Source organism: Corallococcus sp. AB038B, assembly GCF_003668955.1.
Taxonomy (GTDB): Bacteria; Myxococcota; Myxococcia; order Myxococcales; family Myxococcaceae; genus Corallococcus; species Corallococcus exiguus.
Genome location: NZ_RAWO01000005.1, coordinates 399,499 through 455,842, shown reverse-complemented (window position 1 = coordinate 455,842; position 56,344 = coordinate 399,499). Strand labels below are relative to the sequence as shown.

The following is a 56,344-nucleotide window of genomic DNA, read 5'->3' as shown; positions in this document are numbered from 1 at the left end:
TCGGGCAGGCTGTACGCGGGACGGCGATCCGTCCGCGCGGCGCTCGGAAGCACCTTCCAGGGGGCAGCACCACCCAAGTCCTGGGAACGGACCGGAGGGCGCGTGGACCTGTGGTTGGGAAGAGACGGCGCCGGGGGAACCCCTGCGCCAGGAACCGCGCTGGAAACTATTGACCGACTCCAGAGCTGTCAAGGCATCCGTGCCTGGCTCTGTCCCGTTTTTCAGGGGGTTGCACTGGAGGGTGGGGGTATTGCGAACAGGGAATCCGCTATGTAGCTGAAATTCGGGCCTAATGGGGCGGCGGATGCGCTCTCTTGCCGTGAACACGCGTCCCCGGGTTCCCCTTCCCGAGTGCGTGAAGCGGCCCTGTCAGGTGGTGCCGGTAGAGTGCTCCTCCTCCAACGCGGGGCGTGCGCAACTGGCCGCGCCCCTGAATTGGGGTAAGGACACACCCCGTGGACACCTTCCCGAAAGCCGAAGCCCGCGCCCGAGCGCTCCGTCAGGAGCTGGCCCACCACAACCACCGCTACTACGTGCTGGACGCGCCGGAAATCAGCGACGCCCAATACGACACGCTGATGCGTGAGCTCCAGGGGCTGGAGGAGAAATACCCCCAGCTGATGACGCCGGACTCGCCCACCCAGCGCGTGGGCGGCGCGGCGGTGGATGACTTCGGGCAGGTGGTGCACACCACGCAGATGCTATCGCTGGCGAACATCTTCGATGACGCCGGGCTCACGGAGTTCGACGACCGCATCCGCAAGCTGACGGGCCTGTCGCAGGTGGGCTACGTGTGCGAGCCCAAGCTGGACGGCCTGGCCATCTCCCTGCGCTTCGAGGACGGCCGCTTCGTGCAGGGCGCCACGCGAGGCGACGGCACCACCGGCGAGGACGTCACGGGCAACCTGCGCACCATCAAGAGCCTGCCCCTGGAGCTGTTCCCCCAGGACGGCGTGAAGGTGCCCAAGCGGTTGGAGGTCCGCGGCGAGGTCTTCATCCGCAAGGAGGACTTCCGCAAGCTCAACGAGAAGCGCGAAGAGGCGGGCGAGTCGCTCTTCGCCAACCCGCGCAACGCCGCCGCGGGCAGCCTGCGCCAGTTGGACCCCAAGGAGACCGCCGCCCGGCCCCTGTCCGTCTACCTGTACGAATGCGTGCCCGGCGACGGCGTGCCCGCCTTCAAGACGCACACGGAGAAGCTGGAGCACCTGAAGACGCTGGGCCTGCCCATCAACCGCTATCAGCACGCGGACGGGGCGGACGGCGTGCGCCAGCGCTACGACGAGTCCCTGAAGGGCCGCCACGCCCTGCCCTTCGAAGTCGACGGCATGGTGGTGAAGGTGGACGACGAGGACCTGCGCCGCCGCCTGGGCCAGGTGTCCAAGAGCCCGCGCTGGGCGGTGGCCTACAAGTTCCCGCCGGAGGAGGAGTCCACCACGGTGGAGGACATCGGCATCCAGGTGGGCCGCACGGGCGCGCTCACGCCGGTGGCGCACCTGAAGCCGGTGAAGGTGGGCGGCGTGATGGTGTCGCGCGCCACGCTGCACAATGAAGACGAGATGCGCCGCAAGAACGTGCGCAAGGGCGACACCGTCTTCGTGCGCCGCGCGGGTGACGTGATTCCGGAGATCGTCTCCGTGGTGCTGTCCAAGCGTCCGGAGGACTCCCAGCCCTTCACCTTCCCCACCCACTGCCCGGTGTGCCACGCGGTGGCGGCCAAGGACGAGGACGGCGCCATCATCCGCTGCACGGGCGCGTCCTGCCCCGCGCAGCTGGTGGAGAAGGTGCGCCACTTCGCCAGCCGCCTCGCCCTGGACATCGAGGGCCTGGGGGACAAGCTGGCCATGCAGCTGGTGACGTCCGGCCAGGTGAAGGCGTTCGCGGACCTGTTCGCGCTCACCCGGGACTCGCTGCTCAAGCTGGAGCGCATGGGGGAGAAGAGCGCGGACAACCTGCTGGCCTCCATCGCGGGCAGCAAGGACACCACCCAGCGCCGCTTCCTGTATTCGCTGGGCATCCGCCACGTGGGCGACTCCACGGCGCGCGCCCTGGCGGAGTCCTTTCCGGAGGTGCGCTCGCTCTTCACGGCCAGCCTGGAGGACATCAGCCGGGTGAAGGACGTGGGCCCGGTGATGGCGCAGGTCATCCACACCTTCTTCCAGGAGCCCCAGAACCAGGCCGCCATCCAGGCCCTGCTGGACGCGGGAGTCCACCCTGCCCCCCCGGCGGTCGCCACGGGCGGCCCCTTCGTGGGCAAGACGGTGGTGCTCACCGGCACCATGGAGCGGCTTGCGCGCGAGCAGGCCAAGGAGGAAATCGAACGGCGCGGCGGTAAGGTGTCTGGAAGTGTCTCGCGCAAGACCGATTTCGTCGTCGCCGGTGAGGACGCGGGTACCAAGCTGAAGAAGGCTCAGGAATTGGGCGTAAGAATCCTGGATGAGCAGGCGTTCCTGAAGCTGCTAGAAGGGGATGCCAGAGCATGAGGCCAGAGGCATGAGCACGCAGCGCCGGGTGACCCTGCGCATCGAGGGCACGGTCCAGGGCGTCTCCTATCGGGAGAGCGCCCGCCAGGAGGCGCTGCGCCTTGGCCTGTCTGGCTGGGTGCGCAACCGGAGCGACGGCTCCGTGGAGGCCACGGTGGAAGGCGAACCCGGCGCTCTGGAAGACTTCATCCGATGGTGTCACTCGGGTCCCCGCCTGGCGCGCGTCACGGACGTGGCGCGCACGGACGGGCAGCCCTCTGGCGAATTCCGCACCTTCACCGTGGAGCGCACATCATGACGCCCTACGCGCTGGCTTCCCTGCCGGCCATGCTGGGCATCCGGTCCGGCACCAAGGTTTCCGTCATCAACCCCCCGCGGGGCTTCGTGCAGAAGCTCAACCCGCTGCCGGACGGGGTGGAGTTCCTCGTCACGGCCCAGACGGGGCTGGACGTCATCCTCTTCTTCACCTCCGACGCCACGGAGCTGGTGCAGCGGCTGCCCGCGCTGTCGCGCGCCACCACCCTCAACGGCGGCATCTGGGTCTGCTGGCCCGCCGGCGAGGGCGTGAAGACGCGCCTGTCCGAGGACTTCGTGCGCCAGGCGGCGCTCGACATCGGCTTGGTCGACAACAAGATCTGCATCATCGACGAGACCTGGACCGGCCTGCGGCTGGTGCGGCGTCCGCGAGGGAAGCTGGACAAGCCGGAAGGGCGCAAGCAGGCCCCCGCCCAGGCCTGAACGTCCGTTTCCGAGCGCCCGTGCACCCAGCGGGCGGGCCCGCCCTCCATCTGCCCGACAGTGGATGAACGGGTGCATCGGGCCTTTACACACCTGGAGGGGCGTGGAAAACTCTCCGTGTTTCTGGGTGGTTGTGTGACGCCCCGCGTTGGCGGGACATCAGGCCCAGGCAGGAATTTCGACGGGTTGCGCTTCCGGTTTCCTCCGGATGCCCCTGCTGCTCCGGGGCCCCCAGACACCCCCCCAAGGTGGCCCACATGACGGGCACCGACCGGGTGCGGAAGAGGGGGCGGACGGCACGGGCGTGGTGGAAGCCTCGAGCGCGTGAAGAGAAGCAGCCCCGCCCGGCACGGTGCCGGTCGCAATGCGGGGCGACATGAACTCGGAGGAGCAGGCGGCGATGTCCTCGGCCCCCACCCAGGTGTTGCGTTCTCCCTCCGGGTCTACCGGAAGGCGTCCACGCGCCAGGGGGCTGCTGGCCGCCTCTCCCCTCGCGGCGTGCTCGGAGGTGTGGCGTCTCGCCGCCTCCCGTCCGGTGAGGTCCCCCCTACCGCGCGCGCTACCAGGATTCATCCATGAGCAGTGTGCTCGTCATCAATGCCGCGGGTCGGGAGACCCGGGTCGCCCTCGTCGAGGGCGGCCATATCGCGGAGTTCTACCTCGAGCGTAAGAAGGACAAGGGCGTCGTCGGAAACATCTACAAGGGTCGCGTCGTCCGGGTGCTCCCGGGCATGCAGGCGGCCTTCGTGGACATCGGGTTGGAGAAGGCCGCCTTCCTGTACGTCAGCGACGTCGTCTACGACCCGGACTTCGCTCGCGCGCAGTTCGAGTTGACCGAGGGCGAGCACGAGGACGCCCCGGAGGTCCCCACCGAATCCGAGGCCGACGCCGTGGAGTTCGCGGCCGCCAACGTCCCGGACGCCACGCACGCCCTGCCCGCCGGCACGGAAGCCCCCGCGGCCGCTCCGGAGCCGGTGTTGGCGCACGACGGCGCGCTGGCGCTGGACGTCCAGACCCAGGCCGCCCCCCAGGTGGAGTCCCCGGAAGCGTCGCATGACGCGACGCCCGAGGCCGTGAAGCCGGCTCCGGAGGCCGCGCCGGCCCCGGTGGAGGCCCAGGCTTCGTCCGAGCCGGCCGAGCCCGCGTCATCCGTGGCCGTCATCGTGGAGACCCCGGCCGAAGGTGCCACGCAGGAGTCCCCGGTCGAGGTGTCCACCGCCGCCGTGGCGGTGCCGCTGACGGAGAACAGCACGCCTCCGGTGGAAGCCCCCGCGGTGGTGCAGGAGACGCCCGCGGAGAGCGCCGTCGTCGCCGAGTCCGGCGTGGCGCCCGCGACGGAAGGCAGCGCCGCCGAGCCGCCGCCACACGCGGCCGCCCTGGGCGAGCTCATCCCCTCCCCCGCCGCCGACGCCCGTCCCGCCGAGGTCTCCGGCGAGCGCCGCACGCCGCGTGAGGCGCGCGAGGCCCGCGAGCCGCGCAACCGGGAGGGCCGCGAGAAGGACAAGGACAAGGACAAGGACAAGGACAAGGACAAGGACAAGCGCCGCCAGGAGCCGCCCCGCCGCGAGAAGCGCGACGAGGAGAAGGAGAAGCCCAAGCAGCGCAAGACGGACAAGATTGAAGACCTGCTGAAGGTGGGCCAGGAGGTGGTGGTCCAGATTTCCAAGGACCCCATCGGCACGAAGGGCGCGCGGCTCACCTCGCACATCTCCATCCCCGGCCGTCACCTGGTGTTCATGCCCACGGTGGACCACGTGGGCATCAGCCGCCGCATCTCCAACGAGAAGGAGCGCCGCCGGCTGCGTGACATCGTGGACCGGCTGCGGCCGCCCGGCACGGGCTTCATCGTGCGCACCGTGGCGGAGAACGTTCCCCAGGAGAAGCTGGAGAGCGACATCCGGTTCCTCATCGAGGTGTGGAACCAGGTGGTGCGCCGCAACGAGAAGCGCGGCGGACCGGGCCTGCTGCACCCGGACCTGGACCTCATCCTGCGCGCCACGCGCGACCTGTTCGCCCACGACGTGGAGAAGCTCGTCGTGGACGACGCGGAGGAGTACGAGCGCATCCAGGGCTTCGTCACCGCGCAGGACCCTGCCCTGCGCGACCGCGTGGTGCTGCACGAGACGGACGAGCCCGTCTTCGACGCCTACGGCATCGAGCAGGAGCTGCAGCGCGCCACCCAGCGCAAGGTGTGGCTGAAGAGCGGCGGCTACCTGATCATCGACCAGGCGGAGGCGCTCACCGCCATCGACGTCAACTCGGGACGCTACGTCGGCAAGAAGAGCCTCGAGGAGACCATCACCAAGATCAACGTCGAGGCGGCCAAGGAGATCGTCTACCAGCTCCGGCTGCGCAACATCGGCGGCATCATCATCTGCGACTTCATCGACATGGAGAAGGCGCAGAACCGCGACAAGGTCTTCAAGTCGCTGCAGGAGGCGCTGGGCCGGGACAAGGCCAAGACGAACGTGCTGCGCATCTCCGAGCTGGGCCTGGTGGAGATGACGCGCAAGCGCGTGCGCGAGTCCATTGGCCGCGTGCTGCACGAGGACTGCCCGTACTGCGACGGCAAGGGCTTCGTGAAGACGGCCACCACGGTCGCGTACGAAATCTTCCGGGAGATCCGCCGCGAGGCGCCGGGCTACAAGGACTCCACGCTCGTCATCAACTGCAACGCGGAGGTCGCGCGGCTGCTGCAGGGCGAGGAGCGCAACGAGCTGCGGCACCTGATGGACCGCTACAACAAGTCCATCCAGGTGAAGGCGCAGCAGAACTACCACCGCGAGCAGTACGACATCTACGGCCGGTCGGCCACGGGCCCCGAGCACAAGGTAGCCTCGTCGCCGGGCTCCGGTGACGGCGAGCTGGCGATGCAGCAGCGCCGTCCGGAGAGCAACTACAGCGGCGGCGGCCGTCAGGACCAGGGCCGCCGTGGCGGGGGCCGGGACCGCGACCGTGGTGAGCGTGGCGGCGCAGAGAGCCGTGGCGGCGCGGAGAGCCGTGGCGGCGCAGAGAGCCGTGGCGGAGAGAGCCGTGGCGGGGAACGCGGAGGCGAGCGCGGCGGCGGTGACCGTCGCGAGGGCCGCCGTCCCGAGCGCGGCGGTGACCGCAACCGGGGTGGCGACCGTGAGCGTCGCGGCGGTGGCGAGGGCCGTGGCGGCGAGCGGTCCGAGCGCGGAGGCGGCTCCGGCGGAGGCCACAATGGTGGCAATGGCGGCGGCGCGCCTCCCGCGGCTTCCGGCGGGGGCTCGTCCGAGCCGTCCGGCGGGAGCAGCGAAGGCTGAGCGCTCGAGTGACACCGGGCCCTTGAGTCCGGACCGTGAGTGACCGCGAAGGCCCGGTGGGTACATCCCGCCGGGCCTTCTGCATTGGAGCTGGAACACGGCCTCCCGCATGGTGACCGACCAGGCGGCCGAGGTCCGTGCATGTGCTGACAACGTCCGCTCTGGCGGGGTGGGAGGGCTGGTTCAGCGGGGCGGGGTTTGGCTACGGTGGCACTTCCACGCCGGGGATGTCGTCGAGTGCCCTGCCCATCTGAATCGCCTGGGATGAACCGCTCGCCTTCGCGCCTTCGCACGCTCCTGGACTCCCGCGACCCGGCCGCACCGGGATGGAAACACACCGGGAGGGAGTCGTGAGGCTCCGGACGCTGTCCTGGCGCGCGCGGCGCTCGCTGGTGCGTGCACGGGCCTGGGCGGTCCAGACAGCAACCCGCGTATGGGCGCCCATCGGGGCCACGTCAGCGGGCCGCTTCGCGGCGGACATCTTCTTCGCGGGCCGCACCGTCGCGCGCGGCTTCATGGGCGAGAACCTGCGCCTGCGCGCCGCCGCGCTCACGTACATCAGCATGTTCTCGCTGGTGCCGCTGCTGACCGTGGGCATCGTGCTCTTGCGCACGCTCCACCAGGACCAGTTCCAGCGGAAGCTGCGCTTCGTCATCTCCGAGGTGCTGGCACCGGGGGTCAGCGAGGAGTCCGCCGCCCTGCTCGACCGGTTCCTGCACCCGGGCGACTCCATCGCGGTGGGCAGCGTGGGCTTCCTCGCGGTGCTGTTGTCGGCGGGCTCGCTGCTGCGCCACATCGACGGCGCGGTGAACGAGCTGTGGGGCATCCGGCGCCAGCGCCCGTGGCTGACGCGCCTGTCCATCTACGCGGGCCTGCTGCTCCTGGGCCCCATCTTCATGGCCATCTCGTTCTCCGGCACCGGCCGGGTCCGCGTACTGCTGCAGACCTACGCGCCCTCCGCGCCGTTCTTCATCGGGGTGGGCACCATGCTCATCGCCATGGGCAGCCTGACGCTGCTGTACCTGTGGACGCCCTACGCCCACGTGCGCGTGCGCTCGGCGCTTGCGGGCGGGCTGGTGTCGGGCCTGGGCTGGATGCTGGCGAAGCAGGTGTACGCCGAGTTCGCCGCGCGCAGCTTCCTCTACAACCCCCTCTACGCCTCGCTGGGCGCCCTGCCCCTGTTCCTCGCATGGGTGTACGTCAGCTGGCTGGTGATGCTGTTTGGCGCCCGGCTGTCCTACGCCGTGGAGCACGTCTCCTTCCGCGACTCGCTCTTCGCCTTTGGCACCCACCCGCGCGCGCACGAGCTGGTGGCAGCGCGCGTCGCCCAGGACGTCACCCTGTGCTGGGTGGATGGCGCCACCCCGCCCCTGCCCCGGGAGCTGGCCACGCGGCTGCGCGTGCCGGAGTCGCTGGTGCACGAGGTCGTGGACCGCATGGTGGATGCCCGCCTGCTGGAGCGGGGACGGCGGGGCGGCCTGCGCCCCACACGGGACCCCGCGGAAATCACGCTCGCGGACACCACACTCGCAGTGCACGGGGTGATGCTCACCGGCGGCCCCGATACCTGGACGGGCCCCAAGGCCCCCGGCTTCGAACAGTTCGAACCCCTGTTCCAGGCGGCCGACTGTGCCGGGGTCGACCTGCTGCGCCGCACCCGGTGGCTGGACCTGGTGACGCCGCTGCGCCCGGGGCTGGTTGCCCCGCCCGCTCCCGAGGCCCCCAAGGCAGCGGCCAGCGGCGGAAATCCGTAACGTTTTTAGAGGGTTGGAAGCCCACCCGGCTTGCAAGGAGGAGGTGTTCTGTTATGTATTCGGGTCTCGACAACGGGCCAGAGAGCCCTGTCACCAAGGGGTCACGGGGTTTGCGGGAGCGTCCGATGCTCAAGTCTGATCTGATCAACATCCTCGTTGCCAAACGAGGCGTGACCCAGAAGCAGGCGGAGGCGACCATCGAGACGATCTTCGAGTCGATGAAGGACGCCCTCTGCCGCGGGGAGAACATCGAGATCCGCGGGCTTGGCGCCTTCCACGTGAAGAACTACCAGGGCTACCAGGGCCGCAACCCGAAGACGGGCCAGGTCATCCCGGTGAAGCCCAAGCGTGGCCTGCTCTTCCGCACGGGCAAGGAGCTGCGCGACCGGGTCAACCGTCCCGCGCCGCTGCAGGCCCAGTCGGACCTGCCGCCCTCTTCCGAGTTCAAGGGCAGCAGCGGTACCGGCACCCTCTAGGCCTCACCGCCCCACGGCGACCGGCGCCAGCCGGCCGATGGGGCGAATCTGCAGGTCCCCGTCCAGTTCACCGTAGGTGAGCACCGCCACGTCCGGGAACGGGCCCTCGCACAGTTTGCGCAGCGGACGACGGATGTCCGGAGCCGTGAGCAGCACCGCCCGGCCCCCGTTGGCGATGACTCGCACCCCTTCCAGGATCTCCATGATGCGCTCCGGCTCCGGCGCGTGCCCTCGGGGACCGCTGGCGCGCAGCACCTCCTCCACCTCCGGGTCCACGAGATACGCGTACAGCGGGCCCGTGGGCGCGAACTGGTGGCTCAGGTAGCGGTGCAGGGCCTGACGGCAGCGCTCGGCCAGGGCCGTGGCGTCGCCTTCGGTGGTGGGCGCCACGAGCGCCTCCAGGATGGCGCGCAGGTCGCGGATGCTCACTTGCTCCTGCACGAGCCGCCGCAGCACGTCCACCAGCAGCGGCAACGGCACCTTCTGGAGCGCTTCCTTCACCAGCACGGGCGACTGGGCCTCCAGCCCCTCCAGCAGTCCCTGCACCTCCTGGAGTCCCAGCAGCGCGGCGGCGCGCAGGCGCAGCACGGCCCGCAGGTGGTCCGCGATGAGCTCCGAGGGCTTGCGCACCGGCACCTGGGCCAGCTCCAACCGGGAGCGGGCCCCCTCCCCCACGCGGCTGATGGGGCGCCCGCTGGAGGGCTCCACCGCCGCTTCCGCCTGGACCTCCAGGAAGGCCAGCTCGCCGGGAGGAACGAGCGCGTACAAGGCGCCGGGCTGCACCACGCCGCCACCAGCAGGCACTTCGTCCAGGAGGATGCGGTACTCGCCCGCGCCCAGGTAGGCGGCATGGGTCCGCACCCGGATGCCAGGGATGCGCACGCCCAGTTCGAAGAACAGCTCGTCACGCACGGCGTTCAGCACGGTGTGTACGAAGGCGCCTCCGTCGGCCTCCGCGAGCGGGGTCAGCTGCGCGGACAGGTCCAGCGTGAGCGGCGTCACGCCGACGGGTGCCTTCGCGCTCTCCGGCGGCTTGCCTGCGGCTCCGGCGGGCACCGCGGCTTCCGAGGAGGCGCCATCCTTCGACAGTGACTTCTCCGGCGCCTGCCCCTTGCGCCGCCGCGCATACCCGAGCCCGCCGAGGCCCGCCGCCAGCGCGAGGAAGGTCAGGTGCGGCATGCCCGGCATCAAGGACAGCGCGACGCACAGGCCCGCGACGGTGAGCAAGGTGCGGAAGTCGCCGAAGAACTGGGAGCCGATCTCCGCCCCCAGCGAGTCCTCTTCCTTCTCCGACGCCACCCGCGTGACGACGAGGCCCGCGGCCACCGCGATGCACAGCGAGGGCACCTGGGACACGAGCCCGTCGCCGATGGCGATGAGGGCGAAGGTGGCGGCGGCCTCGGAGAAGGATTGGCCGTTCTGCAACACGCCGATGAGGGTGCCGCCCAGCAGGTTCACCGCGACGATGACCAGGCCCGCGATGACGTCCCCCTTCACGAACTTCATCGCGCCGTCCATGGCGCCAAACATCTGGGACTCGCGCTCCAGGTCGCGCCGCCTGCGCCGGGCCTGGGTCTGGTCGATGGCGCCCGCGCGCAGGTCCGCGTCAATGGACATCTGCTTGCCGGGCATGGCGTCCAGTGTGAAGCGGGCGGACACCTCCGCGACCCGCTCCGCTCCCTTGGTCACCACCAGCAACTGAACCAGCGTGAGGATGGCGAACACCACCGCACCCACCACGTAGTCGCCTCGCACCACGAACTCGCCAAAGGCCTGGATGACATCGCCCGAGTGGCCCTCGGAGAGCGCCAGCCGGGTGGACGACACGTTGAGCGACAACCGGAACAGCGTGGTGAAGAGCAGCAGCGTGGGGAACGACGTCACCCGCAGCGCGTCCTTCGCGTTCAACGCGGCGACCAGCAGCGCTACCGCCGCGGCCAGGTTCACCGCGAGCCCCATGTCGAGGAGCCACGCGGGCAGCGGGATGATGAGCGCCCCCAGCACCGCCGCCATCGCCACCGCGAGCACGACTTCCGAGGACTGACGGGCCTTCAACAAGACCTTCAGGAATGGGGGCATCACGTCTGTCTCCGTGGACGGTCGTCCGGCTCGCGAAGCTCCATCGCGGTCCGCAACACGACGGCCGCCGCCTGGTACAGCTCTTCGGGGATGGACTCCCCGACGTCGAAGTGGATGAGGCTGCGGGCCAGCGGCACGTCCCGGAGCACGGGGATGCCCTGCCGGCGCGCTTCCTCTTTGAGCGCAAGCGCGTCCTGTTCGCGGCCCTTGGCCACGAGATAGGGCGCGTCGCATTCGCCCGCGTCGTAACGGAGCGCGACCGCGATGTGCGTGGGGTTGACGATCACGGCGGTGGCCTTTTGCACTCCACGTGCCGGACCACCCTGCGCCAGTTGGCGGTGCAGGGCGCGCCGCTGTCCCTTGTGACGCGGGTCGCCCTCGCTCTCCTTGTGCTCCCGCTTGACCTCTTCGCGGGTCATCATCAGCTCGCGCCGGTGACTGCGACGGGCGAGCGCGTAGTCCACGACACCGCACCCCAGCACCACCCACGCCAGTCGCGTCACCAGCGCCGCCAGCCGGCCGAGCAGGAACTCCATTCCCCGGGTTCCATCGAGCCACGCGGTCCGCAAGGCATCGGGGCCGACCGCCTCCACTTCGTTCCAGACGATGAGGCCCAGCAGTGCGGCCACGAGGAGTGCCTTGCCCAGCTCAATCAGCGGCTTGACGCTGAAGAGGCGCTTGAGGCCCGCGGCCGGGTTGATGCGCTCGAGCTTCGGCGCGGCATGGCGAGCGTCCATTTCGAAGCCCACGGTGGCCACGGAGACCGCCAGCGAGGCCATGAGCGCTCCGCCCAAGGCAGGGCCACACAGCCGGGCGGCGACCCAGGCCCCCTCCTCCCATGCGCCAGCAGCGGTCTGTTCCAGCATCAACCGCGCGGTCCAGTCCCTCAGCCGAGCAAAGCCTTCTGGCGCGAACGCGATGAAGCCCAGCAGCCCGCCCAGCGTCGTCGCGCTGGAGGTCAACATCCGGCTGCGCGGAAGCTGGCCCTTGCGCCGGGCCTCCCGCATCCGTTTCGCGGTGGGCTGCTCCGTCTTCTCGCCGCTCATCGGGAGACCTCGCCCAGCAGTGCCAACGCGCCCTCCGTCGACGCCACGCCCGCGAGCAGCCGCTCACACAGCAGGCCCACTCCCAGCCACAGCAGTGCGCCGCCTCCGAGGATGCGTAGCGGAGCCCCCAGCTCCTGGAGGTTCACCTGGGCCGCGGCCCTTGATGCCATGCCCAGGAAGCAATCCACCGCGAGCGACGCAGCCGCCACCGGGGCGCCCACCGCGAGTCCCGTGGCCATGGCGCCGCCCACCATCACCACCACGTGCAGGGCCGAGGCCTCCGTGGGCACGAAGGCCCCCAGTTGAACCACGCCGAAGCCGCGCAGCAGGGCGGAGAGCACCACGGGGAACAGCGCGCCCGACACCACTCTCGCCACCAGCAGGTGGTACAGCGCGTCGCCCGTGGCCGACTCACGGCTCCCGGCCTGCGGCAGGCTCGCCTCCGCGGAGCTTCCCCGGAACAGGTCGATGAAACGGCCGCCCATCCTCGCCGCGTCGAAGGGCAGCGCAGCCACGAGCCCCACTGAGACACCGTAGGCCAGCTCACGCACCACGAGCGCCGCCATCACCACCGGCGTCTCCACCGTGCCGCCGAACTCCACGCCCGCCTCGACGTGCAGGAAGAGCGAGAGCGCGAGCACCAATCCCAGCCGGACCGTCGTCGGCGCGGCCTGGCCTCCCAGCAATGGACAGAGGAACGCGATGGGCACGAGCCTCGCCGCGCACAGCGCCACCGCGACCACATGCGGTCTCAGGGCGAGGAGCTGTTCGCCCAGCGCGTCCGGATTCACAGCGCCACCTCCGCGATGAGCATGAGGAGGTGCTGGGTGAAGCGCGTGAGCTGTCCGGCGATCCACGGCCCCGCGAGCACCAGGGACAACACTGCCGCGCACAGCTTGGGCACCACCGACAGCGTGCTCTCCTGCAACTGGGTCGTTGCCTGGAAGAGGCTCATCAGGAAGCCCACCAGCAGGCTCGCGCCAATGGGCGGCAACGAGGCGAGCACCATCAACAGCAGGGCTTCGCGCCCCAGGGTGAGCAGGACGTCCTGGCTCATGGCGTCACCGGTAGCCGAGGATGAGTCCCCGCGCGAGCAGGGCCCAGCCATCCACGGCGACGAAGAGGAGGATCTTGAAGGGTAGGCTCACCTGGCCCGGCGACAACGTCTGCATGCCCAACGCGAGCAACACGTTGGCGATGACCATGTCGAGCACCAGGAAGGGCAGGAAGACGATGAAGCCAATCTGGAAGGCTTCCTTCAGCTCGGTGATGACGAAGGCCGGGATGACGACGAAGAGGTCCGTCTCCTGCACCTGCTCGGATTCCTCTGGAGGACGAAGCTCGCGAGCCAGGTCCACGAAGCGGGCCCGCTCTTCTGGACCGCCATGCTTCATGAGAAAGGCGCGCAGGGGCTCCGTCACCTGCTTCGCGGCGGTGAGGATCTGCGCTCCGGAATGCACCTCGTCGTACGCCGCCTGCCCCGCGTCGTACATGCGCTCCATCACCGGCGCCATGATGTGCCCCGTCAGCACCACCGCGAGACCCGTGAGCACCAGCGTCGGCGGTGCCTGCTGCGTGCCCATCGCCGAGCGGGCCAGGGAAAGCACCACGGCGATCTTCGAGAAGCTCGTCAGCATCAGCACCGCGAACGGCAGCAGCGACAAGAGCGCGAGCATCCCCATCATCGCCAGCGGACTGCCGGCATAGGAGGCCTGCGACAGCGACTGCTCCGCGGCGAACGCGCTCGCCGGCAGGAGCACTCCGCATCCCAATCCGAGGGCCTTCATCCCCCACCCCGCTTCCGGAGTGCGCCACACGTCGTCTGGGTCTGTCGCGCGCGAGGGAAGAGCACTGTCGGCTCCAGTTCGAACCGGGGCTTCACCGTCGGAATGGGCGTGCCACCGGGCAAGACCGCAATGGTCCGGGTCTCATGGATCTCCGCGAAGGTGTCTCCGTAGGCCACGAGGTAGCGCCGTCCATCCGCCTCCACGAGCGCGAGGCCACAGTGCTGGGAAAGCCCCGTCCGCGAGACGATGCTCAGGGGCTCCGGAGTGGCCGCATCGGCACTCGCAGCCATGCCTCCCTTGCGGAGCAACACCCAGCCCAGTCCGGCCAACGCCATCGCGCCAATCAACAGACGTGAGGTGCCCACCAGCGACAGGCCCCCCAGGGGCGCGAGCGTCGCCAGCCCTACGAGCAGGGCTGACGCGAACAGCAACCTGCCACGTGGGGAGAACGAGGACAGCAGCGTGTTCACGGGTGCGCTCACGGCAGCAACGCCAGGATGCGGGCGCCCACTTCGCCTTCGATCTCCACCAACTCCGCACGCGCGACCACGCGATCGCCCACTCGCAGCAGCACGGGACTGCTCGCGTTCACGTGCAGGGGCAGCAACGTGCCCGGCTTCAGCGCGGCCAACTCCGCCAGAGGCAACATCAACCGCGTCAGCTCGATCTCCACATCCACCGGGAGCGGCGGCATCGCCTCGCTCCGCTTGTTCGTCGCCACCATGTCCGACTCCTGTCGGGCCGCGCGCGAGTGCACGCTCCCTGTCGAAAAGCCTTCCGCGAGAAACTCGCCCCGGAGCGCGAAGCCCCGGGTGATCAGCTGTCCCTGTCCCTCCACCCGGCCGTCCCGGAGACGCACGCCATCGAAGAGCACGACGTCTCCCGCCGACAGCGCATCCACCGCCGAGGCCTGCAATGGACTGCGCCCCATGAGGCAGCGCGCGGGAACCGATGCCGCCAGCACCTGGGGCGCCGCCGCGCCTGCTGACTCCACGGGCAGTTCCTGGAACGCGGTCTGCACAGCACGGGAGGGCAGGAGCACCCGGCCTCCCACCGTCGCTCCCTCCACCGTCGCCGTCAGCAGCACCGCGACATAGGGCTGCCGCGCATCGACTCGCGTCAGCACGTCCCCGCGCCGCATCGACACCGCGGACAAACGAGGTCCCAGCCTTCGCACCCATTCGCCTTGCCCGCGCATCGCGGCCAGGGCGGACAGCAGCAGGTACACCAGCGTGGACTCTTCCAATCGGGTCAGCTCCGCCACGGGGGTCGGCCGCAGTCCCGTCCCCGCCAGCCTCGCCAGCGCCGCGAAGACCAGCGGCACCTCCAGCTCCACGATGGCGGTGCCCCCCACCGCAGACAGATCCACCAGCGCGAACACCATTCCCATCGCCAGCTCGCGCTCCGGATGGACCGCCGCCGGCACCAGGTGCCCCTCCACATTGACCGCCGCGCCCAGGTCCCTCGACAGCGCCACGCCCACGTCACGCAGGAGCTCCGCGCCCCACCGTCCCACCTGGGGCCGCTGTCCCAGCACCAGGTGGGCGCGCGTCAGCCGGCGCGCTCCCGGGCGGAACGGACGCGTGGGCTTCTTCGTGGCGCTGGTGGACCTGACTGGATTCGTTTGCATCCGGAACTCCGGGACGGCGATGGGACACACGTCCCCTGTGCACGGCCATGGCCAGGGGGCCGGCTCGTGGAATCAGGGTGTTGGCAGAGGGTGGAGGTCCTTCTTCGGGATGGCCCTCCACGCCCGAGGACGCTCAGCGCAGGGCTTCGCGGATGCGCCGCTCCGCCAGGGCGCTCAGGGCAGGAGCGGCATCCGCTCGCGGTGCGGTCCCCTCCCACTGGGGAAACCGGCTGCGGTGGTACGGCGGGAGGCCACGAAGGGCTTCCTGGCGCAGGGCTTCGGGAGCTGTCTCCAGGAAGAGCGCCAACCGGTTCGCGCCGTCCGCCCGTTCGCCGAACTCCACCGCCACCTTCGCCTGGCGCTGGGCGGAGGGCATGGCGGCGAAGCGCTCCAGGTGGCGCAGCGCCCTGCCCGCTTCGGCGTCCACCAGTCCCCCCAGCAGCTCCGCGGCACGCTCCCGCGCCAGGACGCAGACGACCAGCGCGATGCGTTCCAGGGGCAGGGACAACGCGGGCAGCGTGACCTCCGCCACCGGGGCCCGCGGGGCTTCCTTCCTAGCGGGCAGGAGCTTCCGGGCCTTTCGTAGCACCCGCCCCACGCGTGTGACGTCCATGGCGTGCTCAGGCCAGCTTGCGCGTGGAGCCCGGGGTCACCACCGGCCGCGCGGGCGTGGGCGGGGCAGGCGGTGCCGCGGGGGGCTGCTCCGCCAGGGCCCGGTAGTGCCTCCAGCGCAGCGTCGTCCAGACGAGCGCTCCGGACAGGCCCGTCACCAGCACGCCCAGCAGGGCGAGCACCACGCGCAGCCGCAGCGGGACGGGTCCTCCCTTCGGGGCTGGCGCCTCCACGTGCGTCGTCACCTCGTCCACCAGCAGCGATACCGCCTCCGGTGACAGCCCCTCCACGCCTCCCGCGATGAGCTCACGCAGCATGTCCGCCGACTTGCGCACGCGCGTCGCCCCACCGGGCGCCGTGCGCAGCATGGCCGACGCCTTCGAGGGCGCAGGAGCCTGTCCTGGCCTCGGCGGCGGCGGGACCACCAGGTGCACTCGCGCCAGCAGCACTCCGTCCACCGTCTGGAGCGTCCTCTCCAACTCCCGCTCCATCCCCCGGACGCGGCAGACCTGTTCCTCCAGTGGAGAGCGCACGAGCCCGCTTCCGCCAAACACGTCACAGCCCGTCTCCGCCGCGAGCCGGGGCAACCCCAGCTCCGCCAGGATGCGCACCGCGTCCGAGGACTGCGCGTCCGTCACCTCGATGGCCCAGGTGGGTTTCTTGCCCGGCTCGGGCACCTTGCGCGCGTCGAGCCCCCGCTCGACGAGCACCGTTTGCAGCTCATTGGCCTGACGCTCGTCGAGGCCGTGCTGGATGCGCTCCCGGCACGCCGAAGCGCCCAGGAGCAGGAGGAAACAGAGACAACGAAGGGGAGCGGAACGCATGGAAGGAAGGACTCCTCACACCTGGGTCTGGAGGACCTGTTTGACGCCGCCGGTGGCCTTCTCGACGACCTTGCCGGCGAGATCGAGCTCCTGACTGGCGCGGTAGACGTGGGCCTGGAGCGCGAGCAACTCAGCGGGACTGAACGTGCGACCGGACTCGGCGAGCTTCAGGATGTGGTCCAGCCGCTGCTGCGCCTGCCCCACCCGGTCCAACATCTCCACCGCCTGCTGACTGCGCGCGGCCTGGGCCGAATCCACGCGGATCCCCGGCTTCACCTCCGCGCAGCCCGCCTTCGCCCGCTCCACGCCGTCCGCTCGTGACGTGCCGGCGGTGGCCTCGGTGGGCGTGCGCACCGGCTTCGGCGGCCCCTCCATCGTCACCGGCACGGGGCGCGACTGGGGCGTACGCACGCCCTCCAGCACCTTGCCGAACGTCTCCTTGCTGGACTCCACCGCGGGCGAAGGGCCCGCACCGCCCACGGCTCCCAACTTGTCGATGGCCATCGCGAACGCGCCTCAGCGGATGTTGTTGATGGCGGCCTTCGCCGAGTCGTGGCGGACCTTCATGATGTTGGAGATGGCGTTGTGCTCGCGGCTCTCCTTCTGCATCTCGTTCTGGAGAGCCACATAGGCCATGTTGAACTTCTGGCCGTCCGAGGCCATCAGCTTCTGCGCCTCCAACAGGTCCCACGCGTCCCCCTGCCCCGTCGCCGCGCTCCCCGTCGAAGCCGTCGTCCCCGCCGTGCTCGCGCGCGCCGACATCGCGGAGGCACCGCCCGCCGCCGGCACCGACGACACCGCCTCGGCCGGCACCGCCGCGGACACCGTGCCGCTCAGCGCGGACACCACCGCGCTGGAGATGGGGCCTGACGGCAACATGCCGCCCACGAGCCCCGCGCCCGTGCGCACCACCTCGCGCGCCGCTCGCGCCAGCGTGGGGCCGAACTCCGTCTTCGGCGTCTGGCGCGCGATGGACGGGGCGATGCTCAACGACGGGATGCGACGGTCTTCCAAGGGGTGCCTCCGGCAGGGATTCGCCGGGGCTGCCTTCCACCGTCCGTGCCAGGGGCCAACCCCTTGAAACGACAGGGGCACGCTCCGTCACCTCCGCGCCAGGCGTCTATGCGGCGCGCGCGCCGCGTCCACGGCGCGGGACTGCGGACGAAAACCCGAAAACTTGCCACCGCTCCAACCTGCATCACAGTTGTCGCGTCCTGTCGCACCCGAAGGTGAGCTTCCGATGATGAACCCCTCCAATGGTCCCCGTCCGAACGAGCGCGAGCGCTACCACCCGCGCGTCGAAGCCCGGCTCCAGGTGAAGGTGCTCCTGTCGGGTCGCACCGTGACGGCTCAGGCGCGCGACATCTCCATGAACGGCCTGTTCCTCCAGGCCCACCCGGCGGACTCGCAGCGCGCGCTCACCATCGCCCTGCCGCTGCCGGGCGACCGGGAGCTCGTCACCATGTGCACCATCCGCCGCCGGGAAGTGGACGGCGTCGCGCTGGAATTTGGTGAGCTGGACTGGGACGACCTCATCGCCCTGGCCCGCTTCCTCCACCCTCACCTGCCGTAAGGGCCTTGCGGAGGAGCATCAGTCCGCGGCCGAACGGGCCGTGCGCAGACGCTCCACCAGGTCCATCAGCTCCGCGCCGCGGAAGGGCTTGTGGATGTAGCCGTCCGCGCCTGCCTGCGTCGCGCTCGCCACGTCCGCCTTCTTCGCCTTCGCGGTGAGCATGTAGAGCGGAACCTTCGCCGTGGCCGGGTCGCTCTTCAAGATGCGGCACACGGAGACGCCGTCCAGCTGCGGCAGCACCACGTCCATCAGGATGAGGTGGAAGTCGCGGTCGCGGGCCAGCTTCAGGCCTTCGATGCCATTGGCCGCGCAAACCACGTCCACCGCGCCGTCGCTCAACATGGAGCGAACCAGCTCGCGGATGACGGGCTCGTCCTCAACGAGCAGGATGTGGAAGGGCGCTTGCGCGTTGCCAGCCATGTTTCCTCGGGGCCCCTCGTAGGCCATTGCCCTGGCGACGTCCAGCGAAGCGACACCTCCCGGTAGCCCCTCTGTACGAAAGCGGTCCCCCGTCGGTTTTCCACGCGGGCGGGGTCGCTCCGGCCCCGCCTAGATTTCGGCCACGCCGTCGCGCTCGGCCCAGCCCTCCAGGCCGTTGGGCAGGCGGATGCGGACGTACTTCCCCGTCTCATCCAGGAGCTGCACCTTCAGGCCGGCGTGCACCTCGAAGAGGGAGCGCCCTTCCGAGCGAGGCAGCTCCCGCGCCACCAGCGTGGGCGCCAGCACCACGGCCTCGTGCACGTTCTGGTGGACCCAGATGTGTGCCCCCAACAGCAGCGCCGCCGGCACCGCCGCCGTGAGGCAGAGGCCCGCCACCACCGCCACCGCCGTGCGCCGCATCGAGGGAAAGGCGCGCCGGAAGAGCAGCAGCGCGAAGCCCACCAGCCACGCGACGAAGAAGACCCAGGCCACGGCCGCGCCATCCGTCGCCGCCGCCAGCCGGGGGAGGAAGGCCTCGTCCGCGGAGGCGCCCACGACCTTGTCCACCTGCCGGGCTCGCGCCAGGGCCAGGTTGGCCTCCAGGTCCTCGGCGCGTCCGCCCTGCTTCCGGGCCTGCTCCAGCGACAGCACCGCGCGGCCCAGGTCGCCGCGGGCCAGGTGCGTGGTGCCCAGGTTGTAGAGCACGTCCGGTCCGCCGAAGCCGTGGGCGATGAGCTTTTCGTACTGGGCCTGCGCGTTGGCGTAGTCCTCTCGGCCATACGCGTCGTTGGCCTGCTGGAAGACGGCCTCTGCTTCCTCGGCGGTGTAGTAGCCCTGCGTCGCCGCGTCGCTCATCACGCCCAGCCTTCCATCACCGCCGCCGCGGTCGCCAGCACCTTGCGCCGCTCACCTGGATCCACCCCGCCGCCGTAGCGGCCCAGGTCGCAGGCCTCCAGCACGAAGTGCACGCGCGCGCGCCGCTCCGCGTCCACGCCCGCCGCCGCCAGCTTCTCCCCGAGCGCCTCGCGCGTCAGCCCGCCCACGGGGAAGCCCAGCTGGGCCTCCAGGAAGCCCACCATCGCCCGCTCCACCTCCACGTAGAACGCGCCCGCGTCCGAGCCCGCCTTGAGCTTCTCCGCCTCCGCCAGCCGCTTGCGCGCGGCCTTCGCCTGCTGACGGCCCCGGCCCGCCTCGGAGCGCGTGGCCAGCCGGCCGCGCATGCCGCCCATGAACGCCACGCCCGCCAGCAGGCCCAGCGGCGCCAGCACGCCCGCGACGAAGAAGGGCCGCGTCCACACGGGCTGCGACGGTCCCACGAAGTGGGCTCGGGCGCGCACCGGACGCAGGCCTCCGGTGGAGAGCACGTTCTTCTGCTCGTTGGCCGCGTCCGCCATCTGCGAGGGCGTCATCGTCGACGGCAACGAGGACACTCCACCCGCTCCCGCCTCCACGGTGATGGTCACGGGGTCCGTGCGCGCCGTTTCGTACTGGCGCCGCGACGGGTCGAAGTACGGGAAGCGCAGCTCCGGCAGCGTGAAGGTGCCCGTGCGCTGCGGCATCACCAGGTACTCCACCACGCGACGGCCCTGGATGCGGTTGCGGTTGGGCGTGAGCCGGTCCGTCGTGGTGGGCTCATAGATTTTCAGCGAGGCCGGGCCGGTGAGCTTCGGCGGGGTGACGTTCTTCACGTTGCCCTGCCCCTCCAGGATGACCTTCACCGTGATGGGCTGCCCCAGCTCCACGCGCGTCTGCGACACGTCCAGCGACATGCGCCACGAGCCCACGTTCGCGTTGGACATGTTCGGCGGCGCGCCGTTCGGCAGCGGCCGCACCTTCACCTTCAGGCCGTTGGAGACGCGGTGCACGCGGTGGCCCGCGAAGAGGAAGCCCGTGGTGATGTCCGCCTCCGCCGGGGTGATCAGCAGCGTGCCGGACTTCACTGGAAACAGCGCGCGGCGGCGCAGCAGGTAGGCGCGGTACGGGATGCCGTCCACCACCTTCTGCTCGCCCGTGAGCTGCGTGGGGCTCTCCACCTCTTCGGTCCAGAAGCCCTCCAGCTTGGGCATCGTCACCGCGTCCACGCTGGACAGGTCCACGCGCGAGTAGATGTAGAGCGACAGCGTGGCCTGCTCGCCCACGTAGAGGTCGTCGCGGTCCAGGCTCGCGCGCAGGAACAGGTCCGAGTCCCCGCGCGGAATCACCGGTTCATCGTCACGAGTGTCCGAGTCGTCGTCCCCGAACGGGTCCGGCATGTTGCGGAAGTTGCGGAACGGATCCGGTAGCTGCTGCCTGCCGCCCTGCTGCGCCTGGGGCGCATTGCCCACGCGGCCTTCGCGCACGGTCAACGGCACGGCGTCCGTTCGGTACGTACGGCCTCCCGCGGTGAGCGTGGAGGGCGGAATGGTGAGCTTGCCCGCGCGCAGTGGGCGCATGAGCAGTTCGTGGCGGGTGATGTCCTGGATGACGGCGGGGCCACCTCCGGACAACGAGATGGAGCGCTGGCTGCCGCGCGACGAGGAGAGCACCTCGAAGTCGTTGGACGAGGGCAGTCGCACCTGGGCGTTGGACGGCGCGTCCACCATCACCACGGTGAGCTTGAAGGTGTCGTCGGTGCCCACCTCGGTGCGGTCCACCGTCTGGTAGAACTCGATGTCCGCCGCCCACGCCGGCGCCGTGGCCAGGAGGGCGAGCACGGCGAGCAGCGCCGTGCGTCCGCTACCAGTCCTTCTCATTGGGCTTCCTCTGCTTCTTCTTCTGCTGGAAACGCCAGAGCTGGAGATTCTTCTCGTTCTGCTTCATCGCATCCAGCAGGCGCTCGGCCTCCTGCCGGTCGACGTCGCCCGGCGAACTTCCACCGTCGCGTGGGTTGGATTCCGTCTCCTCCTCGCCCTCGCTGCCGCCGTCCGCGCCTCCATCGCGAGAGTCGCCTTCGCCCTCGTCCTGGCCTCCGTCGCCCTGACCACCGTCCCCGCCGCCGTCGGTGGGGCCGCCATCGCCGCCGCCGTCCTGCCCCCCATCCGAACCGCCATCACCGGGACCGGCATCGCCGCCGCCTCCGTCCGCGCCGCCGTCCTGGCCTCCGTCAGCCCCGCCGCCGTCCTGGCCTCCGTCGGCCCCGCCGTCCTGGCCTCCGTCGGCGCCGCCATCCGAACCGCCGTCCTGGCCTCCGTCCTGCGGCGTGCCGCCGTCACCCTTCTGGCCGCCGTCCTCGCCCGCGTCCGGACGTCCACCGTCGTTGCCGCCATCCTGGCCTCCGTCGGTGCCACCGTCCGGGCCGTTCTGGGGCGGAGGCAGGTCGCGCAGCACCACCTCGTAGTTGTGCCGGGCTTGCGGATCCGTGGGATCCAACGTGAGCGCCTTGCGGTAGGACTTGAGCGCCTCCGAGCGGTCACCCGCCGTGGCCGCGAGATTGCCCAGGTTGTACCAACTCTTCTGCGTCAGGTCGGGCTGGCGCGATGACTCCGCCACCTGCTTGAACGCTTCACGCGCTTCCGCTGAACGGCCCAGCTTCGCCAGCGCGTCCGCGCGGTTGAACTCCACCGTCGGATCATTGGGCCGCTCCTTCTTCGCGGCCTCGAAATCCCGGAGCGCGTCCTCGTAGCGTCCGGCCGCGTAGGCATCGCGCCCGCGCTGCACCAGCGGATGGTCCTTCTCCAGCGGCCCCACCGCCCACGCGGGCCCCGGCAGCGCCAGCAGTCCCGCCAGGCCCACCGCCATCGCTCGCGCCGCGCGTCGCCGCATCGGTTGCGTGCTCATGCGGCCCTCCGGCGCGAAGGGATGAGCGCCATGCCCAACACCAGCAACACCAGGCCGGGGACGGCGAACCACTGGAAGCGCTCGTCGTAGCGGACCGTCACGCGGCTCTCCAGCTCGCTCTTCTGCAACTGGTCGATGCGCTCCACCACCTGTCCCATGGCCACGCCGTTGGGCTGGTAGAAGAAGGCGCCACCCGTGGCATCCGCGATGGCCGTGAGGCCCGCGCGGTCCAGGCGCGTGATGACCGTGTCGCCGTTGGAGTCCTTCTTGTAGTCCACGAACTCGCCGCGCCGGTCGTAGACGGGGATGGGCTCACCGGAGTCCGAACCCACGCCCACCGCGAGCACCTGGACGCGCGCGTCCTTGAGCGCCTCCGTGGCCTCGCGCACGTCGCCCGTGAGGTCCTCGCCGTCCGACAGCAGCACCACCACGCGCTCCTTGGAGCCCCGGTCCGCGTTGTCCAGCACCTGCTTGGCCAGCCGCAGCGCCGCGCCCACGTTCGTGCCGCCCTGGGGCATCGCGTCCGGATCCACCGCGCGCAGGAACAGCTTCACCGCCGAGTAGTCCGACGTGAGCGGCGACTGCACGAACGCATCACCCGCGAACACCACCAGGCCCGCGCGGTCTCCCTTCAGCTCATCCAGCAGCGTGTTGAGCTCCAGCCGCGCGCGGTCCAACCGGCTGGGCTGCACATCACGCGCGAGCATGGACTTGGACGCATCCAGCGCCACCACCACGTCGATGCCTCGGCGCTTCGTCAATTCGCTCTTCGTGCCGCACTGGGGCTGCGCGAGCGCGAGCCCGAACAGCATCAGCCCCAGCCCGTACAGGCCGCCCTGCACCGCCGGCCGCCACACGGACACGCCGGGCGCGAGCGCCGTCACGTGGCGCTCCGCGATGAGCGCCGACAGCCGCGTCCTGCGGCCCAGCGCCTTGAGCAGCGCGAGCAACCCCAACAGCAGCCCCACCAGCAGCAGCCCCAGGAACAGCGGCTGCGCCAGGCCCACCTGGTAGCCCAGGAGCGTGAAGCGCAAGGCCTCCATCGTGGGCATCATGGGAACACCCGCAGGACGGTGGCGCGCAGCAGCAGCTCCAGCGCGGCGAGCCCGAAGGCCACCAGCAGGAACGGGTGGAAGTTCTCCTTGTAGGTGGCGCTGGCGCCGCCCTCCATCAGCTTCGAGCGCTCCAGCGCGTCCAGCACCTTCTGCAGACCCCGCTTGAGGCCTTCCGGGTCCGTGGCGCGGTAGTACTCACCGCCGGTGCGGTCCGCGATGTCCTGCATCAGCTCCGGGTTGATGGGGATCTCCGTCTCGCGCCACACGGTGTTGCCGAACAGGTCCGTGCCCTGCGGGAAGGGCACCTTGCCGCCCTTGCCCACGAGGATGGTGTAGATGGGGATGTGGAGCGACGCGGCCATGTTCGCCGCGTCCAGCGGGGAGATTTTCCCGGCGTTGTTGTCGCCGTCGGTGATCAGCACCACCACGCGGCTCTTCGCGTCGGAGTCGCGCAGGCGGTTGAGCGACGTGGCGATGGCGTCACCAATGGCCGTGCCGTCCTCCAGCACGCGGGTGCGCAGCTGCTTGAGCACTTCCTTCAGCACGCCGTAGTCCAGCGTCAGCGGGGACTGCGTGTACGCGGCGCCGGAGAACACCACCAGGCCCAGGCGGTCGTTCACGCGGCCGGAGATGAACTCGGTCAGTACTTCCTTCGCCACGTTGAGGCGGTTCTGGGGACGGAAGTCACCGGCCTCCATGGACGTGGACAGGTCCAGCGCCACCACGATGTCGATGCCCTCCACCGACAGGTCGCGCACGCGCGAGTCGCGCGACTGCGGCCGGGCGATGGCCACCACCGCCGCCACCAGCGCAGCCACGCGCAGGATGGGCAAGAGCGGCAGCAGGTACGTGCGGAAACCCCGGCCGCCCTTCGCGAAGACGTGCGCGGCGGAGAAGCGCAGCGTGGCGCGACGCTTGCGTTCCCAGAACGCGAGCGCCAGCAGCAGCGGCGCCAACAGCAGGGCCCAGAGCGCCTCCGGGTTATTGAACGCGAGGTCCGGGGGCAGCATCGGGCTTGGGGGGAGCGGGAGGAACGTACGTTTTGGCGAGCAGGTCGTAGCCGAAGGCCAGCGCCTGATTGCAGGACTCGGGGGACGCGTCGGCGCGGGCGTACTTCACCATGTCCGACTCGGAGACGAAGCGCATCAGGGCGTCCTCTGGCAGGCCCGGCGTGGGCAGCTTGCGCAGGGACGCCATCAATTCGGACGACGTGCACTCCAGGGCCTCGAAGCCGTAGCGCTCGCCCAGGTAGCCGCGCACGATTTCGGAGAGGCGGAAGTAGAAGTCCTTCACGTGGCCGCGGCCGGGCAGGTCCTCGCGCTTGAGCGCATCCAGGGACTGGCGCACGCGCACGTCCAGCGGCAGCACCGGAACCACCTTCTCGCGCTTCGGCCGGCGCTGCCACCAGCGCACCAGCATCCAGGCCGCGACGGCCACCGCCAGCGCCACCGCCAGCGCATAGAGCAGCGTCCAGGAACGGATGGGCACTTCCTGCGGGGGCTGGTAGTCGAACAGCTCCGCGCCCTGCCCTTGCGCGTCCGGCGGCAGCGTGGAGGTCACCTCCACCGTCTTGCCCTTGAGCACGAAGCGGCGCGGCCCCTCCGGCGTCGCCACGTCGAAGGCGAGGTCCGGCAGCTGCACGTCGCCCAGCTCGAACGCGGAGAAGCGCAGGCCGAACGTCGTGGTCGCGTCGTTCGCGTTGTCCTGGCGCTGGCGCGTCTGCTGGAGCAGCTCCACCGCGCTCTCACCCGTGGGCGCCACCAGTTCGTAGCGCTGGTCCTTCGGGTGCGTGAGCGTCACCTGGTAGGTGAAGGGCTCGCCGATGTGGACCGCTTCCGGCTCCACCCGCGCGGACGCACCCGTGGGCGCCACCGTCTCCAGGGCGACGGGGGGCTTGGGGGCTGCCGGAGCCTGGGCCTGGGCCCAGGCGGCCGGCGCGCTGATGAAGAGGACTGCCGCGAGGATGAGCGCGTGTCTCATGCCGCCATCCTCCGGGCCCGCGCGCGGAAGAAGTTCGCCAGCGCCTTGCCGTGATCATCCCCGGCGCGCAGCTCCACGTGGTCCAACTCCAGCTTCTTGAACAGCTTGCGGCGCTCGTCGCGCTGGGCCTGCATGGCGCGCATGAACTTGCCGCGCACGGCGGTGGAGCTGGTGTCCACCACGAAGCGCTCGCCCGTCTCCGGGTCTTCCATCTCCACCAGGCCGTGGGCAGGGAAGCGCTGCTCCAGTGGATCCTCGATGACCACCGGCACCAGGTCGTGGCGGCGGCCCACCAGACGCAGCGGCTTCTCGTAGCCCGTGGCCATGAAGTCCGACACGAGGAACGTCACGGCCTTCCGCTTGGACACCTGCGTCAGGTACGTGAGCCCCGCGGACAGGTCCGTGCCGTGGCCCTTGGGCTTGAAGGTGAGGATGTCGCTCACGAGCCGCAGCACGTGCGTGCGGCCCTTGCGCGGCGGAACCACTTTCTCCACCCGGTCCGAGAAGAGGATGAGCCCCACGCGGTCGTTGTTCGCGATGGCGCTGAACGCAATCTGCGCGGCCACCTCCGCGGCGACCTCCGCCTTGGTGCGCTCCTTGGAGCCGAACTCGTTGGAGGCGGACACGTCCACCAGGAGCATCACCGTGAGCTCGCGCTCCTCGGTGAAGACCTTGATGTAGGCCTCGTTCATGCGCGCGGTGACGTTCCAGTCGATGAAGCGGATCTCATCGCCGGGCTGGTACTGGCGCACCTCGGAGAAGGCCATGCCGCGGCCCTTGAACACCGAGTGGTACTGGCCGGCCAGCATGTCGGAGACCACCTTGCGGGTGCGGATCTCCAACTTGCGGATGCGGCGGATGAGGTCCTTGGGCAGCACGGGCGCGCTCTTACCTGGAGCTTCTCAGGGGACTTCCACGCGGTCGAAGACGCGCTGGATGATCTTCTCCTGGGTGAGTTCCTCGGCTTCCGCCTCGTAGGTCATCGCGATGCGGTGGCGGAGCACGTCGAAGGCGATGGCCTTCACGTCCTCCGGGGTGACGAAGCCGCGGTGGCGCAGGAACGCGTGCGCGCGGGCCGCCTGCGCGAGCGCGATGGTGGCGCGAGGCGAGGCCCCGAACTGGATGTAGTCCGCCAGGTCCTTGAGGCCGTAGCGCGCGGGCTCACGCGTGGCGAACACCACGTTGAGGATGTACTCCTTCACCTTCTCGTCCATGTAGATGGCGTGGACGAGTTCGCGGGCGCGCACCAGGTGCTCCAGCGCGATGACCCGCTGGACCTTGGGCGACGAGCCGCCGGACATCCGGTCCATGATGACCTTCTCTTCATCACGGGTCGGGTAGCCCACCTTCACCTTGAGCATGAAGCGGTCCACCTGCGCTTCGGGGAGGGGGTAGGTGCCCTCCTGCTCGATGGGGTTCATGGTGGCCAGCACGAGGAAGGGCGAGGGCAGGCCGAAGGTCTGGTCGCCGATGGTGACCTGGCGCTCGGCCATGGCCTCCAGGAGGGCGGACTGGACCTTGGCGGGGGCGCGGTTGATTTCGTCCGCGAGGACGATGTTCGCGAAGATGGGCCCCTTGCGGACGGTGAACGCGGCCGTCTGCTGGTTGTAGATCATCGTGCCGACGAGGTCCGCCGGCAGCAGGTCGGGCGTGAACTGCACGCGCATGAAGGTGGCGCTGAGCGAGTCCGCCACGGTGCGCACGGTCAGCGTCTTGGCGAGTCCGGGCACGCCCTCCAGGAGGACGTGGCCGTTGCACAAGAGGCCGATGAGGATGCGTTCGAGCATGTACCGCTGCCCGACGATGACCTTGCCGGTCTCCTGGTTGAGGACCTCGACGAAGCTGCTTTCCTGCTGCACGCGTTCAGTGAGCGCGCGAATGTCGGTGTTCATGTCCCCTCTGTCGGCCTGGGCGGCGGGCAGCCTAGGGTTCCCGGGCGTCCGGCTCAACACCGCTGTAGGCCGGACATTCCGTCAAGCCGCCCTGTCCCGTAAAGGGTCATCTCCCATGTCCCGCCCGTCCCCGCCCCGCCGCTCTGCCCTCCCCCCTCGCTGGGACGCCGCCGGCCGCCCCGGGGCCCCGGGCGCCACGCCCCCTGTGGGCCCGGTGGAAACGGGGCTTCTGGCCCAACTGGCCCCGGCCGTGATGCCCCAGGTGCACTGGCTACCCGGGGGGGGCGCGGTGCGGATCCTCGAAGGAGGTCCTCCCGAGGGCGCCCGCTCCACGGTCGTCTTCCTCCACGGACGTGGGAACTCGGCGACCCACTGGTTCCCGTACCTGACGGTGCTGGCCCGACACCACCGGGTGCTGGCCCTGGACCTGCCCGGTTTCGGTCAGTCCACCCCGGCGGACGTGCACGTGAAGTCCGCGGAGGACGCGGTGCGCTTCTTCACGGCGCCCGTGGAGGAGGCGCTGGGGATGGTGGCGCCGGGGCCGGTGTCGGTGGTCGGCCATTCGCTGGGCGGACTGGTGGCGCTGGAGCTCACGCTGCGCGGCACGGTGCCGGTGGAGCGGCTGGTGCTGGTGGACGCGATGGGGCTGGGTCCGGAGATGCCGCGCGCCTCACGCCTCTTCTTCCGCGCGGGACCGGAGCGGCTGGCGCGCAACCTGGGCCCCTGGGCGATGGCGCGGATGCTGCCGCCACCTCCCACGCCGCTGGGAGAGAAGCTGGGACAGCTGGGCTACGAGCTGTTGAGCGTGCCCGGTGGAAGGCCCGAAGCCGCGCAGGCCTTCAACGCGCTGGTGCCGCTGACGGGGTCGCTGTTCCACCGCCGCGAGCGGCTGGGCGAGGTGAAGGTCCCCGTGCTGCTCATCTGGGGCGAGCGCGACGAGACGCTGCCCGTCTCACTGGCGGACGAGGCCGCGCGCGGGCTTCCGCGGGCCCGGGTGGTGCGCGTGGAGTGCGGCCACAGTCCACAGTTGGAACACCCCGAGCGCGTGCTCCCGGAGCTGAAGGCCTTCCTCGACAATGAATGACACCCACCCGCCAGCGCGGCGGCCTGGCGTGCGATACTGAGCGCCAGCCGCTCGGGCCGCGCGAGCGCTTTGGGGGAAGAGGGGCATCCGCATGAATCGGGATTGGAAGTCGTTCAAGCGCGTGGCGCTGATGGGCGGGGTGTTGGCGCTGGGGGCATGCAGCAGCAAGCAATACAGCGATGCGCCGCCCACGGAGGATCCGCAGGTCTTCCAGGGCGAAGGGACCGTCAGCCAGACGGAGCCAGGCCAGCTGCGGTTCACCCTCCGGGCCGACCGCCTCTACCGGTTCGACTGCACGCCCGTCGGGATGCTGGGCTGCAAGGCGCAGTTGCGCGACGGGGTGACGCTGGAGCCCATCGGGGCGCCCTGGTCCTCCGGGACGCAGGTGCAGCACCTCACCTTCTTCTGGAAGCAGGCCACCGCCGGGGACGTGGTGCTGGACATCGAGTCCGCCTCGGAGCAGCAGCCCGGAGGCGTCTTCACCTACGAGCTCCGGGAGACCCAGGATGACGCGGGTGACGCGCTGGACCAGGCGGTCCTCCAGCCTGTCACCGACCAGCAGACGTCCTTCAACGGGTTCCTGGAGCAGGCGGAAGACGTGGACCGCTGGCGCTTCGGCGTCCCCGCCAACCACACCCTGGCGGTCGGCTGCACGGGTCCAACGAACAGCGTCGCGCCGGCCTTCGAGCTCATCCGCCCGGAGGGGACATCCCTGACCGCGGACCGCGCGGCGTGGTTCCAGAGCCTGGGCATCCGCTTCCTGGCCGCGAAGACCACGGGAGGTGACGCCATCGACCTGCGCGTCCGCGTGAGCGGGGTCTACGAAGCCAACTCCGTTCCCTACACGTGCACCGTCCAGGACGTGGGCGTGGACGACTTCGGGGACACCCCGTCCGAGGCGACCGTCGCGACGGTGCCCGCGCAGCTGAGCGTCCATTTCAACTACAGCTCGGACGTGGACGTGCTGGCCGTGGACCTGATGGAGGGCCATGCCTACCAGTTGCTGACGGTCAGCGCGCAGGGCACTCCCCCCTTCTATATCGGGACCACGGTGGTGAACGCGCAGGACACGCAGCGGTGGCCGAAGCTGGTCAGCGACGACAAGGGCGCCACCTTCACCGCGCCCACCACTGGCCGGTACTTCCTCGCGCTCGAGAGAGCCTGGGACGGCGGCATCTGGAAGTGGGAGGTCCCGAAAACCTTCACGTACAAGATCACCGACGTCACCCCGTAGGTGCCTTTCCGGGCGCGGAGGGCCGGGACATTCCCCGGCCCTCACGTCAGGCAGTACAGTCCCCGGCCGTGCCGAAAGACTTCCTCGACCTTGAGGCGACGCCGGAGCGGCTGCACGCGCTGGCGGACGCCGGAATCCTGAGACCGGACGCGTACGGGCGCGCGCTGCATCTGGCGGTCGCATCGCCGTCGCGGCCCGCGTGGCGTGCGTTCCTGTCCACGACGTTGATGGCCCTGGGCTCGCTGCTGGTGCTGGCGGGCGTGGTGTACTTCTTCGCCTTCAACTGGGCGGAGCTGGGGCGCTTCTCGAAGCTGGGCCTCATCTGCCTGGGCATGGCCGGGGCGGCGGTGGGCGCCTGGCGGCTGGGCGACAGGCCGGCGGGCCAGTTCGCGCTGCTCGCGGCCGCGGTGCTGGTGGGCCCGTTGCTCGCCGTGTACGGGCAGACGTACCAGACGGGCGCGGATCCGTATGAGCTGTTCATCGGCTGGGGCCTGCTCATCCTGCCGTGGGTGGCGCTGGCGCGCTTCACGCCGCTGTGGATGCTCCAGCTCGTGCTGGTCAACACGGGCGTCATCCTCTTCTGGGGCCAGCGCATGACGCGCTTCGGCTCCTATGAGGCGCGGCTCGCGCTGGTGCTGGGGCTGCTCAACGGGTTCGCCTGGGCGACCTACGAGCACTTCGCCAACCAGAAGGTCTCCTGGCTCCAGGGGCGGTGGATGCCTCGCGTGCTGTCCATCATGACGCTGCTGCCGCTGGTGACCCTGGGCATCCTGTTCATCGTGAGCAGGCACGACCGGTCGCTCGAGGCCGGCTTGTCCCTGCCGCTGGTGCTGGGAGCGCTGGTCGCCATCTACGCCCTGCACCGGCACCTGCACGGAGAGCTGTTCCTGCTCACCATGGGCGCGCTGAGCCTCATCACGCTCGTCACCACGGCGGTGGGCTACTTCCTCCTGGAGGTGACGCGCGCCGACGAGTTCACCCTCTTCATCCTGCCCCTGGTGATCATCGGCGAGGTGGGCCTGGCGGTGTACTGGCTGCGCCACGAGTCGCAGGCCACCGGCGTTTCGGAGGAGACCTGATCATGGCCCTGCGACCGACCATTCAAGATGTACTGGCGGGGCTCAAGGCCGAGGGCCACGTGGACGCGGGGGTGGACGCGCGAGCCCGCACCGCCCTGGAGATCCGCCAGAAGACGCTGGGTGCCTCACCCTGGTTCGTGAAGGCGCTGGCCGGCGGTGGCGCGTGGCTGGCCGCCGCCTTCATGCTCAGCTTCTTCGCCTGCGTGGGCCTCTGGAAGGAGGAGGTGGCGCTCACCGGCATGGGCCTCCTGATCACGGTGGCGGCGGTGCTGCTGCGCCGGACCTCCCAGGGCCCCTTCCTGGAGCAGCTCGCCCTGGCCCTGTGCATGGCGGGCGTGGGCGCGTTCCTCGTGGGGCTGGCGCAGCTGGACCAGGGCACCCTCACCATCGCGTTCGCGGGGGCGGTGGCGTCTGTCGTGCTGCTCGCCGTGTACCCGGACCTCATCCTCTACTTCCTGGCGACGGTGGGCCTCTGCGTGTCCGTGGGCGTGTTCGCGCTCGATGCAGTAGGGGGCCCGGGCGTGGACGTGTGGATGCTCATGGGCGCCACCGCGCTCTCCGGCATCCTGCTCTTCGAACCGGTGCTGCGGCGCGGGAAGCTGGGCGCTCGCGTGGGGCCCATCGCCTTCGCGCTCGCGTGCGCCGTGCCCGGGTGGCTGCTGTTCCGCAGCTTCGAGAACTCGCAGGAGGGCTTCCACTACGTCTTCCGCTTCGAGAGTGGGTTCGTGCCGAGCGCGTACCTCTCCATCGCGCTGGCGCTCCTCCTGGCGTGGACGGGGTGGCAGGTGCTGCGCGAGCTGGGGCTGGCCCAGGAGCAGCGCGTCTGGATTCCCGCGGCCGGCGCGCTCGTGCTGCTCACGGTGATGACGCTGAACACGCCGGGCGTGCTGGTGGCGGTGCTGATGCTGACGCTCGGCTTCCACCGCCGCAGCCGCGTGATGCTGGGGCTGGCGGTGGCGTTCCTGCTGACCTTCGGCGCGTACTACTACTACGACCTGCGCATCACGCTGCTGGCCAAGGCGCTCGCGCTCACGGGCAGCGGCCTGGTGCTGCTGGGCGTGCGGCAGTTCTTCCTGCGGCAGTCCGCCGTCCTCACGGAGGCCCGATGAAACGCGGCGCCGTCATCTTCGGTGGGCTCGCGCTGGTGTTCGTCGCGCTCGCCTTCCTCGTCGTGCAGAAGGAGACCGTGCTCGCGCGGGGGCAGCCCGTGCTGCTGCGGCTGGCTCCGGTGGATCCACGCTCGCTCATCCAGGGCGACTACATGGTGCTCGACTACGCCATCAACCAGGGCTGGCGCGAGGGCCGCGAGCAGCCCCAGGAGGACGGCAACGTGGTGCTGCGCCTGGACGAGCACGACGTGGGCGAGTTCGTGCGCTACGAGACGCAGGCGGGCACCTCGCTCGCGCCCGGCGAGGTGCGCCTTCGCTTCCGCATCCGCAACTCGCAGATGCGCCTGGGCGCGGAGGCCTTCTTCTTCCAGGAGGGCCACGCGGAGCGCTACGCGAAGGCGCGCTACGGCGAGCTGCGGGTGACGGACAACGGCACCAGCGTGCTCGTGGGCCTGCGCGACGAGAACTACCAGCCGCTGGGCAGCGCCATCCACTGAAGGCGCGCCCCTGGCGTCAGTCCGCGTCCTCGTTCTCCAGCAGGTCGGAGAACGGGGAGCCCTCCTCGCCCAGCGCCTTGTAGAGGCCGTCCACCTTCTCCAGCTCGCGCTTGAGCGCCTTGTGGTGGTTGCGGTTCTTCACCAGGCTTTCGCGGCCCAGCATCCGGAAGGCCTCGTCGCGGCCCATCTGGCGGATGGCCGTGCCCAGCACCAGCCCGCGGAAGCCGTCCGCGTAGTCCAGGTCCAGCGGCGTGCTGCGCCTGCGCGCCTCACCGACGAAGGCCTGCGCCGCGGCCCGCAGCGCTTCCGGCAGCGGACGGCCGCTGCTGGGGGACTGCTCGTAGTCCAGCGCGCGCGCCACGTGCTTCTCGTGGAGCACCAGGTCGCCCGTGCCGGCCGCGTGCTCCACCATCGCCAGCGTGTACGCACGCCGCACGATGTTGTCGAGCTGCCGCAGGTTGCCCGGCCACGAGCTGGTGGTCAGCAGCACCTCCGCCTCCTGCGCCAGCCGCGCGGAGCCCTCCGGCATCCGCTCGCGGTGACGGCGGTTCACCATGTACCGCGCCCAGAGGGGAATCTCGTCCTGCCGGTCCTGCAGGGGCGGCATGCGCACCGGCAGCACGTTCACGCGGTAGTACAGGTCCTCGCGGAAGCGGCCGGCGCGCACCTGCGCGTGCAGGTCCGCGTTGGTGCCGATGATGAAGCGCACGTCCGCGAGCTTCTCGCCGGTGCCCTCGCCCAGAGGCCGGTAGCTGCGCGACTCCAGCAGGTGCAGCAGGCCTGCCTGCGCCTTCAGCGACAGTTTGTCGATTTCGTCGATGAACAGCGTGCCGCCGTCCGAGCGGGCCACCACGCCCGGCGCGTCGCGCACCGCGCCGGTGAAGGCGCCCTTCTTCCAGCCGAAGAGCTCCGCCATCTGGAGGTCCTCCGGCACCGTCACCAGGTCCAGCGTCTCGAAGGGCTTGCCCCGGCGGCCGGAGCGCTCATGGCACCAGCGCGCCAGGCGCGACTTGCCCGCGCCCGTGGCCCCGCTCACGAGGATGGTCTCGTCCTGGAGCGCGAAGGTCCGGAGGATGGGCAAGAGCTCCGCCATGGAGCGGCCCACCACGGGGAGGAACTCGTCCACCTCCGGCGTGGCCACCGGCCGCTGCGGCAGCGCGGTGAGGTACGGCGCGGCGATGTCCGTGAGCAGCTGGAGCAGGTCTCCGGCGTCGCGCCAGACGAACTCCTGCCCCATGGCGGCCAGACAATCCGCCTCCAGCGAAATCATGCCCTCCATGCCCGCGGGCGTGCGCAGGGGCAGCACGCACACGTGCGTCGCGTGGCGGCCCAGGAAGCGCTGCTTGCTCTCGTTGCTGTGGAAGCCCGCGAGGCCCGGGTCGCCCGTCACCGGCGCGTCCGGCGCGTGCGGCTGCACCGTGCCGATGTTCACGTCGATGGACACCGCGCACCGGTGCTCCACCACCGCGCGCCAGGCCGTGGCGGAGGTGAAGAAGGGCATCTCGACGCCCGCGTCCGTCACTTCGCGCGCGCCCACGTCCAGCGCCGCCAGCCGGCGGTACGCTTCGCCAGGACGCAGGTGGACGATGCCGCGCAGGACCCGGGCCCGGCCCGCGTAGCGGCTGGCCGCCACCGCGGCGTCCGCCACGGCCAGCAGCCGGCGCAACGTCGCCGCCGCCGCCGTTTCAAAGTCCCTGGAATCCCTGAGCGCAGCCATGAGCTGCGCCAACTCGTCTTGCATCCCCATCGCCTCCCGTGCGGAAGCCGCGCCACCGCCGACCGGCGAAGCCGTCCAAAAGCAGACGCGGACTCTATCGGAGATGACGGGGAGGTGCGGATTCAGATGGAGAGCGCGGAAGGAGCGGCCCCTCCTTCCGCGCTCCGGGTGCATCTGGATGCGGTACACGCCGTTGCCGGCGTATGGGTGGGACGCATTGCGGATGCCGTGCCAACAGGGTGAGTCCAATGATTTCGCGGGGTCACGATGAACACCCCACTCAACCTGCGTCCCGTTGGAACGCGAGCGCGTCCGGACAGGACGCAAAACCCTGATGTTTGAGCCCCAATGCCTGACGGACCGCGCCTTCTGAACGGGCGGGCAGCAGGGTCATTCCATACCAATCAGGCCTTGGAGGACGTGTCCGGCTTCAGCACGAAGACGCGGTCCAGGCGCGGGCTGCCGCGGCCCACGGGCGAGTCCAGGTCGTAATCGAAGTCGAACGTGGCCGCGACGCGCAGGCCGGACTTGCGGAACAGGCGCTTCACCTGGGCCTCGTCGTACGTGCGGAAGAACCACGTCGTCTCGATGAGCCAGTCCTTGTCCGGGCCGGTGACGCGCAGGCGGTTGCGCATGGGCGAGCGGCGCAGGCGCTGCTCCGGCAGGCCCTCGTGCGTGTTGCACACGACCTTGTCCGCGCCCACCTGTCCCACCCAGCGCTCGTGCTCAGGGCCCGAGCGCTCGTAGTCCGTGAGGTGGAAGCCCAGCACGTAGATGCCGTCCGGCTTGAGCAGGCGGCGGGTGCCGGTAAGGTGCTCCACCGCGGCCTTCTCGCTGTCCAGGTAGCGGAAGGTGGAGACCAGCGTGTGGGCCAGGTCCACGCGGCCTTCCAGCGCCGGGTCGAAGAAGTCCTCCATGCGCGCCTGGGACAGCTTCACGCGGCGGCGCTCCGCGGGGGACAGCCGCTTGCGCGCGTGCGCGAGCATGGCCTCCGACAAGTCGTAGCCCGCGACCTTCAGGCCCCGGCTCGCGGCCTCCTCCACCAGCCGGCCCGCGCCGCACGCGGGCTCCAGCCACTGGTTGCCTCCCGTACCGAAGCGCCGGCTCAACTCCTGGAGGAAGTCCGCCTCGCGCACGGTGTCCGTGCCGAAGATGGCCTCGTAGTACTCCGGGTGCTCGTACCAGTCCTTGCGTCGTTCCATGGTGCCGTCAGTGCTCCGTGTGTCCCAGGACGCGCGCGAGCACGAACATCACCAGCAACCCGGCTGCCAATGCCACCAGGTTGCGTCCGGGCTTGTCCCTGCCGTGCTTGTTCACGTGCGGCAGCAGGTCCGACACGGCGATGTAGAGGAAGGTGCCGGCGGAGAAGGCCAGGGCCTTGGGCGCCAGCGACTGGAAGCTCAGCACCGCGTCGAAGCCGAAGTAGAGCACCGCGCCCACCGGCACCATCAGGCCGTACAGCGCGGTGTACGCGAGGATGGTGCCGCGCTTCTTGCCCTCCGCCTGGAGGATGGACGCGAGCGACAGCGACGAGGGAATCTTGTGCGCGGTGATGGCCAGCAGCGCCATGGCGCCCACGCCCTCCTTCACCGAGGAGCCCAGCGCGATGCCGTCGAAGAGCGTGTGCGTGGACAGGCCCAGGAACGCGCTGAGGCCCAGCGCATGGCCGTGCACGTGCTCCGCGCAGTCTGGCGGCTCCTCGCAGGCGTGGGCCACGAGGTAGCGCTCCAGCACCAGCACGAAGAGGAAGCCCATGGGCACGAGCGCGAAGGCCCACCAGCCGCCGCCCTCGTACGCCTCAGGGAGCATGTGGAAGAAGGCCGCGCCGAACATCACGCCCGCCGCGAAGGCCAGGAACGTCACGAGCCGCGTGGAGCGGTCATTGAAGATGACCACGCCCGCCCCGGCCAGCGCGCTCGCTACGACAATGAAGGAGTACAGGAGGACTTCGGCTACGACCGGCGACATGGGGCGCGCACCCTACTCCCAAAACGACGCCGTCAGTAGCTTCGCACCACCAGCACCTCCACCCGTCCCGGCTTCACCTCCACCAGGTGTGTGGTGGGCCGGCCCGGTGCATCCACCTGGACGGTGTGCTTTCCCGGAGGAAGCCGGAAGCGCGCGACCTGGAACTCCGCCGGCAGTGAAAGCCAGGAGCGCAGGTCCGCCTGGTTGCCCGCGTTGAGGACCAGGAAGGTGAGCACGCCCAGCTCCTTGCTCTTCGTGAGCGCGCCCACGCCCGCGGCCACGCCCGCCTTCGCCACCGCGCCCGCGAGCTGCTTCGCCAGCATGCGGCCGATGCGGTCGTTCAGGTGCACCTGGGCCACGCGCGACAGCGACGTCACCGTCACCGCCTGCTCCGCCTGGCTCTCCACCGATACGCGCACTGGCGGTGTGCCGCCGCGGTCCCGGTACACGGGCACTTCAATCAGGTCCCCGGAGTCGCCGTAGTCGCGCGATGCCCGCTCCTTCTGCGGCGACAGGCCCGCCTCCACCACCACGACGAGTTGCCCTTCACCGGGCCCCACCGCGCCGTGCGCCACGTTCGGGAACTTCTTGGAGAGCGTCTCGTAGGCGTCGTCACGGCCCGTCTTCTTCGCCAGCCGCAACAGGGGCTCCACCAGCCCGCCCAGCCGGGGCTCCAGTTCGTACGCCTTCATGTAGTCGATGAAGGCCGAGTCCCACTCGCGCTGGTCCTCGTACAGCACGCCGCCCAGGTAGCGCGCGATGGCGAGCTGTTCGTACGGCTTCTTCTCCTCCGTAATCATCTTCTCGATGCGCTCGTTGACGCGACGGACCTCCACGAGCGCGTCCTCGTCGCGGTTCAGCTCCGCGTAGTTGAGCGCCTGGAGGACGGAGATCATCAGCTTCTCGAAGTCCTCGCCCCGGTAGGCGCGGCGCCGCTCGTTGCTGAGCAGCACCCCGGCCTCTTCGCTCACGGAGGTGATGTCCAGCTGCGACATGAGGTCATCCGCCTGGGCCAGCACCTTCGTGCTCTCCTCCCACTGCCCGGCCGCGTGCAGAACCATGCCCTTGTCGAGCAGCAACAGGAGCTGGTCGCGCTCGGGGGCCTCCTTCTGCTCGCCGTCCAGCTCACTCAGGGCGCGCTGATAGTCGGAGGATTGGTACGCGGAGCGCGCGGACGCCGTGCGCGCCACGTAGTCGCTGGCGCAGCCCGTGCCCAGGACACTCAGGGCGCTCATGGCCACGATGAACAACAGGCCCCAACGCGCCGCCGCCGGGGAAGCGGCGGGGACGCGCGGGGCCTGGGATGCGATGTCGAGGAGGTTGGCCACGGCGGACGGCTACCAGCTCACGCCCTGCTTCTCGAACTTCTTGCGGATCTGCTTCTCGTCCGTCCACGCGATGGTGCCGGTGCGCACGTCGTTCAGCTTCGCCGTCATCTTGTAATAGACGAGCTTGTCGCGGCCGACCTCCTGGATGATGGAGGCGAGGTCGCCCGTCATCAGGAAGTCCACCGACGCCTGCTGGCCCGGGGCCTTGGCGGCGTTCGGGTTCACGTAGCCGGACTGCTGGTACTCGTACTCCTCCGCGATGTCCTGGCGCGCCTGCTGGTCCACCAGCGCGAAGCGGCCCGTCTGCGCGAGCGCCGTTTGAATCTTGTCCCCCAGCGAGCGCATGTCGATGTGCTCACTGGTGCTGTTGCGCAGCTTGCCCACGAGGACGATGGGCAGGGCCGCGCCCTGCGGCGGGGGCTGCGCGAAGCGCGGGGCGTTGGCGAGCGACTCGGCCATCTTCTTCGCGATGAGCTGCAGGTCGTTCTCGTTGAAGCGGTCGCCCAGCATCTCGATGGTGTTGGGGTCCTCGTAGGTGCCGCGCGTGAAGGCGCGGGAGCCTCCACAGCCGGCGAGCGACACGGCGACGAGGGCGGACAGCAACAGGCGGCGGGTGTTCATGGTCGGGTCGACTCCTAGTTCCATTCGCATTCGAAGCGGCTGCCTTCGAAGTTCCACTTGTAGGCAAGCACCGCGTCGCGGCGGTAGCCGGCCGTCAGGCGGCAGAGGCTCTGCAAGGACGCGCGCGGATAGTCGAAGGTGTACGTCTGCGCCTTCGCGCGCTCCTGCGGGGTGAGCTGAGAGGGGTGCGTGAGCGTGGGGCTGGCGCTGGCGGCCACCATCACGCGGTGCGCGCCGTACGTCTTGAGCGGCACGTGGCCCGCGAGCTGGATGCGGCGCACGGTGCGCGCCACCATGATGTCGCTGCGGTCCACCATGGTCTCGTGGCTGTTGCGGCGCTGCAGCAGCTCCGGGAGGTTCGCGGAGAACACGCGGGTGATGTCCCCGTCGTCCACGAAGAAGTAGAGGAACGCCTCGCGCGCGGTGCGGCTCTCCCCGGTGAAGTCCAGCGTCACCAGGATGTCCAGCTGCCGGTTGGGCGCCAGGCCATGGCGCGACACCGCCGCCAGCACCGTCTTGTCCACGCCCGCCTTCTTCAGGCGGATGAGGCCGTCCGCGCTCGCGTCGCAGGAGCAGCGGCGCTCTTCAATCATCTTCACCAGCTGCGCGGGCTCGAAGCCGGCCTGCGACAGCTTGGTCAGCTCCTCGTCCGTGAGCGGCAGCTGGTCCGACCGCTCATAGATGCGCGGCAGCTGGTTCGGGTCCCACTGGATGATGTTGTAGGTCTGCACGTCCCCCGACGGGAACGGCAGTGCCACGGACGGCGAGGCGGCGCGAGGCGCCTGGGCCGTGGTCAACGCGACAGCGGCTGCGAGCAGTTGAGCGATCATGGCGTTTCCGTCAGAACCGGTATCCGACGTTCATGAACAACCGGTTCGTGACTCCTCCTCCCCCAATGGGGATGTCCGGCGAGTAGTGCAGTCCCATGAGCACGCGGTCGCGGCGGTCCAGGAAGATCTCCGCGCCCACCTGCGGCGAGATGGCGAAGCGCAGGCCCTCGCCCTCCGGGATGACGATGGCGCCCGCCTTGAGGCCGAGCGTGAAGGACACCGGCCAGCCCCAGCTGCGGAAGGTGGGGCCCACGTTGCCGATGAAGCGCCCACCGTCGAAGACGTAGCCGCCGCTGACGTCCAGGCGGTACCAGTCATCGCCCCAGAGGGACACGGTGGCGCCCACGAACAGCGGCGGACCTTCCGGCGCGCCCGGGGGGTTCTCACCGGAGTTGATGGCCGCGCCCCAGTCGAACTGGAGCGACACGCCCCGGCGGTTGTCGCCGTAGCCCCCGGTGCCGTACTCCGACTCCTCAGGCCCGTCGGTGCGGCCCCGCTCCTGGGCGCTCGCGGTGAGCGGCGCGGCGACGGCCAGGAGCGCCAGGGCTCCGCACAACGTGACAGGACGCTTCATCTGTTGGACTCCCCAGCTTGGGTGCGAATGCTCTCACGGGCGTCTTACGCCGCGTGGGTCGACATATTCATCGCGCGGCGAGCATCCGTGCAAGCGCCCGTTTTCCCTGGGGCTCTCCCCGAGGCTCGCATCGACGCTCTTCTTCAGGACCGGGGCTCGGGGGCGCCCTGGGTGGCTTCCTCCTGGTCGTCCCGGGAGGGCGGCGGCTGCGCGGGGCGGGATTCGCTGCGCACCATGGGCAGCCAATGGGGCTTCGAGCGCAGGAAGACGACCAGCCGCTCGCGCACGAGGAAGCGCAGGTCGCCCAGCTTGCTGGAGTTGGCCGCGCTCACCAGGGCGCGCACGGTGAGGGTCTTGTCCATCACGTCGAAGACGACCAGCGTCTTCACCCGGCCATCCCACAGGGCCTTGCCCTCGTTGGCGAGGATGCGGTCCAGCTCCGCGCGCAGCGCGTCGATGTCCGCCATGTAATCCACCTGGAGGATGACGGTGCCCATGATCTCCGGGCTCCCCTTGCTCCAGTTCTGGAACGGCTTGTCCAGGAACTGGTTGATGGGGATGACCATGCGCCGCTGGTCCCAGATGCGCAGCACGACGTACGTGAGGGTGATTTCCTCCACCGTGCCGAACTCGCCCTCCACCAGCACGTTGTCGCCAATGCTGACGGGCTGGGTGATGGACAGCTGGATGCCGGCGAGCAGCGAGGACAGCGACTTCTGCGCGGCGAGGCCGATGGCGAGGCCGGCGATACCGGCGGAGGCCAGCAGCGACACGCCCACGTTGCGCACCACCTCGAACTGCATGAGCAGCAGCGCGGCGGCGATGACGTAGGTGGCCACCTCGAAGACGGCGCGCAGCACGGCCAGCTGCGTACGCAGCGAACGCGCGCGGGGGTGGACGCTGGACTCGGAGGTGACGCGGCTCTGGACGTAGGCCTCCGACACGCGGAGGAAGCGCAGGATGAACCACGCCACCGCGACGATGCTGAGCGAGTAGGCCACCCGGTCGCTCAGCAGCTTCAGCTTGGGAGGCAGGAGCAGGAACGAGGTGCCCAGCGCCAGGAGGATGGCGAAGAAGGGCAGCCGCAGGGGCCCCCGGCCCGCGCTGACAATCTGGTCATCCCAGGTGATGCGCGTCCAGCGCGCCACCCGCAGCGCGGCGGCCAGCAGGAGCTTCTCCAGGAGATAGGAGAGGATCCACGCGCTCAGGAGCGTCACCACGAGCCCCAGCCACTGCCACAGCTCCAGCCCCAGCACCGTGCGGTCGAAGAAGACGGCCGGGAGCGTTTCGGTGAGCAGCGGGCCGTACTCCTCGAAGAGCGGGTCCACCATCTTCACGGTGGACTCCGACACCACCCAGATGGGCGTGCCATCCACGGTGAAGCGCTGCAGCCGGATGGGCACGCTCTCGCCCTTGAGCGGGATGGCCCCCAGCGACGCGAAGCGTGAGTTGGGGGGCTCGCCCTCCGGCGTCTTCGGCAGGGCGGACGTGTCCACCGACAGCTCGCGGTCCAGGACGAACTTCAGCTTCCGCGCCAGCTGGGCGCCCTGCGCGGGCTGCTCGGCCGCCGGAAGATGGTCCAGGTACAGGTAGTGGGCGGCGCGGGCGTACTCCCCGCGATGCACCGCGTCCAGGAAGCCCTGCGCCGTGGCGCGCGGCGACGTGCGGTCCAGGTCCTGGGGGACCTGCCCCAGGCCGTTGTTGAGGGCCAGGACAGGGAGGCCCCCGAGGACGCACCCCAGGAGGAGGAGGGCCACCAGGACCCGGGAGGCATGGCGCTTCATGGGCGCCTCCATACTCCGTGTGCGGTCGGTTGTCCGGGAAAGACGGTGGGTGTTTCCGAGCCCGCCCGGCCGCTGGGAAGCCCGGGGCCGGGGACAGAAAACCCGTGCTGGAACGCGACACGGGAAAGCATTGGTGCGCCGCTGGGTGGTGGGCTAGAACCGACCCCCAAGGAAGGTCGCCGTGTCCGAAGAGAAGCGAAGAATCCTCCTCATTGACGACAGCGAGATCACCCTCGCCATGGAGAAGGCCGTCCTGGAGGCCCGGGGCTATGAGGTCGTGGCCACCTCCACGCTCATGGAGTTTGAGAAAACGCTTCAGAGCTGGCGGCCGGATCTCATCCTCACGGACATCCACATGCCCGAGGCGAAGGGCACGGACATCTGCCGCACGCTGAAGAACGAGTACAACACGCAGGACATCCCCATCGTGTTGTTCTCCAGCCTGCCGGACGACGAGCTGTCGAAGCTGGCCGAGCAGGTGGGCGCGGATGGCTCGCTCTCCAAGGTGAACGGCCTGGAGGCGATGGGCGAGAAGATCGACGAACTGGTGCAGAGCATCCTCTGGTGATGACGATGCGCGCGGCCGTCCTCGCGGTGCTCGTCAGCGCGCTTCTCACCGGTTGCAGACGCCAGGAGCCGCGCGCCCCGGAGAGCGGCGCGGGCAGTGCTCCCGGGCAGCAGCAAGCCTCCTCCCCTCCTCCCGCCGCGCCTCCGGGCGCCGTGCTCTTCATCTCCGCGGACACGCGTGGATACCTGGGCCCGTGCGGCTGCAGCGAGAACATGCGCGGCGGCATCGGCCGGGCGGCGTTCCAGGTGCAGCAGGCGCGTCAGGGCGGCCAGCCGGTGCTCTACATCGACGGCGGCAACAGCCTCTTCGGTGAGACTCACCTCAAGGCGGATCAGGTGCCGCAGGAGGAGCGCAAGGCGAAGGCGCTCGCGGACGCGTTCCGCACCATGGGCATCGCCGCGCGCGCCACGGGCGAGCTGGACGACACGCGAGGCGCGGCCTTCCGTCAGGGCCTGGGGCTGCCGGAGATTCCGACGGGCGGCGTGAAGGTGCTGGACGCGGGGACGCGCAAGGTGGGCGTGGTGGCGGCGGCTTCCGGCGAAGCGCTGGTGAAGGCCAGCCAGCAGGCGCGCGCACAGGGCGCGGACTTCGTGGTGGGTCTGTTGGACCAGCCGCTGGAGGCCGCGCAGGCCGCCGCCGCGTTGCCGGGCCTGGCCGCGAACCTGGTGGTCGCCACGCACAGCGCCAGTGAGTTCTCCGCGGAGGAGAACCGGCTGGTGCGCTCCGACGTGCCGGTGGTGGCGGTGCAGAGCAAGGGGCGCTCACTTCTGCGCGTGGACCTGACGTACGCGCCGGCGAAGGGGCCCTTCACGCCGCAGCGCTCGCAGGGGGACGTGGAGCGGGAAGTGACGGCGCTGGAGCAGCGCATCGCGCTCCTGGACAAGGAGATCGCCCTGCCCGGCATCGACCCGAAGTTGAAGGCGCTGAAGCAGGGCAAGCGCGACGAGCTCGCGGCGCGCAAGCAGGGCTTCCTCACCGCACCGCCCGCGCCCGCCGCGGACGTCAACGGCTTCGCGCTGCGCTTCCTGCCGCTGGAGTCGAACCTGCCCAGCGCGCCGGACACGCAGGCGCTGGTGAAGGCGTACGACTCGGACGTGGGCCAGCTGAACCTCGCGTGGGCGAAGGCGCACGGCCAGGACTGCCCGCTTCCAGAGAAGGGCCAGGCGGGCTTCGTCGGCAGCGCGGTGTGCGCGGACTGCCACCCGGACGCGACCGGCGTGTGGGAGCGCACGAAGCACCACCACGCGTGGGAGACGCTGGAAGAGGTGGGCAAGCAGCACCACCTCAACTGCGTGGGCTGTCACGTCACCGGCTGGCAGAAGCCCGGCGGCGTGTGCCGGCTGGACAAGGTGGCGGGCCGCGAGGACGTGGGCTGCGAGAGCTGCCACGGTCCGGGCTCCAAGCACGTGGACTCGCCGAGCCCCGCGACCATCGTGGGCAAGCCGGGACAGGCCGTGTGCGTCACCTGCCACAACACGGAGAACTCGCCGCACTTCGACTTCGCCACGTACCTGCCTCGCATCCTCGGTCCCGGCCATGGCGGAACGGGAAAGAGCGGGCAGGCAGGCGAGCCACCGGCGAAATAGGGTCGCTCCCCCCTACGGTGGGTGATTCCCGAGGGCGTACCGGGCGACTTGTTGTTTGACTGTCAAGAAAGCTGGCGAATACTGCGAGCTTCGCCTGCTTCTGGGCGACCTCGCCTGGCGTTCCCATGCCGCTTTCTCTGCTCCTGCTTGCCCTGGCCTCGGTTCCCTCCTCGCAGGGCGTGGCGCCGTCACCGGTGCCGCCGCCCGGCGTGCGTGCGGTGCCCCCCTCGCAGGCCCCCTCGCTGACGGCGGACGGCAGCCTGGCCACGCCCCCTGCTCCCATGGAGGAAGGCGAGGAGACGGAGGAGGTGGAGAACGAGTCCGCCGAGTTGGAGGAGCTGCGCGCGCTGGAGGGCGCGACGCTGGACCCGGAGGCGAAGCCGAACGCGGAGATGATGCAGTCGCTGCGCCGGCTGGGCCTGACGAACCCGTTGCGGCTGCGAATGTTGGACGCGCTGGAGGAGCCCACCTTCCGCGAGGACGACACCGCCCCGCCGCTGGCGCGCATCACCGACCTGGCGAGCTTCGATATTTCGCAGGTGAAGGACCGCTACGACATCCCGGTCGACATGCAGCCGCGGGTGGCCGAGTACATCCAGTTCTTCCAGGGCCCCGGCCGCAAGTGGTTCCGCAAGTGGATGGCGCGCTCCACGCGCTACCTGCCGGTGATGCAGCCGATCCTGGAGTCGAAGGGCCTGCCCCGGGACACGGTGTACCTGGCGATGATTGAAAGCGGCTTCTCCGCGAACGCGTACTCGTGGGCGCACGCGGCCGGGCCGTGGCAGTTCATCTCCAGCACGGGCAAGCAGTACGGCCTCAAGCAGGACTTCTGGGTGGACGAGCGGCGTGACCCCATCAAGGCCACACACGCGGCGGCGTCGTACCTGAAGGACCTCTACGGCGAGCTGGGCCACTGGTACCTGGCGTGGGCGGGCTACAACACGGGCTCGTACCGGGTGCGCAAGATGGTGACGCGCTACGGGACGAACGACTTCTGGGTGCTGGCGGAGGAGCCCGGGCTGGCGAAGGAGACGAAGCACTACGTGCCCAAGCTCATCGCCGCGGCGCTGGTGGCGAAGAACCCCACCGCGTTCGGCTTCTCCGAGGAGGAGTTCCAGTACGAGTCCACGCTGGAATACGACGAGGTGAAGCTCACGGACGCCACGGACCTGGACGTGGTGGCGCGCTCGGCCGGGGTGAGCGTGACGGACGTGCAGGAGCTGAACCCGGAGCTCAAGCGCTGGTGCACGCCTCCGGCGACGGCCTCGAAGCCCTACACCCTGAAGCTGCCGCGCGGCACCACGACGCTCTTCGCGGAGAACTTCAAGAAGCTGTCGCCAGCGGACCGGCTGACGTTCCGGGTGCACACGGTGAAGAAGGGCGACACGCTGTCGCAGATTGCCCAGAAGTACGGCACTGCGCCGGAGGCCATCCTCCAGATGAACCGACTGAAGACCGCGCGGGTGCTGAAGGTGCGCTCGGAGCTGGTGATTCCGGTGCCGGCGAGCGGCCGGGGTGGCAGCGGTGACGCGGGCATCAGCGGCGCGCTGGCGTCGAAGGTGGCGCAGGCGCGGCGCAGCGGCGTGGTGGCGACGCGGCCGGAGGACGAGGTTCCGGCGGGCACGCCCCGGGGCCCCGTGGCGGCGGGTCCGGTGAAGACGGAGAAGGTGGATGGCAAGACGCGCGTGACGTACGGCGTGCAGGAAGGCGACAGCCTGTGGCTCATCGCCAACCGCTTCCAGGTGTCGGTGGACGACCTGAAGAAGTGGAACAACCTGCCCAAGCGCAACCGCACGCTGTCGCTGGGCACGCTGCTCGCGGTGTGGCCGCCGGAGTCCAAGGGCGCGGCGCCGGCGAAGGTGGAGGAGCGCGGCGGCACCATCGTGGTGGCCACCGCCGTGGCGAGCCAGGCGCCCGTGGGCCCCAAGGGCAAGGTGCACACGCTGGCCGAGGGCGAGACGCTCTGGTCGGTGTCGCAGCGCTACAACGTGTCCGTCGAGGACATCATGAAGTGGAACCACATCAAGGACCACCGCACGGTCCCCACCGGCAAGCTGCTGTCGCTGAGCGCGCCGTAGCGGCACAGGGGCATGGCGCGACGGCCGGGACCTTGCAGTCCCCGGCGCCATGCTCGCATCCGCACTGCTTCGAGAGTCACCGCTTCTTCCCTCTGAAACGCCTGGCGCGAGCGAATCCGCGCCGGCCCTGTCCGTCCTCCCCCGTGGAGTCGAACGTCCGGGGGATAGGACGGTCTCCGGAGGCAACTCGCTGACGCGCTTCAGCGGGCCCGGTCCGGTACCCCGAGGGCTTTCCCTCGCCCCACCGTCCGACGGAGTGTCCAGCCCTGAGAAACGCGCACGCGACATCGTGGCAGGAACGGCGGCAACCCTCGTCGCGCGAGCCGAAGAGGCGACGCGTGCGGTGACGGCTGGGGGCCTGGGCGTCATGGAGCCTCCGGTCGACTTCGCGGGCGCGGCGGTTCCGGTGGCGGGCGGACTGGAGCATCCGCGCTTCGCAGGGTCGCCTCAGCTCACGGAGGTGGCGTCCGGCGCGACGGTGCTGGGCACGGGCTCGAAGGGCGACGGGCTTCGCGCGGTGCAGAGCGCGCTCATGGACATGGGGTTCGCGCTGTACGGCGGCGCGGACGGGCGCTACGGCCCGGATACAGCGCGCGCTCTCCGCAACTTCCAGGTGCACGCGGGCCTGCGCTCCAGCGGCGTGCTCGACACCGCCACGCTGAAGGCCCTGGAGGCGCTCGCTCCGGCTCCGGGCTCACGGGGACAGTCGCGCGCCCTGCCCTCTCCGTTCTACGCGGGCCAGCCCGTGCGCGTGGTCATCGCGCTGCGTGAGCACCGCACGTTCCTCTTCGACCCGGAGGGGAAGCTCGTGGACATCTTCCCCAACGCGGTGGGCACCGCCGCCACGCCCACGCACCCGGGACTCAAGGTCGTCCGCGCGAAGCTGGATCAGGTGGCCACCGAGAACGCGGGCGCGCGGCTGTGGAACGACCGGCACGTGTTCGGCGCGCGGCTGCTGGACCTGTCCTGGGCGGATGGCCGCCGCAGCGGCGAGGAGCTGCATGGCACCAGCGCCCCTGCCCTGCTCGGCGGCGATGTGTCCCACGGCTGCATCCGTCACGCGAACGAGGACATCCTCGTCCTGCATGACGCGCTCGCCGTGGGCGACCGCATCGCGGTGGTGGAGACGCTCCAGGACCCGCACCTGGGCGTCCCCGTCACCGTTGGCTAACGGCTCACTGCTCTTCCAGGAGCATCTTCAGCTCCCGCACGCGCTTGCTGATGAAGTCGCGGTCCAGCTTGCGGAAGTTCTCTGGCAGCAGCGCCCGGCTGGTGCACTCCTGCACCGCCACCAGGTTCTGCATCTCAATCTCCAGCGGGTAGCTGGGCGGTACGAAGTCCGCCAGCACCGCGGCCAGGTCGTCCTTCGTCACCTGGTCACGTCCGTCCGCCAGCGCGCGGAACTTCGAGCGCACCATCACCGCCTCGATGTCCGCGCCGCTGAAGGCGCGCACGCCGCCGGGGATGAGCGCGGCGAAGGACTCCACGCCCTCCACCGACACGCCGGTCTTCTTGCTCATCGCCTGGAACAGCTCGTTCCGCTCTTCATCCGTCTGCGGATAGAAGAGCGCGAGGTGCTCCTCCGCGCGGCCCTGGCGCTTCAAGTCGATGGGCAGCAGGTCCGGCCGCGCCGTCAGCAGGAACCAGACAATCTTGCCGCGGTACTGCGTGTTGCCCATGAAGGACGCGATGGAGCCGAAGATGCGGCTGCTCGTGCCGGAGTCTCCGCCGGAGTCGCGGTTGCCGAGGAAGGTGTCCGCCTCGTCGACCATCACCGCCACCGGCCACAGGGCCTTCAGCAGGTTGAAGATCTTCTCCAGGTTCGATTCCGTCACGCCCTGCCACTGGCTGCGGAAGTTCAGGAACTTCACCACCGGGATGCCAATCTCCCCGGCGAAGCAGCTCACCATGAACGTCTTGCCCGTGCCCACCGGCCCGCTCACCAGGTAGCCCATGGGCATGACCTCGATGCGGCCCTTCTTCAGCGCGGACGCCGCCTGCCTCAGCATCTGCTTGGCGGGCGCGTGCCCCGCCACCGCATCCAGCGTGTGCTCGGGCTCGATGAACTCCAGCAGGCCGTGACACTCCGCCTGGATGAGCTCCTTCTTCTTCTCCTTGAGCAGCTCCGGCGTGATGCGCACCTCCCGCTCCAGCGCCTCCGTGAGCACGCGGTCCAGGTTGATGCGCGACAGGCCGGCCGTCATCTTCGCCAGGCCCGCCACCGGCACCTCCGACACGGACTGGAGCTTCTTGCCCTCCAGCTTGGAGCGCACGTACTCCAGGCGCTCCTCCTCCGTGGGCAGCGGCAGTTCGATGGGCGCCACGTACGGATTGCGGCTGATGCGCGGCGACACGTCCGACAGGTTCTCCGCCAGCAGCACCACGGACACGTCGCCCGCGAGGAACTGCGGGTCGTGCGCCCACTTGTCCAGCGTGGCCACCACGAAGCGGTCCTCCGCGGACAGGTGGCTCATCTCCCCGCCGGGGACCAGCGTCTCCGCGTAGTCGATGATGAGCGCCATCGAGCGGCCCTCGCTCAGGCGCATGCGCAGGAAGTTCTCCAGGATCTGGAGCGCCCGGCCCGGGTCGCGCGGCATGACCTTGGCGTAGTCCGTGCCGTACATGGCGTCGTAACCCGTCATGGCCCGCGCCAGGTCCTTCTGCGTCTCCGGCGTCGCCGAGCGGATGCCCGATGAGCGGTCGTAGAAGAGGACGTGGTCGCGCCCGCCGAACAGCTCTTCCGACAGGAACGTCTTGAGCGTCCCGAAGCCGCGCCCGCCGTCCTCCAGCTGCAGCGGCTGCAGGTCGCGCACGGCCCCGTACAGCAGGAAGGTGCTGACCGTCTTCGTGTAGTACTTGCGCGCCAGCTGCTGCGCCCACCGGGGCAGATCCGCCAGCGGATCCGCCTTGTTCACCTTACGCACCTTCGTCACGGACATCCCTCCGGCGCCGCTCCCCCCAGGGACATCCGGGGGGAGGACCCCCAGGCTACCTCTTAAGTGTCAGGACCGCGGTGCCGCTAATCGCGGCAGCGCGCCTGCTTCTTCAGGGTTGCATCCACCTTGACCGTGGAACCCGCCGGGGACGGCGTGCCCACGGATACGTCCTCGTCCGCGTAGCATTTCGCCTTCAGCGTGAGTTCGCGCGTGCCCCAGGGCACCCGGACGGTGGCCGGCGTGACGAAGCCCAGGTCCTGCTTGCCCTGGAAGATGGCCGCGCCTTCGGGCGTGGACTCGACCCGAACCTCCACGGGCGCGCGCTCCAGGTTCGCCACCACGTCCAGGCCGTTGTTGTTCACGGCCATCTTCTTGACGAAGGGCACGTAGCCGGCGGCAGTGACCTCCACCAGCGGGGCGTCGTTGCTGAGCGAGAAGTCACGGAGCACCTGCTCGCGAACGCCCTGCTTCCGGGCGACCTGGTTGTCGATCTTCACCTCGGCGTCTTCCGGCTGGGTCTTGAAGACCACGACCACCGAGCGCGCCTGCTTCTTGAGGACCACCGGCACCTGCGTGGCGTTGGTGCCCTCGGACACCATGGCGGACTGGTTGAAGGCCTCGTAGCCCGGAGCAGTCACCACCACCAGCACGTTGCCCACGGACATGGGCTTGAGGGCGAAGCCGTTGGGGGGGAACTTCTCCGGAGGCCCCGCGTTGATGGACACCATCGCGATGTCCTTCGCCTCCAGCGTCTTGAGCTCCACCATCACGTAGCCCTGCGCGGGCTTGCTCGGGGAGAAGACCAGGGCCACGCCCACCAGCAGGAACAGCGACGCCAGACCCACGGCGCCGTAGAGCAGGCGCTTGTCCATGCCCTTGAAGCCCAGGCCCCGGGCAGGAGCCTCCTGCTCGGGCGCGTTCCTCTGGCGGCCTTCCTTCGCGGGCGGACGCGGCGCGTTCCCGTTGTTGAGGACGGGGGGCGCGGGCGGACGCGGCAACGGTTCCGGCAGCGGGTCCGGCCGGTGGAGTCGCTGCGGCGGACCGTCGTTGCCCCGGTTCGGCGTCGGACGGGGCATGGGCCCGTCGTTGGCCATCAGCGTGGGCACGTTGGTCAGCGACGGACGCGGCGGCGCGGCGCTCAGCACCGGCGCGCTGTTCTGCGACAGGCGCGGCGGCGCCGGCGGCTGGGGCAGCGACGAGAGCGGCGGGATGACGGCGGTGCGGCCCGCCACGTCCTCTCCGTCGTCGTCGTCGGGCGCGGCCGGGGACTCCAGCGGCGTGACGGCGCGGCCAATGGCGGCACCCGGCTGGGTGGTGGGCTCCGGCGAGTCGTTGAAGACAGCGTCGCGGTCCACCATCTGCGTCGCCAGCTCCTCGTCCTCCTTGGGCGAGGGCGCGGCGGGCGCGGCGGTCAGCTTGGGCAGCGCCGCGAGCGTGGGCGAACGGCGTGCCCCCTGCGGGTTGGCGCCGGAGTTGGAGGCGCGCGGCGGCGGCGCGGACATGGGCTCCACGGCGGGCGCGGAGGGCGCCACCGCGGGGATGTTGGTCATGCTCTGCGTGGGCACCGGGGACGGGCCGCTGTAGCCCGCCTCGATGGCCGCGAGCATGCCATCCGGCGCGCGGATGTCCGCGTACTCGGCCAGGCGCTGCTTCTCGCGTTCCACCTCTTCGGCGAACGTGGACTTCATGTACTGCATGAGGTCCTTGCGGCCGAAGATGGAGTCGCTCGTCAGCAGGAAGCGCTGAAGGTCGTCGCCCAGCTCGCTGGCGTACTGGTAGCGCTCCTCCACGTCCTTCGCGAGCGACTTGAGGACGATGCGCTCCAGCGCCTCCGGGATGCGCCGGTTGTACGTGGACGGCGACGGAACCTCCGCCTTGCGCACCTTCTCCAGCACGCTGAAGTCGCTGTCGCCCACGAAGAGGCGCTCGCCGGTGAGCATCTCGTAGAGGCACACGCCGATGGCGAACACGTCCGAGCGGCGATCCAACGGCAGGCCGCGGATCTGCTCCGGGCTCATGTAGCCGAACTTGCCCTTGAGGATGCCGGCCTGCGTCTTGGTCGCCTTGCCCGCCGCCTTCGCGATGCCGAAGTCGATGACCTTGACCTCGCCCTCGAAGGACACGAGCACGTTCTGCGGCGAGATGTCGCGGTGGACGATGTTGAGGTCGCGCCCCATCCCGTCCTTCTTGCGGTGGGCGTAGTCCAGGCCCTCGCACATCTTCGCCACGCAGAAGGCGACCAGCGGCACCGGCGCGGGCTCACCCTTCTTCCGGCAGCGGTCGAAGATGGCCCGCATGTCCTTGCCGGGGATGTACTCCATCGAAATGAAGTAGCTGCTGGCGATCTGCCCCAGCTCGTAGATCTGCGCGATGTTGGCGTGGGTCAGCTGGACGCTGATCTTCGCCTCATCGATGAACATCGAGATGAATTCTTCATCTTCGGCGATGTTCGGCAGGATGCGCTTGATGGCGACAAGTCGCTCGAAGCCACTGGCGCCGAACTGTTTGCCACGCCAGACCTCCGCCATGCCGCCGATGTTGACGCGGTCCAGGAGGAGATACTTCCCGAACGGGATGGGTTGCCGCTTCGGTTGAGAGGTCGTCACTGTGTGTGGGGGTCGAGTCCTTGCAAGGAGCCTATCGATCGCGGCTCCGCAGGGTCAACCGCGCGCGCGGACCTATTTCCGCCCGCTTGCTCCCCAGGCGACCCCGACTCAGGGCGAAGGGGCCGTCACCGCGCCCCCATCCACGGTGGGGATCTCCAGGTCAATGCCCGGCAGGACGTCATTTTCCTCGGGATCCGCGGGGATCTGTGCACGCACGACGGCCACGCGCGGCTCGCCCCGCTGGGAGAGCACGGAAGGCGCACCAAAGCGCACCTCGGCGGGCAGCCCCACCAGCGTCACCCAGGCCTGTTTGCCGTCCCGGGCCACGCAGTAGAGCAGCGTGCCGGCCCGGGTGCCGGGCGCGTCACGGACCGGGCCCTCGCAGTCCGAGCGCACCTGGAGTGTATAGGCCGGCACCGACGCCCCGCGCTCCAGGTACGGCGGAGAGCCCAGCGCGTCCACCAGGGGCTGTAGCACCTGGGATCGCGAGGGCACGGACTCCACCGTGGCCAGCTTCTGGGCCTCGCCCTGGAAGCGCTGCAGCGCCACGGCGGCCATCTCCGGCGGGTCCAGCGGCGTGCGGCTCTCCGCGAGCACCAGGTCCACGAAGAGCGCCACCACGAGCAGGATGGGCAGGAGCCGGTAGCCCTTGAAGCCCTCCGGCTTCTTGCGCAGCAGTCCGGCGAGGAACACGGCCAGGCCCGCGCCCGCGAGCCCGAGCACGATGCTCGCGCGCACGGCGGACGGCGGCGTCAGGAGCGCGGAGACCTCCTCGGTCCGGGCGCGCAGGGCATCCGAGAGGTCGCCCCCGTAGATCCACCCGATGGCCCCCAGACACACGACGTTGGTCAGGAGCGACTTGCGAGAAGGGCCGCTCATCCCGCCAACGTCCTCGCCGGATCCGTGGCGGCGGCGCGGCGGCTGGGGAAGTACGCCCCGGCGAGCGCGGCCACGAGTCCCAGCAGCACCCCGCCCAGCACCACTGCCGCGGGGAAGGAGAAGAAGCTCTCCGGCTTGAAGGGGAAGTTGGGCAGGTAGCCCTTCGCGAGCCGGTCCACGATGAAGGCCAGCAACAGCGCCGCCGCCGTGCCCGCCGCGCCACCCAGCACGCCCACCACGCCGGCCTCCGCCAGCACGATGGCGCGCACATCCGCGCGCGAGGCGCCCACCGCCTGCATCACGCCAATCTCCTTCGCCCGAGCTCGTACGGACGAGGACATGGCGTGGGCGATGTTCACCGCGGCCAGCACGCAGATGAGGATGGAGAGCAGCGCCAGCGCGGACGTGGTGAGCGCCACCGCCGCGCCCGCGTTCTCCGCCATCCGGCGCTCCTGATCATCGATTTCAAAGCCCATCCCCTTCACCGCCTCCACCAGCTCCGGGACGCGTGAAGGGTCCGCGGCCACCAGCGTGACGCCGGAGTAGCTGTCCGCGTCCGCGCCGGAAGCGCGGTTGATGCGAACCGCCGTGTCCAGCGGGATGGTGATGCCCGCGAGCATGGCCCGGTCGGACGCGCCCACCACCTGCGCCTGCTGCGTGGTGCTGGGTCCGCCGGACGTGGCGGCCACGTAGGAGCGGTTGAACTCCACCGGGAAGCCGAAACCGATGAGCATCTCCGCGGACAGCTGCGGCAGCTTGCGCGCGGGCGCGAACGTCTTGTTGTACAGCTCCAACAGGCGCGTGGAGATGAGCGCGGGGATGGCCTTGCCCTCCCCCGGGTCCTTGAAGTCCTTCGCCTCCGGCAGCCCCACGTCCTTCTGCACCAGGCCGGGGTCCACGCCCACCGCGAGCACCTCCATGCCCATGCGCAGGCGCGAGCCGAAGAAGACGCCGTCGTAGCGAGTCACCGCCGGCACGCGGACGTTCATCTTCCGGTACGTCGTCTCCACGCCGGGCAGCGCGGCCAGGCGCTCCACCGCGGCCGTGTCCAGCTTGCCGCCGCCCAGCAGCCCCAGCGACACCGCCGGGGGCACCACGTCCACCAGCCGCGCATCCGTGGGGAAGATGCGCTCGCGGATGACGCTCCCCACGCCCAGGCCCAGGCCCACGAAGAACACCAGCGCGCCCACGCCCATGGCCACGCCGAAGGCGGAGAAGAACGCGCCCTTGCGTTCGCGCGCGAGGGACAACCTCACCAGTCGCGACAGTGCGTCGAACCTCACGGGGCACCTCGCGACGCCAGGGCTTCCGACGCGGGGGATTCATCCACCAGCCGCGCGTCCTTGAGCCGCAGCACCCGCCGCGCCACCGCGCTCATGCGCTCCTCGTGGGTGACGGTCAGCACCGTGAGCCCTTCCTTGTGCAGCTCCTGGAAGAGCTGGATGACGCCCGCGCCGGTGGCCGCGTCCAGGTTGCCCGTGGGCTCGTCGCACAGGAGCAACTTCGGGCCGCCGAAGAGGGCCCGGGCGATGGCCACGCGCTGACGCTCGCCGCCGGACAGCCGCACCGGCGCGCGGTCCTGCTTGGAGCCCAGGCCCACGCGCTCCAGCAACTGGCTCGCGCGCTTGCGCCCGTCCGCCGTGGCCGGACCGAAGTGCGAGGGCAACAGCACGTTCTCCAGCGCGGACAGGTTGGGGATGAGGTGGAAGGACTGGAAGACGAAGCCCACGTGCGTGTTGCGGAAGCGCGCCAGCTCCTTGTCGCGCAGGCCGGTGAGCTTCACGCCGCCCACCTCCACCTGCCCCTGGTAGTGCACGTCCAGGCCGCCCAACAGGTGCAGCAGCGTGGACTTGCCGCTGCCGGAGGCGCCCACCACCGCGACAAAGTCCCCCGCCTCCACGTCCAGCGACACGCCGTCCAGGACGCGCACGCGCGAGCCCTCGCCGTCCTCGTATTCCTTCACGACATCTCGCGCGCGGATCAAGGCGTGGCCGGGGTCGTGGTGGTGGCGGGCGCGGGAGTGAGCCGCAGGGAGACTTCCGCCTGCAGCGCCTTGTCCTTGCGCGACAGGGCCATCGTCACCGCGCGCAGGTCGTCCGTGGCATCCAGCCAGCGCACCGTGGTGGCCTTGATGGCGAAGCCGCCAATGCCCCACGCGGCGGAGGGCAGCGCCTTCACCGCGTCCGCCAGCCGGCGCAGGTCCAGCAGCACCACCAGCGCGGCGTCCTTGCCCACGGACTTCAGGTCCTCGGACACGGGGCCCGTACCGGCCGGCTGCGCGAACGAGGCCAGGGTGGACTCCAGGCGCGCCTTGGGCGCCGCGAGCAGCAGCTTGCCGTCCTTGGACAGCGCGAAGTGCGCGCCCTCACCCGCGCGGTACGACGTGAGGTACGCCTTCTGGCCGCTCACGTCCGTGGGCTCCACCTTCGCGCCGAAGCCGCCCGCGAAGCCGGGCACCTTGTCCAGTGTGGCCTGCCCCTTGGCCACGTCCTTCACCTCCGCGAGCGCCACCAGGTTGACGAAGCGGAAGGGGTTGGTGCGCCGCAGGTCCAGGTCCGGCATGCCCGAGGACAGGTTGACGTTGGGCGACAGCGACAGCGCGAGCACCATGCCCGGCTTGAGGTTGTCCAGCACCTCCGTCTTCACGTTGAAGCCCGCCTCCTGCACCGCGCGCGTCACCTGCGAGCCGGCCAGGTACGGCCACACGCCGTCCAGCTGCGCCGGGTCGCCGCGGAAGCGCGCCACGAAGAAGCTGTCCTGCGGCAGCCAGCCCGCGAGCGACTCACCGCCCTTGGGCTCCAGCGCCGCGAGCGACGCCTGCGTGTCCGGCCACGGCGCGTCCGCGCGCAGCGTCACCGCGCGCTCCTCGACGTGGCCCGTGAAGGTGATGCCCTGCACGCTGCCCGCGGGCAGCAGGCCCATGCCGCCCGGCAGCCACACGTGGAAGTCGCGGTCGCCGGAGAGCCGCTTGAGGGACGCCTCCAGCACCGGCTCCTTCGCCAGGGACTGCTCCTCCGGCAGCACCGCCAGCTCCGTCAGCCGCGCCACCGACGCGCCTCCGCCCAGGAGCACCAGGTCGTGCGGGAGGAAGAGCATGCCCAGCATGGGCGTCGTGGAGCCCGGACGGTTGAAGGTGACGAGCCGCCCGGCGTCCGTCTTCGTGTCCTTCTCCTCCGAAGCGCCCAGGCGCGTGCGGGCGAAGGTGGCGAAGGTCGTCTTCAGCTTGTCCGCGTCCTTCACGCCGATGACGGACACCGCCTGCATGCCCCCGAAGAAGGCCGCGCCCGCGCCGCGCTTCGGGTCGATGCCCGCGTCCTCCAGCGCCTTGCGGCTGCGCAGGTCCACGCCCACCTGACGCATCACCGCGGACACGTAGCGCTCCGCGGAGGGGAAGTTCTGCAGCTGCGCGACGAACGAGGCCACCTTGAGGTTCTGGAAGCGCGCGAGCTTCTCGCCCAGCGTGCCCAGGTCGTCGATGACGACGGCCGCCTGCGCGGTGCGCGGCAGGTAGCGCGACACGCCCCGGGGCGAATCCGCGGGCCCGGCCGCCTCCTTCCCGCAGCGCGAGCAGCCGGCGAACACGACCAACAGCAGGACCAACGGGAGGAATCCAACGCGGCGGAGCATGGGCGGCAGGACAGGATGCCTGCGGCGGAGAGTCAATCTATTCGTGCTCCGTCACAGGCCCCCGCCGGTGCCGCAAGGTGCCACGGTGAACAGGTGCCCGTTCGGGCCCGTGCCCGCCCTACCGCACGCGCGTGCCGCCATGCGGCAGGGGCGCGGAGGTCTCCTCGGTGAAGTCGAGGAAGCGCTCCATCTGGCGCACGGTCTCGTCCGTGGCCTCCGTCTCCGCGGAGAGCACGTCCAGCTGCCGGTTGACGCTCTCCGGGTCGCGGATGGCGATGGACTGCTCGTGCGTCAGCCGCATCAGGTCCTCGATGCCGGCCAGCTGGTGGCTCACCACCTCGCGGCTCTCGCCCGCCTGCTCGAAGCGCATCAGGCGCTTGCGCTGAATCTCCACGCGCTTGCCCTTCACGTCCTTGAGGCGCGGGTTGGCTTCCCCGGCGACCTCCGCCTCCAGCGCCGCCACCTCGGAGGTCAGGTGCTCCCGGTCGGACCCGCTGAGGTACGTGCGGTACTGGTTGAGCGCGGAGATGAGCCGCAGGAAGGACGTGAGCAGCGCGTCCAGCTTGGGCTCGCTGTCCGCCGCCAGCACCCGCCCGCCGGGCAGCTTGCGGTAGTTGGCGAGGATCTTCTCCTTCAGCCCCACCAGCTGCTGGTAGTGGTCACGCTGCGACGGCGCCAGGTCCGCGAGCAGCGAGTCCACCGCCGCGCGCGCGGCCTCCGGGTTGTCCGGCTGCTGCGCCCGCACGGCGCGCTGGAAGCGCTTCATGGACGACACGACGGCCAGGTAGACGCCCTCCACGCCCAGCGCCACCATCATGGGCAGCGGCTCCTGCGTCACGGCGCTGGACATGGC

51 protein-coding genes (1 of these 51 cut by a window edge) are annotated in these 56,344 nt (G+C 70.2%); 16 read left to right on the top strand and 35 right to left on the bottom strand.

Features of this window, described 5'->3' with window-relative positions; genetic code table 11:
- The first annotated feature begins 455 nt into the window (after positions 1–455).
- The 6 genes from ligA (at position 456) to D7Y04_RS23285 (ending at position 8,732) form a co-directional block, all read left to right on the top strand.
- A complete protein-coding gene (gene ligA, locus D7Y04_RS23310; RefSeq protein ID WP_120597456.1) occupies positions 456–2,480 on the top strand; it encodes an NAD-dependent DNA ligase LigA in 2,025 nt (674 codons plus the stop codon).
- Between the two features lie 10 nt (positions 2,481–2,490).
- Positions 2,491–2,778: an acylphosphatase gene (locus tag D7Y04_RS23305; RefSeq protein WP_121760738.1), complete on the top strand. Its 288-nt coding sequence runs from the start codon at positions 2,491–2,493 to the stop codon at positions 2,776–2,778.
- Positions 2,775–3,218, top strand: a complete 444-nt coding sequence (locus D7Y04_RS23300) for a DUF3052 family protein (RefSeq protein WP_014398919.1) — start codon at positions 2,775–2,777, stop codon at positions 3,216–3,218. Before D7Y04_RS23305 ends, D7Y04_RS23300 begins: the two co-directional genes overlap by 4 nt.
- Before the next feature lie 575 nt (positions 3,219–3,793).
- Complete coding sequence (locus D7Y04_RS23295) at positions 3,794–6,502, top strand: Rne/Rng family ribonuclease (RefSeq protein ID WP_121760737.1); 2,709 nt, start codon at positions 3,794–3,796, stop codon at positions 6,500–6,502.
- A 389-nt stretch (positions 6,503–6,891) separates the two neighbouring features.
- A complete protein-coding gene (locus tag D7Y04_RS23290) occupies positions 6,892–8,256 on the top strand; it encodes a YhjD/YihY/BrkB family envelope integrity protein (RefSeq protein WP_233601553.1) in 1,365 nt (454 codons plus the stop codon).
- 125 nt (positions 8,257–8,381) lie between these two features.
- The gene (locus tag D7Y04_RS23285) at positions 8,382–8,732 is read left to right on the top strand and encodes an HU family DNA-binding protein (protein WP_043321998.1); all 351 of its coding nucleotides are present in this window, start codon (positions 8,382–8,384) and stop codon (positions 8,730–8,732) included.
- A 3-nt stretch (positions 8,733–8,735) separates the two neighbouring features.
- Here the strand turns inward: D7Y04_RS23285 and D7Y04_RS23280 are convergent, their stop codons facing one another.
- The 11 genes from D7Y04_RS23280 to D7Y04_RS23230 all read right to left on the bottom strand — a co-directional run bounded on the left by D7Y04_RS23280 (position 8,736) and on the right by D7Y04_RS23230 (position 17,724).
- Positions 8,736–10,811: a flagellar biosynthesis protein FlhA gene (locus D7Y04_RS23280; protein WP_121760736.1), complete on the bottom strand. Its 2,076-nt coding sequence runs from the start codon at positions 10,809–10,811 to the stop codon at positions 8,736–8,738.
- Positions 10,811–11,857 (bottom strand): flagellar biosynthesis protein FlhB, encoded by a 1,047-nt coding sequence (locus tag D7Y04_RS23275; RefSeq protein ID WP_121760735.1) that lies wholly within the window; start codon positions 11,855–11,857, stop codon positions 10,811–10,813. The genes D7Y04_RS23280 and D7Y04_RS23275 overlap by 1 nt, the downstream gene beginning before the upstream one ends.
- The gene (locus tag D7Y04_RS23270; RefSeq protein WP_121760734.1) at positions 11,854–12,648 is read right to left on the bottom strand and encodes an EscT/YscT/HrcT family type III secretion system export apparatus protein; all 795 of its coding nucleotides are present in this window, start codon (positions 12,646–12,648) and stop codon (positions 11,854–11,856) included. The genes D7Y04_RS23275 and D7Y04_RS23270 overlap by 4 nt, the downstream gene beginning before the upstream one ends.
- The gene (locus D7Y04_RS23265; RefSeq protein WP_120579524.1) at positions 12,645–12,914 is read right to left on the bottom strand and encodes a flagellar biosynthetic protein FliQ; all 270 of its coding nucleotides are present in this window, start codon (positions 12,912–12,914) and stop codon (positions 12,645–12,647) included. Before D7Y04_RS23265 ends, D7Y04_RS23270 begins: the two co-directional genes overlap by 4 nt.
- A gap of 4 nt (positions 12,915–12,918) precedes the next feature.
- Entirely contained in the window at positions 12,919–13,644 is a 726-nt protein-coding gene (gene sctR, locus D7Y04_RS23260; RefSeq protein WP_120579523.1) for a type III secretion system export apparatus subunit SctR, read from the bottom strand.
- A complete protein-coding gene (locus D7Y04_RS23255) occupies positions 13,641–14,126 on the bottom strand; it encodes a hypothetical protein (RefSeq protein ID WP_120597450.1) in 486 nt (161 codons plus the stop codon). Before D7Y04_RS23255 ends, sctR begins: the two co-directional genes overlap by 4 nt.
- Positions 14,123–15,274: a type III secretion system cytoplasmic ring protein SctQ gene (gene sctQ / locus D7Y04_RS23250; protein WP_216669642.1), complete on the bottom strand. Its 1,152-nt coding sequence runs from the start codon at positions 15,272–15,274 to the stop codon at positions 14,123–14,125. Before sctQ ends, D7Y04_RS23255 begins: the two co-directional genes overlap by 4 nt.
- 133 nt (positions 15,275–15,407) lie before the next feature.
- Entirely contained in the window at positions 15,408–15,887 is a 480-nt protein-coding gene (locus D7Y04_RS23245; RefSeq protein ID WP_121760732.1) for a hypothetical protein, read from the bottom strand.
- Between the two features lie 7 nt (positions 15,888–15,894).
- The gene (locus tag D7Y04_RS23240; RefSeq protein WP_121760731.1) at positions 15,895–16,710 is read right to left on the bottom strand and encodes a flagellar M-ring protein FliF; all 816 of its coding nucleotides are present in this window, start codon (positions 16,708–16,710) and stop codon (positions 15,895–15,897) included.
- 15 nt (positions 16,711–16,725) lie between these two features.
- Positions 16,726–17,214, bottom strand: coding sequence for an ATP-dependent helicase HrpB (locus D7Y04_RS23235; RefSeq protein ID WP_121760730.1), 489 nt, complete (start codon positions 17,212–17,214; stop codon positions 16,726–16,728).
- A 12-nt stretch (positions 17,215–17,226) separates the two neighbouring features.
- Positions 17,227–17,724: a hypothetical protein gene (locus tag D7Y04_RS23230; protein ID WP_120599158.1), complete on the bottom strand. Its 498-nt coding sequence runs from the start codon at positions 17,722–17,724 to the stop codon at positions 17,227–17,229.
- Positions 17,725–17,950: 226 nt separating this feature from the next.
- Between D7Y04_RS23230 and D7Y04_RS23225 the strand changes: the two genes are divergently transcribed.
- The gene (locus tag D7Y04_RS23225; protein WP_014398934.1) at positions 17,951–18,283 is read left to right on the top strand and encodes a PilZ domain-containing protein; all 333 of its coding nucleotides are present in this window, start codon (positions 17,951–17,953) and stop codon (positions 18,281–18,283) included.
- 18 nt (positions 18,284–18,301) lie between these two features.
- Here the strand turns inward: D7Y04_RS23225 and D7Y04_RS23220 are convergent, their stop codons facing one another.
- The 9 genes from D7Y04_RS23220 to D7Y04_RS23180 form a co-directional block, all read right to left on the bottom strand.
- On the bottom strand, positions 18,302–18,703 hold the full coding sequence (locus D7Y04_RS23220; RefSeq protein ID WP_120566860.1) for a response regulator: 402 nt from the start codon (positions 18,701–18,703) through the stop codon (positions 18,302–18,304).
- Between the two features lie 129 nt (positions 18,704–18,832).
- Entirely contained in the window at positions 18,833–19,558 is a 726-nt protein-coding gene (locus tag D7Y04_RS23215; protein WP_120579516.1) for an SH3 domain-containing protein, read from the bottom strand.
- Positions 19,558–21,435 carry a BatD family protein gene (locus D7Y04_RS23210; RefSeq protein ID WP_120599159.1) on the bottom strand — a complete coding sequence of 626 codons (1,878 nt, stop codon included), beginning with the start codon at positions 21,433–21,435 and terminating at the stop codon, positions 19,558–19,560. The genes D7Y04_RS23215 and D7Y04_RS23210 overlap by 1 nt, the downstream gene beginning before the upstream one ends.
- Positions 21,419–22,459, bottom strand: a complete 1,041-nt coding sequence (locus D7Y04_RS23205; RefSeq protein WP_121760729.1) for a tetratricopeptide repeat protein — start codon at positions 22,457–22,459, stop codon at positions 21,419–21,421. Before D7Y04_RS23205 ends, D7Y04_RS23210 begins: the two co-directional genes overlap by 17 nt.
- A complete protein-coding gene (locus tag D7Y04_RS23200; protein WP_121760787.1) occupies positions 22,456–23,511 on the bottom strand; it encodes a VWA domain-containing protein in 1,056 nt (351 codons plus the stop codon). The genes D7Y04_RS23205 and D7Y04_RS23200 overlap by 4 nt, the downstream gene beginning before the upstream one ends.
- Positions 23,511–24,521 carry a VWA domain-containing protein gene (locus tag D7Y04_RS23195; protein ID WP_120599164.1) on the bottom strand — a complete coding sequence of 337 codons (1,011 nt, stop codon included), beginning with the start codon at positions 24,519–24,521 and terminating at the stop codon, positions 23,511–23,513. Before D7Y04_RS23195 ends, D7Y04_RS23200 begins: the two co-directional genes overlap by 1 nt.
- Positions 24,496–25,494, bottom strand: a complete 999-nt coding sequence (locus tag D7Y04_RS23190) for a hypothetical protein (RefSeq protein ID WP_121760728.1) — start codon at positions 25,492–25,494, stop codon at positions 24,496–24,498. Before D7Y04_RS23190 ends, D7Y04_RS23195 begins: the two co-directional genes overlap by 26 nt.
- Positions 25,491–26,372, bottom strand: coding sequence for a DUF58 domain-containing protein (locus D7Y04_RS23185; protein WP_120599162.1), 882 nt, complete (start codon positions 26,370–26,372; stop codon positions 25,491–25,493). Before D7Y04_RS23185 ends, D7Y04_RS23190 begins: the two co-directional genes overlap by 4 nt.
- A 24-nt stretch (positions 26,373–26,396) precedes the next feature.
- A complete protein-coding gene (locus D7Y04_RS23180; RefSeq protein WP_120579511.1) occupies positions 26,397–27,386 on the bottom strand; it encodes a MoxR family ATPase in 990 nt (329 codons plus the stop codon).
- 253 nt (positions 27,387–27,639) lie between these two features.
- Here D7Y04_RS23180 and D7Y04_RS23175 point away from each other — a divergent pair, with 253 nt between their 5' ends.
- The 5 genes from D7Y04_RS23175 (at position 27,640) to D7Y04_RS23155 (ending at position 32,389) form a co-directional block, all read left to right on the top strand.
- A complete protein-coding gene (locus tag D7Y04_RS23175) occupies positions 27,640–28,470 on the top strand; it encodes an alpha/beta fold hydrolase (protein WP_233601552.1) in 831 nt (276 codons plus the stop codon).
- A 91-nt stretch (positions 28,471–28,561) separates the two neighbouring features.
- Positions 28,562–29,704, top strand: coding sequence for a hypothetical protein (locus tag D7Y04_RS23170; protein WP_121760727.1), 1,143 nt, complete (start codon positions 28,562–28,564; stop codon positions 29,702–29,704).
- Positions 29,705–29,772: 68 nt separating this feature from the next.
- The gene (locus D7Y04_RS23165) at positions 29,773–30,783 is read left to right on the top strand and encodes a DUF2157 domain-containing protein (RefSeq protein WP_120596591.1); all 1,011 of its coding nucleotides are present in this window, start codon (positions 29,773–29,775) and stop codon (positions 30,781–30,783) included.
- 2 nt (positions 30,784–30,785) lie between these two features.
- Positions 30,786–31,892, top strand: a complete 1,107-nt coding sequence (locus D7Y04_RS23160; protein ID WP_120596590.1) for a DUF4401 domain-containing protein — start codon at positions 30,786–30,788, stop codon at positions 31,890–31,892.
- Positions 31,889–32,389, top strand: coding sequence for a GDYXXLXY domain-containing protein (locus D7Y04_RS23155; protein ID WP_120578176.1), 501 nt, complete (start codon positions 31,889–31,891; stop codon positions 32,387–32,389). The genes D7Y04_RS23160 and D7Y04_RS23155 overlap by 4 nt, the downstream gene beginning before the upstream one ends.
- Positions 32,390–32,405: 16 nt before the next feature.
- Here the strand turns inward: D7Y04_RS23155 and D7Y04_RS23150 are convergent, their stop codons facing one another.
- The 8 genes from D7Y04_RS23150 to D7Y04_RS23115 all read right to left on the bottom strand — a co-directional run bounded on the left by D7Y04_RS23150 (position 32,406) and on the right by D7Y04_RS23115 (position 41,211).
- Entirely contained in the window at positions 32,406–34,130 is a 1,725-nt protein-coding gene (locus D7Y04_RS23150; protein WP_120596588.1) for a sigma-54 dependent transcriptional regulator, read from the bottom strand.
- A gap of 380 nt (positions 34,131–34,510) precedes the next feature.
- Positions 34,511–35,308 (bottom strand): bifunctional 2-polyprenyl-6-hydroxyphenol methylase/3-demethylubiquinol 3-O-methyltransferase UbiG, encoded by a 798-nt coding sequence (locus D7Y04_RS23145; RefSeq protein ID WP_120596587.1) that lies wholly within the window; start codon positions 35,306–35,308, stop codon positions 34,511–34,513.
- Positions 35,309–35,315: 7 nt separating this feature from the next.
- Complete coding sequence (locus D7Y04_RS23140; protein ID WP_120578179.1) at positions 35,316–36,074, bottom strand: ZIP family metal transporter; 759 nt, start codon at positions 36,072–36,074, stop codon at positions 35,316–35,318.
- Positions 36,075–36,106: 32 nt separating this feature from the next.
- Positions 36,107–37,402 carry a COG3014 family protein gene (locus D7Y04_RS23135; RefSeq protein ID WP_233601541.1) on the bottom strand — a complete coding sequence of 432 codons (1,296 nt, stop codon included), beginning with the start codon at positions 37,400–37,402 and terminating at the stop codon, positions 36,107–36,109.
- A 9-nt stretch (positions 37,403–37,411) separates the two neighbouring features.
- Positions 37,412–38,023, bottom strand: a complete 612-nt coding sequence (gene lpoB / locus D7Y04_RS23130) for a penicillin-binding protein activator LpoB (protein ID WP_120596585.1) — start codon at positions 38,021–38,023, stop codon at positions 37,412–37,414.
- A 14-nt stretch (positions 38,024–38,037) separates the two neighbouring features.
- Positions 38,038–38,853, bottom strand: a complete 816-nt coding sequence (locus D7Y04_RS23125; RefSeq protein ID WP_120596584.1) for a hypothetical protein — start codon at positions 38,851–38,853, stop codon at positions 38,038–38,040.
- Positions 38,854–38,863: 10 nt separating this feature from the next.
- A complete protein-coding gene (locus D7Y04_RS23120; protein ID WP_120578182.1) occupies positions 38,864–39,427 on the bottom strand; it encodes a hypothetical protein in 564 nt (187 codons plus the stop codon).
- A gap of 143 nt (positions 39,428–39,570) precedes the next feature.
- The gene (locus D7Y04_RS23115; protein WP_121760726.1) at positions 39,571–41,211 is read right to left on the bottom strand and encodes a mechanosensitive ion channel family protein; all 1,641 of its coding nucleotides are present in this window, start codon (positions 41,209–41,211) and stop codon (positions 39,571–39,573) included.
- 181 nt (positions 41,212–41,392) lie between these two features.
- Here D7Y04_RS23115 and D7Y04_RS23110 point away from each other — a divergent pair, with 181 nt between their 5' ends.
- The 4 genes from D7Y04_RS23110 to D7Y04_RS23095 all read left to right on the top strand — a co-directional run bounded on the left by D7Y04_RS23110 (position 41,393) and on the right by D7Y04_RS23095 (position 46,614).
- Entirely contained in the window at positions 41,393–41,779 is a 387-nt protein-coding gene (locus D7Y04_RS23110; protein WP_014398957.1) for a PleD family two-component system response regulator, read from the top strand.
- A gap of 5 nt (positions 41,780–41,784) precedes the next feature.
- Positions 41,785–43,365 (top strand): cytochrome c family protein, encoded by a 1,581-nt coding sequence (locus tag D7Y04_RS23105; RefSeq protein ID WP_121760785.1) that lies wholly within the window; start codon positions 41,785–41,787, stop codon positions 43,363–43,365.
- A 125-nt stretch (positions 43,366–43,490) separates the two neighbouring features.
- Positions 43,491–45,443 (top strand): LysM peptidoglycan-binding domain-containing protein, encoded by a 1,953-nt coding sequence (locus D7Y04_RS23100; protein WP_120596582.1) that lies wholly within the window; start codon positions 43,491–43,493, stop codon positions 45,441–45,443.
- A gap of 367 nt (positions 45,444–45,810) precedes the next feature.
- Positions 45,811–46,614: a L,D-transpeptidase family protein gene (locus tag D7Y04_RS23095; protein ID WP_121760784.1), complete on the top strand. Its 804-nt coding sequence runs from the start codon at positions 45,811–45,813 to the stop codon at positions 46,612–46,614.
- Between the two features lie 4 nt (positions 46,615–46,618).
- Here the strand turns inward: D7Y04_RS23095 and D7Y04_RS23090 are convergent, their stop codons facing one another.
- The 7 genes from D7Y04_RS23090 to D7Y04_RS23060 form a co-directional block, all read right to left on the bottom strand.
- The gene (locus D7Y04_RS23090) at positions 46,619–48,376 is read right to left on the bottom strand and encodes an AAA family ATPase (protein ID WP_171807970.1); all 1,758 of its coding nucleotides are present in this window, start codon (positions 48,374–48,376) and stop codon (positions 46,619–46,621) included.
- Between the two features lie 86 nt (positions 48,377–48,462).
- Positions 48,463–50,985, bottom strand: coding sequence for a serine/threonine-protein kinase (locus D7Y04_RS23085; protein WP_121760724.1), 2,523 nt, complete (start codon positions 50,983–50,985; stop codon positions 48,463–48,465).
- A 108-nt stretch (positions 50,986–51,093) separates the two neighbouring features.
- Positions 51,094–51,864: a hypothetical protein gene (locus D7Y04_RS23080; RefSeq protein WP_121760723.1), complete on the bottom strand. Its 771-nt coding sequence runs from the start codon at positions 51,862–51,864 to the stop codon at positions 51,094–51,096.
- Positions 51,861–53,147 (bottom strand): ABC transporter permease, encoded by a 1,287-nt coding sequence (locus D7Y04_RS23075; RefSeq protein WP_121760722.1) that lies wholly within the window; start codon positions 53,145–53,147, stop codon positions 51,861–51,863. The genes D7Y04_RS23080 and D7Y04_RS23075 overlap by 4 nt, the downstream gene beginning before the upstream one ends.
- Complete coding sequence (locus D7Y04_RS23070) at positions 53,144–53,848, bottom strand: ABC transporter ATP-binding protein (protein WP_121760721.1); 705 nt, start codon at positions 53,846–53,848, stop codon at positions 53,144–53,146. The genes D7Y04_RS23075 and D7Y04_RS23070 overlap by 4 nt, the downstream gene beginning before the upstream one ends.
- Positions 53,845–55,491 (bottom strand): hypothetical protein, encoded by a 1,647-nt coding sequence (locus D7Y04_RS23065; RefSeq protein ID WP_121760720.1) that lies wholly within the window; start codon positions 55,489–55,491, stop codon positions 53,845–53,847. Before D7Y04_RS23065 ends, D7Y04_RS23070 begins: the two co-directional genes overlap by 4 nt.
- 118 nt (positions 55,492–55,609) lie before the next feature.
- Positions 55,610–56,344, bottom strand: partial view of a hypothetical protein gene (locus D7Y04_RS23060; RefSeq protein ID WP_120578191.1) — the 3' portion only. Its footprint extends 72 nt past the window's final position; 735 of the gene's 807 nt are visible here — the last part of the coding sequence; its start codon lies beyond the right edge, outside the window; its stop codon occupies positions 55,610–55,612.

What these genes read in the sequence shown, in the direction of transcription:
- D7Y04_RS23275 (WP_121760735.1), bottom strand. Translation starts at nt 11,857, where the DNA reads ATGAGCGGCGAGAAGACGGAGCAGCCCACCGCGAAACGGATGCGGGAG.
- D7Y04_RS23220 (WP_120566860.1), bottom strand. Translation starts at nt 18,703, where the DNA reads ATGGCTGGCAACGCGCAAGCGCCCTTCCACATCCTGCTCGTTGAGGAC.
- D7Y04_RS23280 (WP_121760736.1), bottom strand. Translation starts at nt 10,811, where the DNA reads ATGCCCCCATTCCTGAAGGTCTTGTTGAAGGCCCGTCAGTCCTCGGAA.
- sctR (WP_120579523.1), bottom strand. Translation starts at nt 13,644, where the DNA reads ATGAAGGCCCTCGGATTGGGATGCGGAGTGCTCCTGCCGGCGAGCGCG.
- D7Y04_RS23150 (WP_120596588.1), bottom strand. Translation starts at nt 34,130, where the DNA reads ATGCAAGACGAGTTGGCGCAGCTCATGGCTGCGCTCAGGGATTCCAGG.
- D7Y04_RS23100 (WP_120596582.1), top strand. Translation starts at nt 43,491, where the DNA reads ATGCCGCTTTCTCTGCTCCTGCTTGCCCTGGCCTCGGTTCCCTCCTCG.
- D7Y04_RS23200 (WP_121760787.1), bottom strand. Translation starts at nt 23,511, where the DNA reads ATGCCCACGATGGAGGCCTTGCGCTTCACGCTCCTGGGCTACCAGGTG.
- D7Y04_RS23210 (WP_120599159.1), bottom strand. Translation starts at nt 21,435, where the DNA reads ATGAGAAGGACTGGTAGCGGACGCACGGCGCTGCTCGCCGTGCTCGCC.
- D7Y04_RS23175 (WP_233601552.1), top strand. Translation starts at nt 27,640, where the DNA reads ATGCCCCAGGTGCACTGGCTACCCGGGGGGGGCGCGGTGCGGATCCTC.
- D7Y04_RS23105 (WP_121760785.1), top strand. Translation starts at nt 41,785, where the DNA reads ATGCGCGCGGCCGTCCTCGCGGTGCTCGTCAGCGCGCTTCTCACCGGT.
- sctQ (WP_216669642.1), bottom strand. Translation starts at nt 15,274, where the DNA reads ATGCAAACGAATCCAGTCAGGTCCACCAGCGCCACGAAGAAGCCCACG.
- D7Y04_RS23160 (WP_120596590.1), top strand. Translation starts at nt 30,786, where the DNA reads ATGGCCCTGCGACCGACCATTCAAGATGTACTGGCGGGGCTCAAGGCC.
- D7Y04_RS23265 (WP_120579524.1), bottom strand. Translation starts at nt 12,914, where the DNA reads ATGAGCCAGGACGTCCTGCTCACCCTGGGGCGCGAAGCCCTGCTGTTG.
- D7Y04_RS23235 (WP_121760730.1), bottom strand. Translation starts at nt 17,214, where the DNA reads ATGGCCATCGACAAGTTGGGAGCCGTGGGCGGTGCGGGCCCTTCGCCC.
- D7Y04_RS23080 (WP_121760723.1), bottom strand. Translation starts at nt 51,864, where the DNA reads ATGAGCGGCCCTTCTCGCAAGTCGCTCCTGACCAACGTCGTGTGTCTG.
- D7Y04_RS23115 (WP_121760726.1), bottom strand. Translation starts at nt 41,211, where the DNA reads ATGAAGCGCCATGCCTCCCGGGTCCTGGTGGCCCTCCTCCTCCTGGGG.
- D7Y04_RS23205 (WP_121760729.1), bottom strand. Translation starts at nt 22,459, where the DNA reads ATGAGCACGCAACCGATGCGGCGACGCGCGGCGCGAGCGATGGCGGTG.
- D7Y04_RS23240 (WP_121760731.1), bottom strand. Translation starts at nt 16,710, where the DNA reads ATGCGTTCCGCTCCCCTTCGTTGTCTCTGTTTCCTCCTGCTCCTGGGC.
- D7Y04_RS23225 (WP_014398934.1), top strand. Translation starts at nt 17,951, where the DNA reads ATGATGAACCCCTCCAATGGTCCCCGTCCGAACGAGCGCGAGCGCTAC.
- D7Y04_RS23190 (WP_121760728.1), bottom strand. Translation starts at nt 25,494, where the DNA reads ATGAGACACGCGCTCATCCTCGCGGCAGTCCTCTTCATCAGCGCGCCG.
- D7Y04_RS23245 (WP_121760732.1), bottom strand. Translation starts at nt 15,887, where the DNA reads ATGGACGTCACACGCGTGGGGCGGGTGCTACGAAAGGCCCGGAAGCTC.
- lpoB (WP_120596585.1), bottom strand. Translation starts at nt 38,023, where the DNA reads ATGAACACCCGCCGCCTGTTGCTGTCCGCCCTCGTCGCCGTGTCGCTC.
- D7Y04_RS23145 (WP_120596587.1), bottom strand. Translation starts at nt 35,308, where the DNA reads ATGGAACGACGCAAGGACTGGTACGAGCACCCGGAGTACTACGAGGCC.
- D7Y04_RS23095 (WP_121760784.1), top strand. Translation starts at nt 45,811, where the DNA reads ATGGAGCCTCCGGTCGACTTCGCGGGCGCGGCGGTTCCGGTGGCGGGC.
- D7Y04_RS23155 (WP_120578176.1), top strand. Translation starts at nt 31,889, where the DNA reads ATGAAACGCGGCGCCGTCATCTTCGGTGGGCTCGCGCTGGTGTTCGTC.
- D7Y04_RS23170 (WP_121760727.1), top strand. Translation starts at nt 28,562, where the DNA reads ATGAATCGGGATTGGAAGTCGTTCAAGCGCGTGGCGCTGATGGGCGGG.
- D7Y04_RS23140 (WP_120578179.1), bottom strand. Translation starts at nt 36,074, where the DNA reads ATGTCGCCGGTCGTAGCCGAAGTCCTCCTGTACTCCTTCATTGTCGTA.
- D7Y04_RS23215 (WP_120579516.1), bottom strand. Translation starts at nt 19,558, where the DNA reads ATGAGCGACGCGGCGACGCAGGGCTACTACACCGCCGAGGAAGCAGAG.
- D7Y04_RS23180 (WP_120579511.1), bottom strand. Translation starts at nt 27,386, where the DNA reads ATGAACACCGACATTCGCGCGCTCACTGAACGCGTGCAGCAGGAAAGC.
- D7Y04_RS23295 (WP_121760737.1), top strand. Translation starts at nt 3,794, where the DNA reads ATGAGCAGTGTGCTCGTCATCAATGCCGCGGGTCGGGAGACCCGGGTC.
- D7Y04_RS23285 (WP_043321998.1), top strand. Translation starts at nt 8,382, where the DNA reads ATGCTCAAGTCTGATCTGATCAACATCCTCGTTGCCAAACGAGGCGTG.
- D7Y04_RS23120 (WP_120578182.1), bottom strand. Translation starts at nt 39,427, where the DNA reads ATGAAGCGTCCTGTCACGTTGTGCGGAGCCCTGGCGCTCCTGGCCGTC.
- D7Y04_RS23125 (WP_120596584.1), bottom strand. Translation starts at nt 38,853, where the DNA reads ATGATCGCTCAACTGCTCGCAGCCGCTGTCGCGTTGACCACGGCCCAG.
- D7Y04_RS23065 (WP_121760720.1), bottom strand. Translation starts at nt 55,491, where the DNA reads ATGCTCCGCCGCGTTGGATTCCTCCCGTTGGTCCTGCTGTTGGTCGTG.
- D7Y04_RS23300 (WP_014398919.1), top strand. Translation starts at nt 2,775, where the DNA reads ATGACGCCCTACGCGCTGGCTTCCCTGCCGGCCATGCTGGGCATCCGG.
- D7Y04_RS23305 (WP_121760738.1), top strand. Translation starts at nt 2,491, where the DNA reads ATGAGCACGCAGCGCCGGGTGACCCTGCGCATCGAGGGCACGGTCCAG.